This window comes from Telluria sp. B2 (assembly GCF_051789535.1).
Lineage (GTDB): Bacteria > Pseudomonadota > Gammaproteobacteria > Burkholderiales > Burkholderiaceae_D > Telluria.
Genome location: NZ_CP196525.1, coordinates 5217133 through 5273301 on the forward strand (window position 1 = coordinate 5217133; position 56169 = coordinate 5273301).

Annotated in this window: 55 protein-coding genes and 1 tRNA gene (2 of these 56 cut by a window edge); 18 read left to right on the top strand and 38 right to left on the bottom strand. The window is 64.6% G+C overall.

Annotated elements, in window-relative coordinates:
- From rplR to ACSUZJ_RS23120, 18 genes are all read right to left on the bottom strand, one after another.
- Positions 1-227: the 5' portion of a 50S ribosomal protein L18 gene (gene rplR, locus ACSUZJ_RS23035; protein ID WP_229437765.1), read on the bottom strand. Its footprint begins 136 nt before the window's first position; the window shows 227 of its 363 coding nt (coding positions 1-227); the start codon lies at positions 225-227; the stop codon falls past the left edge of the window.
- An 11-nt stretch (positions 228-238) separates the two neighbouring features.
- On the bottom strand, positions 239-772 hold the full coding sequence (gene rplF, locus ACSUZJ_RS23040) for a 50S ribosomal protein L6 (protein ID WP_499411967.1): 534 nt from the start codon (positions 770-772) through the stop codon (positions 239-241).
- 9 nt (positions 773-781) lie between these two features.
- A complete protein-coding gene (gene rpsH / locus ACSUZJ_RS23045) occupies positions 782-1177 on the bottom strand; it encodes a 30S ribosomal protein S8 (RefSeq protein WP_312550072.1) in 396 nt (131 codons plus the stop codon).
- Between the two features lie 14 nt (positions 1178-1191).
- Positions 1192-1497, bottom strand: a complete 306-nt coding sequence (rpsN, locus tag ACSUZJ_RS23050) for a 30S ribosomal protein S14 (RefSeq protein WP_036240351.1) — start codon at positions 1495-1497, stop codon at positions 1192-1194.
- A gap of 4 nt (positions 1498-1501) precedes the next feature.
- The gene (gene rplE, locus ACSUZJ_RS23055) at positions 1502-2041 is read right to left on the bottom strand and encodes a 50S ribosomal protein L5 (protein WP_499411969.1); all 540 of its coding nucleotides are present in this window, start codon (positions 2039-2041) and stop codon (positions 1502-1504) included.
- 4 nt (positions 2042-2045) lie between these two features.
- Complete coding sequence (gene rplX, locus ACSUZJ_RS23060; RefSeq protein ID WP_499411970.1) at positions 2046-2360, bottom strand: 50S ribosomal protein L24; 315 nt, start codon at positions 2358-2360, stop codon at positions 2046-2048.
- A 9-nt stretch (positions 2361-2369) separates the two neighbouring features.
- Positions 2370-2738, bottom strand: coding sequence for a 50S ribosomal protein L14 (gene rplN / locus ACSUZJ_RS23065; protein ID WP_211519064.1), 369 nt, complete (start codon positions 2736-2738; stop codon positions 2370-2372).
- A 232-nt stretch (positions 2739-2970) separates the two neighbouring features.
- A complete protein-coding gene (gene rpsQ / locus ACSUZJ_RS23070; protein WP_182990706.1) occupies positions 2971-3243 on the bottom strand; it encodes a 30S ribosomal protein S17 in 273 nt (90 codons plus the stop codon).
- Positions 3240-3431 (bottom strand): 50S ribosomal protein L29, encoded by a 192-nt coding sequence (gene rpmC / locus ACSUZJ_RS23075; protein WP_027867254.1) that lies wholly within the window; start codon positions 3429-3431, stop codon positions 3240-3242. Before rpmC ends, rpsQ begins: the two co-directional genes overlap by 4 nt.
- Before the next feature lie 12 nt (positions 3432-3443).
- Entirely contained in the window at positions 3444-3863 is a 420-nt protein-coding gene (rplP, locus tag ACSUZJ_RS23080) for a 50S ribosomal protein L16 (RefSeq protein WP_036246288.1), read from the bottom strand.
- 2 nt (positions 3864-3865) lie between these two features.
- Entirely contained in the window at positions 3866-4660 is a 795-nt protein-coding gene (rpsC, locus tag ACSUZJ_RS23085; protein WP_499411972.1) for a 30S ribosomal protein S3, read from the bottom strand.
- An 11-nt stretch (positions 4661-4671) separates the two neighbouring features.
- Positions 4672-5004, bottom strand: coding sequence for a 50S ribosomal protein L22 (rplV, locus tag ACSUZJ_RS23090; RefSeq protein WP_174348348.1), 333 nt, complete (start codon positions 5002-5004; stop codon positions 4672-4674).
- Positions 5001-5276, bottom strand: coding sequence for a 30S ribosomal protein S19 (rpsS, locus tag ACSUZJ_RS23095; protein ID WP_136219933.1), 276 nt, complete (start codon positions 5274-5276; stop codon positions 5001-5003). The genes rplV and rpsS overlap by 4 nt, the downstream gene beginning before the upstream one ends.
- 9 nt (positions 5277-5285) lie before the next feature.
- Positions 5286-6113, bottom strand: a complete 828-nt coding sequence (rplB, locus tag ACSUZJ_RS23100) for a 50S ribosomal protein L2 (RefSeq protein ID WP_499411973.1) — start codon at positions 6111-6113, stop codon at positions 5286-5288.
- Positions 6113-6430, bottom strand: a complete 318-nt coding sequence (gene rplW, locus ACSUZJ_RS23105; protein WP_312550063.1) for a 50S ribosomal protein L23 — start codon at positions 6428-6430, stop codon at positions 6113-6115. Before rplW ends, rplB begins: the two co-directional genes overlap by 1 nt.
- A complete protein-coding gene (rplD, locus tag ACSUZJ_RS23110) occupies positions 6427-7047 on the bottom strand; it encodes a 50S ribosomal protein L4 (RefSeq protein WP_036246292.1) in 621 nt (206 codons plus the stop codon). The genes rplW and rplD overlap by 4 nt, the downstream gene beginning before the upstream one ends.
- 2 nt (positions 7048-7049) lie before the next feature.
- The gene (gene rplC / locus ACSUZJ_RS23115) at positions 7050-7706 is read right to left on the bottom strand and encodes a 50S ribosomal protein L3 (RefSeq protein WP_313705360.1); all 657 of its coding nucleotides are present in this window, start codon (positions 7704-7706) and stop codon (positions 7050-7052) included.
- 275 nt (positions 7707-7981) lie between these two features.
- Positions 7982-8058: transfer RNA gene (locus ACSUZJ_RS23120), tRNA-Val, on the bottom strand.
- A gap of 488 nt (positions 8059-8546) precedes the next feature.
- Here ACSUZJ_RS23120 and ACSUZJ_RS23125 point away from each other — a divergent pair.
- The 7 genes from ACSUZJ_RS23125 to ACSUZJ_RS23155 all read left to right on the top strand — a co-directional run bounded on the left by ACSUZJ_RS23125 (position 8547) and on the right by ACSUZJ_RS23155 (position 15413).
- Positions 8547-9122 carry a TerD family protein gene (locus ACSUZJ_RS23125; protein ID WP_499411974.1) on the top strand — a complete coding sequence of 192 codons (576 nt, stop codon included), beginning with the start codon at positions 8547-8549 and terminating at the stop codon, positions 9120-9122.
- An 88-nt stretch (positions 9123-9210) separates the two neighbouring features.
- A complete protein-coding gene (locus tag ACSUZJ_RS23130) occupies positions 9211-10230 on the top strand; it encodes an ATP-grasp domain-containing protein (RefSeq protein WP_499411976.1) in 1020 nt (339 codons plus the stop codon).
- The gene (locus ACSUZJ_RS23135) at positions 10227-11411 is read left to right on the top strand and encodes a phosphoribosyltransferase domain-containing protein (RefSeq protein WP_499411977.1); all 1185 of its coding nucleotides are present in this window, start codon (positions 10227-10229) and stop codon (positions 11409-11411) included. Before ACSUZJ_RS23130 ends, ACSUZJ_RS23135 begins: the two co-directional genes overlap by 4 nt.
- On the top strand, positions 11383-12141 hold the full coding sequence (locus ACSUZJ_RS23140) for an HAD family hydrolase (protein ID WP_499411978.1): 759 nt from the start codon (positions 11383-11385) through the stop codon (positions 12139-12141). The genes ACSUZJ_RS23135 and ACSUZJ_RS23140 overlap by 29 nt, the downstream gene beginning before the upstream one ends.
- A gap of 29 nt (positions 12142-12170) precedes the next feature.
- Positions 12171-13229 (top strand): cysteine protease StiP family protein, encoded by a 1059-nt coding sequence (locus ACSUZJ_RS23145; RefSeq protein ID WP_499411979.1) that lies wholly within the window; start codon positions 12171-12173, stop codon positions 13227-13229.
- Positions 13222-14127: an HpcH/HpaI aldolase/citrate lyase family protein gene (locus ACSUZJ_RS23150; protein ID WP_499411981.1), complete on the top strand. Its 906-nt coding sequence runs from the start codon at positions 13222-13224 to the stop codon at positions 14125-14127. Before ACSUZJ_RS23145 ends, ACSUZJ_RS23150 begins: the two co-directional genes overlap by 8 nt.
- Positions 14128-14141: 14 nt before the next feature.
- Positions 14142-15413: a TerD family protein gene (locus ACSUZJ_RS23155; RefSeq protein WP_499411982.1), complete on the top strand. Its 1272-nt coding sequence runs from the start codon at positions 14142-14144 to the stop codon at positions 15411-15413.
- A gap of 3 nt (positions 15414-15416) precedes the next feature.
- Here the strand turns inward: ACSUZJ_RS23155 and ACSUZJ_RS23160 are convergent, their stop codons facing one another.
- The 6 genes from ACSUZJ_RS23160 to rpsL all read right to left on the bottom strand — a co-directional run bounded on the left by ACSUZJ_RS23160 (position 15417) and on the right by rpsL (position 21775).
- The gene (locus ACSUZJ_RS23160; RefSeq protein ID WP_499411983.1) at positions 15417-16334 is read right to left on the bottom strand and encodes a hypothetical protein; all 918 of its coding nucleotides are present in this window, start codon (positions 16332-16334) and stop codon (positions 15417-15419) included.
- Positions 16335-16757: 423 nt separating this feature from the next.
- Positions 16758-17075, bottom strand: a complete 318-nt coding sequence (gene rpsJ / locus ACSUZJ_RS23165) for a 30S ribosomal protein S10 (protein ID WP_499411984.1) — start codon at positions 17073-17075, stop codon at positions 16758-16760.
- 180 nt (positions 17076-17255) lie between these two features.
- Positions 17256-18446, bottom strand: a complete 1191-nt coding sequence (gene tuf / locus ACSUZJ_RS23170) for an elongation factor Tu (RefSeq protein WP_499411986.1) — start codon at positions 18444-18446, stop codon at positions 17256-17258.
- A gap of 84 nt (positions 18447-18530) precedes the next feature.
- A complete protein-coding gene (gene fusA / locus ACSUZJ_RS23175) occupies positions 18531-20636 on the bottom strand; it encodes an elongation factor G (protein WP_499411987.1) in 2106 nt (701 codons plus the stop codon).
- Positions 20637-20770: 134 nt separating this feature from the next.
- The gene (rpsG, locus tag ACSUZJ_RS23180) at positions 20771-21241 is read right to left on the bottom strand and encodes a 30S ribosomal protein S7 (RefSeq protein ID WP_312548342.1); all 471 of its coding nucleotides are present in this window, start codon (positions 21239-21241) and stop codon (positions 20771-20773) included.
- 150 nt (positions 21242-21391) lie between these two features.
- Positions 21392-21775: a 30S ribosomal protein S12 gene (gene rpsL / locus ACSUZJ_RS23185; protein WP_091877422.1), complete on the bottom strand. Its 384-nt coding sequence runs from the start codon at positions 21773-21775 to the stop codon at positions 21392-21394.
- Positions 21776-22159: 384 nt separating this feature from the next.
- Here rpsL and ACSUZJ_RS23190 point away from each other — a divergent pair, with 384 nt between their 5' ends.
- From ACSUZJ_RS23190 to ACSUZJ_RS23225, 8 genes are all read left to right on the top strand, one after another.
- Positions 22160-24016, top strand: a complete 1857-nt coding sequence (locus tag ACSUZJ_RS23190) for a phosphoethanolamine transferase (RefSeq protein ID WP_499411989.1) — start codon at positions 22160-22162, stop codon at positions 24014-24016.
- Between the two features lie 379 nt (positions 24017-24395).
- Entirely contained in the window at positions 24396-25661 is a 1266-nt protein-coding gene (locus ACSUZJ_RS23195) for an efflux RND transporter periplasmic adaptor subunit (RefSeq protein ID WP_499411990.1), read from the top strand.
- A 30-nt stretch (positions 25662-25691) separates the two neighbouring features.
- Positions 25692-26420, top strand: coding sequence for an ABC transporter ATP-binding protein (locus ACSUZJ_RS23200; RefSeq protein ID WP_499411991.1), 729 nt, complete (start codon positions 25692-25694; stop codon positions 26418-26420).
- 10 nt (positions 26421-26430) lie between these two features.
- Complete coding sequence (locus tag ACSUZJ_RS23205; RefSeq protein ID WP_499411992.1) at positions 26431-27741, top strand: ABC transporter permease; 1311 nt, start codon at positions 26431-26433, stop codon at positions 27739-27741.
- A gap of 19 nt (positions 27742-27760) precedes the next feature.
- Entirely contained in the window at positions 27761-28993 is a 1233-nt protein-coding gene (locus tag ACSUZJ_RS23210; RefSeq protein WP_499411994.1) for an ABC transporter permease, read from the top strand.
- A gap of 43 nt (positions 28994-29036) precedes the next feature.
- Positions 29037-30374: a sigma-54-dependent transcriptional regulator gene (locus tag ACSUZJ_RS23215; RefSeq protein ID WP_499411995.1), complete on the top strand. Its 1338-nt coding sequence runs from the start codon at positions 29037-29039 to the stop codon at positions 30372-30374.
- Positions 30375-30459: 85 nt separating this feature from the next.
- Positions 30460-31779, top strand: a complete 1320-nt coding sequence (locus tag ACSUZJ_RS23220) for a sensor histidine kinase (protein ID WP_499411996.1) — start codon at positions 30460-30462, stop codon at positions 31777-31779.
- 55 nt (positions 31780-31834) lie between these two features.
- Positions 31835-32614, top strand: coding sequence for a spermine/spermidine synthase domain-containing protein (locus ACSUZJ_RS23225; protein WP_499411998.1), 780 nt, complete (start codon positions 31835-31837; stop codon positions 32612-32614).
- A gap of 189 nt (positions 32615-32803) precedes the next feature.
- Here the strand turns inward: ACSUZJ_RS23225 and ACSUZJ_RS23230 are convergent, their stop codons facing one another.
- Positions 32804-34009, bottom strand: coding sequence for a M48 family metalloprotease (locus ACSUZJ_RS23230; protein WP_499411999.1), 1206 nt, complete (start codon positions 34007-34009; stop codon positions 32804-32806).
- Positions 34010-34212: 203 nt separating this feature from the next.
- Here ACSUZJ_RS23230 and ACSUZJ_RS23235 point away from each other — a divergent pair, with 203 nt between their 5' ends.
- Together ACSUZJ_RS23235 and ACSUZJ_RS23240 are read left to right on the top strand one after the other, a co-directional pair.
- Positions 34213-36669: a TonB-dependent receptor plug domain-containing protein gene (locus ACSUZJ_RS23235; RefSeq protein WP_499412001.1), complete on the top strand. Its 2457-nt coding sequence runs from the start codon at positions 34213-34215 to the stop codon at positions 36667-36669.
- 401 nt (positions 36670-37070) lie between these two features.
- Entirely contained in the window at positions 37071-38930 is a 1860-nt protein-coding gene (locus ACSUZJ_RS23240) for an ABC transporter ATP-binding protein/permease (protein WP_499412002.1), read from the top strand.
- A gap of 19 nt (positions 38931-38949) precedes the next feature.
- Here the strand turns inward: ACSUZJ_RS23240 and ACSUZJ_RS23245 are convergent, their stop codons facing one another.
- The 10 genes from ACSUZJ_RS23245 to ACSUZJ_RS23290 form a co-directional block, all read right to left on the bottom strand.
- Positions 38950-40467, bottom strand: coding sequence for a hypothetical protein (locus tag ACSUZJ_RS23245; protein ID WP_499412003.1), 1518 nt, complete (start codon positions 40465-40467; stop codon positions 38950-38952).
- The gene (locus ACSUZJ_RS23250) at positions 40464-42449 is read right to left on the bottom strand and encodes a hypothetical protein (RefSeq protein ID WP_499412004.1); all 1986 of its coding nucleotides are present in this window, start codon (positions 42447-42449) and stop codon (positions 40464-40466) included. Before ACSUZJ_RS23250 ends, ACSUZJ_RS23245 begins: the two co-directional genes overlap by 4 nt.
- Positions 42433-43413, bottom strand: coding sequence for a BatA domain-containing protein (locus ACSUZJ_RS23255; protein WP_499412006.1), 981 nt, complete (start codon positions 43411-43413; stop codon positions 42433-42435). The genes ACSUZJ_RS23250 and ACSUZJ_RS23255 overlap by 17 nt, the downstream gene beginning before the upstream one ends.
- Positions 43410-44291: a DUF58 domain-containing protein gene (locus tag ACSUZJ_RS23260; protein ID WP_499412007.1), complete on the bottom strand. Its 882-nt coding sequence runs from the start codon at positions 44289-44291 to the stop codon at positions 43410-43412. The genes ACSUZJ_RS23255 and ACSUZJ_RS23260 overlap by 4 nt, the downstream gene beginning before the upstream one ends.
- Before the next feature lie 18 nt (positions 44292-44309).
- Positions 44310-45314, bottom strand: coding sequence for an AAA family ATPase (locus ACSUZJ_RS23265; RefSeq protein ID WP_499412008.1), 1005 nt, complete (start codon positions 45312-45314; stop codon positions 44310-44312).
- Positions 45315-45317: 3 nt separating this feature from the next.
- Positions 45318-45938 carry a DUF4159 domain-containing protein gene (locus ACSUZJ_RS23270; protein WP_499412009.1) on the bottom strand — a complete coding sequence of 207 codons (621 nt, stop codon included), beginning with the start codon at positions 45936-45938 and terminating at the stop codon, positions 45318-45320.
- Positions 45939-47276, bottom strand: a complete 1338-nt coding sequence (locus ACSUZJ_RS23275; RefSeq protein WP_499412010.1) for a TldD/PmbA family protein — start codon at positions 47274-47276, stop codon at positions 45939-45941.
- An 11-nt stretch (positions 47277-47287) separates the two neighbouring features.
- Positions 47288-48925: a TldD/PmbA family protein gene (locus tag ACSUZJ_RS23280; RefSeq protein WP_499412012.1), complete on the bottom strand. Its 1638-nt coding sequence runs from the start codon at positions 48923-48925 to the stop codon at positions 47288-47290.
- Positions 48926-49144: 219 nt separating this feature from the next.
- Positions 49145-50479, bottom strand: a complete 1335-nt coding sequence (locus ACSUZJ_RS23285; protein ID WP_499412013.1) for a TldD/PmbA family protein — start codon at positions 50477-50479, stop codon at positions 49145-49147.
- A gap of 13 nt (positions 50480-50492) precedes the next feature.
- Positions 50493-52130: a TldD/PmbA family protein gene (locus ACSUZJ_RS23290; protein WP_499412014.1), complete on the bottom strand. Its 1638-nt coding sequence runs from the start codon at positions 52128-52130 to the stop codon at positions 50493-50495.
- A 389-nt stretch (positions 52131-52519) separates the two neighbouring features.
- Between ACSUZJ_RS23290 and ACSUZJ_RS23295 the strand changes: the two genes are divergently transcribed.
- A complete protein-coding gene (locus ACSUZJ_RS23295; protein WP_499412016.1) occupies positions 52520-53311 on the top strand; it encodes a class I SAM-dependent methyltransferase in 792 nt (263 codons plus the stop codon).
- 312 nt (positions 53312-53623) lie between these two features.
- On the opposite strand, the gene ACSUZJ_RS23300 is transcribed toward ACSUZJ_RS23295, so the two are convergent.
- The 3 genes in view from ACSUZJ_RS23300 to ACSUZJ_RS23310 are tightly spaced (at most 57 nt apart) and all read right to left on the bottom strand, a layout consistent with a single transcriptional unit that may run on beyond the window.
- Complete coding sequence (locus ACSUZJ_RS23300) at positions 53624-54046, bottom strand: hypothetical protein (RefSeq protein ID WP_499412017.1); 423 nt, start codon at positions 54044-54046, stop codon at positions 53624-53626.
- Positions 54047-54103: 57 nt separating this feature from the next.
- Positions 54104-55732 carry a serine hydrolase gene (locus tag ACSUZJ_RS23305; RefSeq protein WP_499412018.1) on the bottom strand — a complete coding sequence of 543 codons (1629 nt, stop codon included), beginning with the start codon at positions 55730-55732 and terminating at the stop codon, positions 54104-54106.
- Positions 55733-55753: 21 nt separating this feature from the next.
- A protein-coding gene (locus ACSUZJ_RS23310; protein ID WP_499412019.1) for a M1 family metallopeptidase crosses the window boundary here: on the bottom strand, positions 55754-56169 show its 3' portion. 1441 nt of this gene lie beyond the right edge of the window; 416 of the gene's 1857 nt are visible here — the last part of the coding sequence; its start codon lies off the right edge, out of view; its stop codon occupies positions 55754-55756.

Sequence of the window (56169 nt, forward strand, 5' to 3'; positions counted from 1 at the left end):
AGGGCAGCAGCGGCGGCGTTACCGCCTGCACCGCTCTTGCCACCGAGCTCAGCGCGCACTTCTGCTTCCAGCGTCGAAGCCGAAACCAGGACCTTCGCATCCGGGCTGATCAGGTTCGCATAGATGTGCAGGTTGGTGCGGTGAATCGACAGGCGATTCACGCCCAGCTGGGCGATCTTGATGCGGGTTTGGCGTCCGCGACGCAGACGCGATTGTTTCTTGTCCATGTCAGCTCCGATTATTTCTTCTTGGTTTCTTTAAGCTTCACCACTTCGTCCGAATAACGGACACCCTTGCCCTTGTAAGGCTCAGGCGAGCGGTAAGCGCGCACTTCAGCGGCGACCTGGCCGACCTTTTGGCGATCAATACCTTTGATCACGATTTCGGTCGGGGTCGGGGTGACCGCGGTGACGCCTTCCGGCATCGCGTGCAGCACCGGGTGCGAGAAGCCCAGCGACAGGTTCAGGGCGTTGCCCTGCACAGCTGCCTTGTAGCCCACGCCCACCAGGTTCAGCTTCTTCTCGAAGCCCTTGGTGACGCCGGTAACCATGTTGTTGACCAGGGCGCGCAGGGTGCCCGACATGGCGTTCGATTCACGCGAATCGTCCACCACGTCGAACGTCAGCGTGCCGTTGTTGTTTTCTACCTTGACCAGGCCGTTCAGCGGCTGGGTCAGGGTGCCCAGTGGGCCTTTGACCGTGATCGCTGCTGCAGTGATCGCCACTTCGGCGCCAGCTGGGACAGCGATTGGCATCTTAGCTACTCGAGACATGTCTACTCCTTAAGCCACGTAGCACAGCACTTCGCCACCGACGCCGGTAGCACGTGCTTTGCGATCGGTCATCACGCCTTGCGGGGTCGAGACGATTGCCACGCCCAGGCCATTCATGACCGACGGGATTTCGTTCTTGCCCTTGTAGATGCGCAGGCCAGGACGGGACACGCGCTCGATGCGCTCGATGACCGGACGGCCGGTGTAATACTTCAAACCGATTTTCAGTTCCGACTTGCCACCTTCGGTGGTCACGGCGAAATCTTCAATGTAACCCTCGTCCTTCAGGACGTTGGCGATCGCAACCTTGACTTTCGACGACGGCATTGCGACCGTGGTTTTCTGGACAGTTTGTGCGTTGCGAATGCGGGTCAGCATATCGGCGATAGGATCGCTCATACTCATTGCTTGTTCTCCTATTACCAGCTAGCTTTGGTCATACCCGGGATTTCGCCTTTCATGGCGAATTCGCGGAGTTTGGTGCGGGCAAGACCGAATTTACGGAAAGTGCCACGTGGACGGCCGGTCATGGCGCAGCGGTTACGCTGGCGGGTCGGGGCCGAATTACGCGGCAGGGCCTGCAGCTTCAGGCGCGCTTCGTAACGCTCTTCTTCGGTCTTCGACTGGTCGTCAATGATTGCTTTCAGAGCTGCACGCTTTGCGGCGAATTTCTCCACCAGGTCTGCACGCTTCTGTTCGCGGTTAATCAGTGCAAGTTTTGCCATGCTCTTAGTTCCTGAACGGGAATTTGAAGGCGGCGAGCAGCGCTTTGGCTTCTTCGTCGGTCTTAGCGGTGGTGGTGATCGAGATGTTCATGCCACGCAGCGCGTCGATCTTGTCGTAATCGATTTCCGGGAAAATGATCTGCTCTTTGACGCCGATGTTGTAGTTGCCACGGCCGTCGAACGACTTGCCATTGACACCGCGGAAGTCACGCACGCGCGGCAGGGCCACGGTGATGAAGCGGTCCAGGAACTCGTACATGCGGTTGCCGCGCAGGGTCACCATCGTACCGATCGGGTAGCCTTCGCGGATCTTGAAACCTGCGATTGCCTTGCGTGCCTTGGTGACGACCGGCTTCTGGCCGGCGATCTTGGTCAGGTCGCCCACTGCGTGTTCGATGACCTTCTTGTCAGCAACTGCTTCCGACAGACCCATGTTCAGGGTGATCTTGGTCAGGCGCGGCACTTCCATCACCGACTTGTAGCCGAATTTTTCGGTCAGGTCAGCGACGACTTTTTCTTTGTAGAATTGTTGGAGACGGGCCATGATCTTAAACCTTCACAACTTCGCCGGAGGACTTGTAGACACGGACTTTCTTGCCGTCCTGGTCTTTGAAGCCTACGCGGTCAGCCTTGCCGGTCGCGGCGTTGAACAGCGCGACGTTGGAGACGTGAATCGGCATCGCCTTGTCGACGATACCACCAGTGACGCCGGTCATCGGGTTCGGCTTGACGGCCTTCTTGGCCACGTTCACGCCTTCGACGATCACGTGCTCGGCGTCGACGCGACGCGAAACCACGCCACGCTTGCCCTTGTCTTTACCGGCCAAAACGATGACTTCGTCGTTTTTACGAATCTTATCCATTGCGACTCCTTACAGAACTTCAGGTGCCAGGGACACGATCTTCATGAACTTTTCGGTACGCAGCTCGCGCGTCACCGGTCCGAAGATACGGGTACCGATCGGTTCCAGCTTGGAATTCAGCAGGACAGCGGCATTGCCGTCGAACTTCACCAGGGAGCCGTCTTGGCGGCGCACACCTTTGGCGGTACGCACAACCACAGCGTTATAAATTTCACCTTTTTTGACACGACCACGTGGCGCAGCAACCTTGACGGTTACCTTGATGATGTCGCCAATGCTCGCATAACGGCGCTTGGAGCCGCCCAACACCTTGATGCACAGTACTTCTTTCGCACCGGTGTTGTCGGCCACTTCGAGCCGGCTTTCAGTTTGAATCATAGTATTTTCTTTCCCAACTTAAGCCGAAGAAACCCCACGGCGTACCGTAGGCCTGCGGTCAGTCTTGGTCCCGCCGTCCGTTCAATGCATGAACGTCCGATTGGGTGATTGGACTTTCCAATAAGCTTCGCACAGGCCGCAGTTACCGAGGGGGACAAACTGCGGCAACACATGAACGAAGCCCGCTAGTATCTCAGATACCAGCGGGCCCCGCAAGACAAATTTTCAGGCTTTAGATGACCTGTGCGACCTGCACAACACGGGTCACGGTCCAAGCCTTCGTCTTCGAGATCGGGCGACCTTCCGAGATCTCGACCGTGTCGCCGGTCTTGGCCTGGTTGGTCTCGTCGTGCGCGTGATACTTGTTCGAACGCACGATGATCTTGCCGTACAGCGGGTGCTTCACGTGACGCTCGATCAGGACGGTGACCGTCTTGTCCATTTTGTCGGACACGACCTTGCCGACCAGCGTACGCTTCAGCGCCGTTTTAGTGGTGTCGTTCATTTGGCTTCCTTCGAGTTCATCACAGTCTTCACACGCGCGATGTCGCGACGTACTTTCTTGAGCTGCGCGGTATTGCCCAGCTGCTGGGTAGCGATTTGCATGCGCAGGCCGAACTGGGCCTTCAGCAGCTCATTCAGCTCCTTCTGCAGCGCTTCCTGGTCCTTGCCGCGGAGTTCCGATGCTTTCATATTCAACTCCTGTTATTGGCCGACTTGGCGCACCACGAAGGTGGTTGCCAGCGGCAGTTTGGCAGCGGCCAGGCGGAATGCTTCGCGCGCCAGTTCTTCTGCGACGCCGTCCATCTCGTACAGGACTTTGCCTGGCTGGATTTCGGCGACGTAGTATTCCGGATTACCTTTACCGTTACCCATACGGACTTCGGCCGGCTTGTTCGAAATCGGCTTGTCCGGGAAGATACGGATCCAGATACGGCCGCCACGCTTGATGTGACGGGTCATCGCACGACGAGCCGCTTCGATCTGGCGTGCGGTGATACGGCCGCGGGCGACTGCCTTCAGGCCGAATTCGCCGAACGACACCGAGGTGCCGCGGGTGTGCGAAATGCCGGTGTTACGGCCCTTCTGCTCTTTACGATACTTTCTGCGGGATGGCTGCAGCATCTTTATTCTCCTGCTTTCTCAGCCGGCTTGGCAGCGGCGCGACGACCTGCTGGAGCGGCTCCTGGTTTGGCGCCCGGACGGCCGCGGCCTGCCGGCTTGCCGTCGTCACGACGCGGACCGCGCGGCTTTTTCTCGTCGGCCGGGGTGTCGATCACTGGTGCTTCGCCCGTTGCCGAACGATCGCCCTTGTAGACCCAGACCTTGACGCCGATGATGCCGTAGGTGGTCGATGCTTCGCTGGTGCCGTAGTCGATGTCGGCGCGCAGGGTGTGCAGAGGCACACGGCCTTCGCGGTACCATTCGGTACGTGCGATCTCGATACCGTTCAGACGGCCCGACGACATGATCTTGATGCCTTGCGCGCCCAGACGCATCGCGTTCTGCATCGCGCGCTTCATGGCGCGACGGAACATGATGCGCTTTTCGAGCTGCTGCGAGATCGAGTCGGCGATCAGTTGCGCATCGATTTCCGGCTTGCGGATTTCTTCGATGTTCACGTGGACCGGCACGCCCATGATCTTCGTCAGCGACGACTTCAGCACTTCGATGTCTTCGCCCTTCTTGCCGATGACGACGCCCGGACGCGAGCTGAACACGGTGAAGCGCGCGTTCTTGGCAGGACGCTCGATGACGATGCGACCGACCGAAGCGTTCTTCAGCTTCTTCTTCAGGAAAGCGCGAGCTTCCAGGTCTTCCTTCAGCATGTCGGCGAAGTTGCCGTTGCCAGCGTACCAGCGCGATGCCCAGTTACGGGTGACCGCCAGGCGGAAGCCGGTTGGGTGGATTTTCTGACCCATCGTGTGACCCCTTAGTTACCGACAGTCACGTAGATGTGACAGGATTGTTTCGAAATACGATCGCCGCGGCCCTTCGCACGTGCGGTGAAGCGCTTCAGGATCGGGCCCTTTTCGACGTAGATCTGGGTGACCTTCAGCTCGTCGATGTCCGCGCCGTCATTGTGTTCCGCGTTGGCGATGGCCGACTCCAGAACCTTCTTGATGATGGTCGCGCCCTTCTTCGGGCTGAACTGCAGAATGTTGAGTGCTGCGTCAACTTTCTTGCCACGGATCAGGTCTGCAACGAGGCGGCCCTTCTGTTCCGACAGGCGCACGCCTTTGAGGATAGCTTTAGTTTCCATTATTTTTTCGCCTTCTTGTCAGCGGCGTGGCCCTTGAACGTACGGGTCAGCGCGAATTCGCCGAGCTTGTGGCCGACCATGTTCTCCGAGACGTACACCGGCACGTGCAGCTTGCCGTTGTGGACAGCGATCGTCAGACCGATGAAGTCCGGAGTGATCGTCGAGCGGCGCGACCAGGTTTTGACTGGCTTCTTGTCTTTGGTCGCTTGCGCGGCTTCGACTTTCTTCACCAGGTGGGCGTCAACGAACGGCCCTTTTTTCAATGAACGAGTCATGATTTATCCTTATTTCTTGCCGCGGCGCGAGACGATCATCGACGAAGTGCGCTTGTTCGAACGCGTCTTCTTGCCCTTGGTCTGCTGGCCCCATGGCGACACCGGATGACGACCGGCAGCCGTACGGCCTTCACCACCACCGTGCGGGTGGTCGATCGGGTTCATGACCACACCGCGAACGGTCGGACGAACACCGCGCCAGCGCATTGCACCAGCTTTACCGATCTTGCGCAGGTTGTGCTCGCCGTTGCCGACTTCGCCAACCGTCGCGCGGCACTCGATGTGCACGCGGCGCACTTCACCCGAGCGCAGGCGAACCTGGGCGTAGGTGCCTTCACGGGCCATCAGGACTACGGCGGCGCCGGCGGTACGGGCCATCTGGGCACCCTTACCTGGCAGCATTTCGACGCAGTGCATGGTGGTACCGACCGGGATGTTACGGATCGGCAGGCAGTTACCCGACTTGATCGGCGCTTCCGAGCCGTTCATGACGGTGTCGCCCACAGCCATGCCCTTGGTGGCGATGATGTACGCGCGGTGACCGTCGGCGTAGCACACCAGAGCGATGTGCGCGCTGCGGTTCGGGTCGTATTCAATACGCTCGACCTTGGCCGGGATACCGTCCTTGTTGCGCTTGAAGTCGACCAGGCGGTAGTGTTGCTTGTGACCACCGCCGATGTGGCGGGTGGTGATGTGGCCGTTGTTGTTACGGCCAGCAGTCTTCGATTTCTTCTCAACCAGGGCTGCGAACGGACGACCTTTGTACAGGTCGGCGTTCACAACCTTCACCATGCCGCGGCGGCCTGGGGAGGTTGGCTTCATCTTAACGAGTGCCATTATTTAGCCTCCTCGACAAAATTGATTTCCTGGCCTGGCTTCAGGCACACGAAAGCGCGCTTGGTGTGGTTGCGGCGACCGGTGAAGCGGCCTGCGCGCTTCTGCTTGCCTTCGCGGTTCACGGTCTGCACCGATTCCACTTCGACTTTGAACAGCAGCTCGACGGCAGCCTTGATTTCTGGCTTGGTCGCGTCCGGCAGAACCTTGAACACGATCTGCTCGTTCTTTTCCGCGACGAAGGTGGCCTTCTCGGAAATGACCGGAGCCAGCAGCACCTTCATCAGGCGCTCTTCGCTAAATTTGATTGCGGTGCTCATGCGTACATCTCCTCGATCTTGGCCAGAGCAGCTTTGGTGACCAGGACTTTCTTGTAGAACACCAGCGACATCGGGTCAGCCGCTTTCGGCTCGACGACCAGCACGTTCGGCAGGTTACGCGATGCCAGTTCCAGGTTTTCATCGATGGTGTCGGTGATCACCAGGACCGATTCCAGGCCCATGCCCTGCAGCTTTTGCGACAGCAGCTTGGTCTTCGGAGCTTCGATCGACAGGTTTTCGACAACGTTCAGACGGCCTTCGCGGGCCAGCTGCGAGAAGATCGAGCAGATACCTGCGCGGAACATCTTCTTGTTGACCTTGTGCGAGAAGTTCTCGTCCGGGGTGTTCGGGAAGATGCGACCACCGCCGCGCCACAGAGGCGACGACGACATACCAGCACGAGCGCGGCCGGTGCCCTTCTGGCGCCATGGCTTCTTCGTGGTGTGGCTGACTTCTTCACGGTCTTTCTGCTTGCGGTTGCCGCTGCGTGCGTTAGCAGCGTAGGCGACCACGACCTGGTGAATCAGGGCTTCGTTGTATTCGCGGCCGAACACGGTATCGGCGGCGGCAACGCCGGCGCCAGCTTGACCTTGCTCATTCAGGAGCTGAAGTTCCATATTTAAGCTCCTTTCTTGGCTTTGACTTTGACAGCCGGCTTGACGATCACTTGACCGTTCTTGGCGCCAGGAACGGCACCTTTCACCAGCAGCAGTTGACGCTCAGCGTCGATACGAGCGATTTCCAGGTTCTGGGTGGTGACGGTAACGTCGCCCATGTGACCGGTCATGCGCTTGCCAGGGAACACGCGGCCCGGATCCTGCGCCATACCGATGGAGCCAGGAACGTTGTGCGAACGCGAGTTACCGTGGGTTTGACGGCCCGATGCGAAGTTGTAACGCTTGATGGTACCGGCGTAGCCCTTACCGATCGAGGTGCCTTGCACGTCGATTTTCTGGCCGACTTCGAACAGCGAAACGTTGACGGCGTCACCGGTTTTGAGTTCGGCTGCCTTGGCGGCGTCGACGCGGAATTCCTTCAGCATCGTGCCAGCTTCCACGCCAGCTTTAGCGTGGTGACCCGCAACAGCCTTGGTCACGCGGGAAGCGCGACGTTGACCGAATGCGACCTGAACTGCGGCATAGCCGTCGGTTTCAGGAGTTTTGATTTGCGCAACACGGTTGTTCGATACGTCGAGCACGGTGACTGGGATCGAATCCCCGTCATCCGTGAAGATGCGCATCATGCCAACCTTGCGACCGAGAAGGCCCAGGCTCATTTTTTCTCCATTCCCACCTACGATTGGGCGGGGGTTGTTTAACTACTAGAAAAAGCACGGATTCAAAAAGGCGTATCCGTACCGAAGCCGGCTAGTATAGCGCGCAAAGGGGCTTGACGCAACAAGATAATCGGAGGTATGTGACCCCTGTTGCGCATTTTTCGCAGTAGCGTGGAGAAGAAGGAATCTGATCTAGCTGACCAGCACAGAAAAGGCACCGATGCGCCTTTTCTCTGCAGAACCGCGAAGGGTTCCGCGCATGTTTGAAGTGTCTTTGGTGGGCGGTGCAGGATTCGAACCTGCGACCCCTTGGATGTCGACCAAGTATTCTAACCAACTGAACTAACCGCCCGAGGAGCCGAATTATAAGAGAGCTACGCGCGGTTTGCAATAGCTGAGTGTGATGTGGGTGGTGAGTCGGGCGGAAGGCGTATGTTCGTGGGGCTGTTGCCTGCCCTGTTATCGGTCCTCATGATCCGCGTGGGCACAGGTGCCCACCCTACAGGATGCGCTGCGGACTTCGATGACAAAGGTTGGCGCCAATGGGCTCTTCCAATCGCGGTCCGTGGCGTATCCCGTAGGGTGGGCTCTCGAGCCCACGCGAATTCGGCATACCAATAGCGGCACAGGCAACAGCCCCACCCTGCCGGCACGCCGTGCGCCGTCAGCACCCCATCCTCGCCTAAGCTTGCCATAAGGTCAGCTGTGTACAATCGAGCAATTAGCGCCTATATTGGCAGCCGAAGCGAATTGAGTTTCCGGCCGGGCGCAGGGCACGGCTGGCGCCAACCGGGGCGGCGGCATCACGGGCAATGTTCACTCCCACTGAAAGGAGCTGTAATGGCAATCAGTTTGCAAAAAGGCGGTAACGTCAACCTCAGCAAGGAAGCACCGAACCTCACCAAGGTCATCATCGGCCTGGGCTGGGACCCGCGCTCGACCGACGGCGCGGCATTCGACCTGGACGGCAGCGCGTTCATGCTCAAGTCCGATGCGAAGGTGCGCAGCGATACCGACTTCATCTTCTATAACAACCTCAAGTCCAGCGACGGCTCGGTCGTCCACAACGGCGACAACACCACCGGCCAGGGCGAAGGCGACGACGAAACCGTCACCGTCGACCTGACCAAGGTACCGGCAGACGTCGACAAGATCTCGTTCTGCGTCACCATCCACGATGCCGAAGCGCGCCGCCAGAACTTCGGCATGGTCGGCAAGGCCTTCATCCGCTGCGTCAATGCCAACGGCAACGCCGAGATCGCCCGCTACGACCTGTCCGAGGACAGCTCGACCGAAACCGCAATGATCTTCGGCGAACTGTACCGCGCTGGCGGCGACTGGAAATTCCGCGCCGTCGGCCAGGGCTACAACGGCGGCCTGGGTCCATTGGCACGCTCGTTCGGCGTCAACGTGTAATCCGGCCTCGCGCCGGTTCGCAGGGAGGCTTTCGCCGCCCTGCCCCTGCCCCGCCGCACGCGGGGCGTCTCCCCCTCAGAAGGACTTCATGCGCGTCTGGTTCAACCGTACGTTCTCGTCCGTCTACGCCGCGATCGAGCTGATCCGCCGCGCCGACGTCGACGGGCGCTTCCATATCGTCCACAGCAATCCCAACCCGCAGTCGCCGGTGGCGCGCGTGGCCCACGAATTCCACCGCGAGCCGACCGGGCTCGAAGGCCAGCCCTACGTCGACTGGTGCGTCGGCTTCTGCCGCGACCACAAGATCGACATCTTCGTCCCCGGACGCGAGGCGACCCTGCTGGCCGGCGCCCATGCGCGCTTTGCCGCCGGCGGCACCCGCGTCCTGAGCTGCGCCTCCGAAGAGAACCTGCAGCTCATCCACGACAAGGGCCGCTTTTATGCGGAAGTCGACCTGCCCGGCGCACCGGTGGCCGAGTTCCGCCGCTTCGACAACGCCGCCGGCTTCGAGGAAGCCTACGACCTGCTGCGCCGCCGTCACGCCAGGCTGTGCGTGAAGCCCTCGCGCTCGATCTACGGTCTCGGCTTCGCCGTGCTGGACGAAACGCGCAGCAGCGCCGAACTGCTGATGGCCGGCGCCGAATACCACGTCTCGCTCGCCGACTTCCGGCGCGCCCTGCCCGCCCTTGGCGCGTTCCGCGACATGCTGCTGATGGAATTCCTGGACGGGCGCGAATACAGCGTCGACTGCGTCGGCGACAACGGCCGCCTGGTAGCGGCGGTCGCGCGCCGCAAATCGGCACAAGCCGGCGCCGGCCAGCGCATCGACCAGCGCGCCGACATCCTGGACGCCACCGCACACCTGGCGCGCGCCTATGGCCTGAACGGCATCTTCAACGTCCAGTTCCGCGAAGCGGACGGACGCGCGCGCCTGCTCGAGATTAACCCACGCATGTCGGGCGGCATCGGCATGGCCTGCGTGGCCGGACCGAACCTGCCGTACATCGCCCTCGCCGGCTTCGCCGACGGCTACGACAAGGTCGAGGTCGCACCGGTACGCACTGGCATGCGCGTGGGCGAACTGACGCAAGCCGTGGAGCTGGCATGAACGCGCGCCTGGATGCCGGTCTCCCGCTGCGCCGTGAGGAACGCCTGCCCACCGGCCTGCTCGAGGTCGATCTGCACAAGGGCGCCGAAGAACTCGACGCCCTGCTCGGCTTTGCCGCGCGCGCCAACGCCAAGCGCGGCTTTCTGTTCCTGAGCAAGGTGCTGGGCAAGCACTGGCCGGTGCGGCCATCGATCATGCTCGACGTGCACGCGCGCCTGGCCGCCGGGGTGCCGGATGGCGAGGGTCCGGTGCTGTTCATTGCGATGGCCGAGACGGCGGTCGGCCTGGGCCAGGGCGTGTTCGAGGCCTGGCTGCGCGCCAATCCGGGACGCGAAGCCCTGTTCCTGCACACGACGCGCTACCGCGTCGGCAACGGGCCCATCATCGAATTCGAGGAAGCGCACAGCCACGCGCCGCGCCAGTTCCTGCACATGCCCTCAAGCCGGCACGAACAGGACCTGCTGCTGCAGGCGAAGACCATCGTGCTGGTCGACGACGAGGCCAGCACCGGCAACACTTTCGTGAACCTGGCGCAGGCCTGCCGCCGCCTGAACCCGACGATCGGGCGCGTGCACCTGGCGGTCATCACCAATTTCATGGGCCAGGCCGCCACCTCGGCACTCGCCGGGCGCTTCGGCATGCCTGCCAGCATGGGCGCCCTGATCGAGGGCGAGTACCGCTTCGAGGCCGCGAATGTGCCGGTGGACGCGGCGCCGGCCCAGCGCTTCGATGCGCAGGCCGAGCGCGGCGCCAGCACCGCCTTTGGACGCCTCGGTCTCGCCCGCCCCTTGCGCGCGCCGACAGCCCTGGCACGCCGGCTGGCGGACAGCATCGCGCCGGGCGACAAAGTGCTGGTGCTCGGCACCGGCGAATTCATGCACGCGTCCACCCTGCTGGGCGCGGCGCTCGAAACGCATGGCCTGGACGTGGTCGTGCAGTCGACCACGCGCTCGCCGATCCTGACCTGGGGCGCGGTGAAGCACGCGCTGAGCTTCCCCGACAACTACGGCGAAGGCATCGCCAACTTCCTGTACAACGTGGCGTCCGGCCAGTACGCGCACGTGCTGGTCTGCCACGAGACGCCGCCGAACGCGGCGCTGCGCGAACTCGTCCGCCAGCTCGGCGCGCGCCTGTTCCACTATCACACCGAGGATGACGTTGAAGAAGTTCCTGTTCGCTGACCTGGACGACACACTGTTCCAGACCCTGGAAAAATGCGCCGTGCGCGACGGTCTGGAGCCGGCCGCTTATTACAGCGACGGCAGCATCTGTTCGCTCACCACGCCGGCCCAGCGCGCCTTTTTCACTTTCGCCAGCGAAGGCATGACGGTAATCCCGACCACGGCGCGCAGCCTCGATGCCTTCCACCGTGTCGACCTGGGTTTCACCAGCTATGTGATCCTGGATTTCGGCGGCGTGATCCTGCTGCCCGACGGCAGCATCGACCGCGACTGGCAAGGCGTGATGCACGCCAAAATGAACGCCGCCCTGCCCGGTTTGCATGAGCTGGCCGCGCGCATCGACGCCTGGGCCGAAGCGGGCGGCTTCAAGGGCCGCGCGCGGCTGGTCGAGGATGCCGGCAGCCCCTTCTTCCTGGTCGTGAAGGATCCGGACAAGATCGCGTCCAACCTGGTGTTGTTCGAGGACGAGGTGGTGCGTCCCTGGATCGCCGACGGCCGCCAGGATTACTGCGTGCACCGCAACGGCAACAACCTGGCGATCCTGCCCACCAGCCTGGACAAGGCGAATGCGGTGGCCTGGGTCACCGAACGCCTGCGCCGCGAGCATGGCGACGTGATCACCTTCGGCATGGGCGACAGCCGCTCGGACGCGCGCTTCATGGCCGATTGCGACTACGCCATCATCCCGCGCCGGACCCAGCTCTCGAAACTCACCGTGGAGGCGCTGTGAACTTCTCCGGCAGTTACCACGGCGCGGACGTGACGTTCCTCCTCAAGCCGCTGCCGCTGTGCGACTTCGTCGACGACGTCGGCGAGAAGGAGCGCCTGATCCAGTCGGGCCAACGCCATTACAGCGAGATGCTGTCGCCCGAGCGCCCGCCTTCGGCGCGCTATGTCGCCGTGTTCGAGCAAGCCTGCCGCGCCAACGGCGAACGCATGGCGCGCGACTGCCTGCGCCTGGCACAGCTCATCGCCCAGCGCCGCAGCGGTCCGGTTGCGATCGTGTCGCTGGCGCGCGGCGGCACGCCCATCGGCGTGGTCCTCAGGCGCCTGCTCGAGCGCGTGCACGACCGCGTGGCCACGCATTATTCGGTGTCGATCGTGCGCGACCGCGGCATCGACGCCAACGCGCTGCGCCACATCCTTGCGCGCGGACATGCGCCCCGGTCGATCGTGTTCGTCGACGGCTGGACCGGCAAGGGCGTGATCGCACGCGAGCTGGCCACCTCGATCGCGCGCTTCAACCGCGAGCACGGCACCGATATCGACAGCGGCCTGTTCGTGCTGTCGGACCTGGCCGGCGCCGCCGCCTGCGCGGCGTCGAGCGAGGACTACCTGATCCCGTCGAGCATCCTGAACGCGACGGTGTCGGGACTGGTCAGCCGCTCGGTCATCAGCCGCGCGATCGGCCCGGACGACTTCCATGGCTGCGTGCTGTACAGCGACTTCGCGGCGCACGACCGCTCGCGCGACTTCGTGGACGACCTCGAACGCCGCGCGCTCGCACTGCCCGGCGAGGCCAACGTGGACGTCGAGGCGGTCGATGCGCGCGCGGCGGCAAGCCGCTCGCAGGCGTATATCGCCGCGGCGCTGGCGCGCTACGGCATCCATGACGTCAACCTGGTAAAACCGGGCATTGGCGAGGCCACGCGCGTGCTGCTGCGCCGGGCGCCGCGCCTGCTGGTGCTGCGCGACCCGCAGGCGCCGGCGGTGGCGCACCTGCGCCTGCTGGCCGAAGAAACACAGGTGCCGGTCGAGATCGACCCGGCATTGCCTTACCAAGCTGTTTCCCTGATCAGGAGTGCATCGGATGCATAAATCGATGGGCGCGTCGCTGTACGTGCCGGCCAACCACAAACACCTGCTGCGCATCGCGAACGGCGAGAAGCTGCCCGATGCGCGCTCGCTGATCTTCTGCACCGAGGACGCGGTCGCCGACCGCGAGCTGAGCTGGGCGCTGTTCAACCTGTCCGTCGTGCTGGAACACATGCACGCGGACGTCGCGGCCGAACGCTTCGTCCGCGTGCGCAATCCCGACGTGCTGGCGCGCGTGCTGGCGATGCGCGGCGCGGACAAGCTGACCGGCTTCGTGATCCCGAAGGCGACACGCCACAATTTTGAATCCTATTACCGCCTGGTGCGCGACACCGACCACATGCTCATGCCCACGCTGGAAACGGCCGAAGTCTTCAGCGAACGCGAAATGGAAGCCTTCCGCGACCTGCTGCAGTCGCCGGGCGTCCGCAGCCGCATCCTGGCGCTGCGCATCGGCGGCAACGATCTGCTGGCTTTATTGGGGCTGCGGCGCCCGCGCGGCATGACGCTCTACCGCACGCCCCTCGGCCCGGTCATCGCGAAGCTGGTGACGATCTTCCGTCCCTACGGCTTCGCCCTCACGGCGCCCGTGTTCGAGCACCTGGACGTGCCGGAACTGCTGGACCAGGAGGTGCAGGAAGACATGGCCTACGGCATGGTCGGCAAGACGGCCATCCATCCGAGCCAGATCGGGCCGATCGAGCAGCACTACAAGGTCAGGCCGCAGGACCTGGCCGCCGCCCAGGCCATCCTGGACGAGAACAGCCCTGCCGTCTTCAAGATGCACGAGTCGATGTGCGAGGTGGCGACCCACCGCGCCTGGGCCGAACGCATGGTCGCGCAATCGCGCCTGTTCGGCGCCCACCAACTTGATGCGCCGCACTGGCCGGCCGCTCTCTAGGAAAGGATCAGCACATGAACAACTTCGCACGCGGCCAGAAGGGAAAACTGGCGGACCTTGGCGCCGGCAGCCGCTTCCCGGTCGAGATCGACATCACCGCGCCGGGCATGTCGGTCGACGTCTCCTGCTTCGGCCTGGATGCGGCCGACCGGCTCTCGGACGAACGCTACATGGTCTTCTACAACCAGCTCGCCAGCCCGGCCGACGCGGTAACGCTGAGCCTGGCCGGTGGCAAGGCGCGCTTCGCCGTCAACCTCGATGCCCTGCCTGCCTCGATCGCCAAGCTGGTGTTCGTGGCCGCGATCGACGGCGCGCAGACGATGCGCGCCCTCGGCGCCAGTGCGCTGACCGTGGGCGAAGCGATCCGCTTCCCGTGGTCGGGCGCCGACTTCGGCGACGAGAAGGCGGTGATCGTGGCCGAAATCTACCGGCGCGATGGCCAGTGGCGCTTCGGCGCGGTGGGACAAGGTTTCAATGGCGGCCTGTCGGCGCTGCTGGCGCATTTCGGCGGCACCGAGGCCAAGCCGGCCTCGCCTGCGCCTGCCCCTGCCGCCCCTGCCGCGCCGGCGCCGGCGGCGCCGAAGGTCTCGCTGTCGAAGATCACGCTGGAAAAGCGCGGCGACAAGGTCTCGCTCGACAAGGCCGCAGGCCGCGGTTACGGACGCATCCACGTGAACCTGAACTGGAACCAGTCCAGCCTGGGCGCAGCCGCGCCGACGCCCGCACCGGCCAAGACGGGCCTGCTCGGCCGCCTGAGCGAAGCCATGGGCGGCCTCGGGGGCGCGGCGGGCAACCGCAAGCGCTCGGGCGGCATCGACCTCGACCTCGGCTGCATGTTCGAACTGGCCGACGGCCGCAAGGGGCTGGTGCAGGCGCTGGGCAACGCCTGGGGAGATTACGACCGCCTGCCCTACATCAAGCTCGACGCCGACGACCGCACCGGCGCCTCGAGCAATGGCGAGAACCTGTGGATCAACGGCGACCAGTTCGACCAGATCCGGCGCGCGCTGATCTTCTCCTTCATCTACGAGGGCGTACCGAACTGGTCGGCGACCGACGGCGTGGTCACCGTCTCGGTGCCGAACCAGGCGCCGATCGAGGTGCGCCTGGACCAGGGCGGCAACCAGATGATGTGCGCGATCGCGATGATCGAGAACCAGGGCGGCCGCCTGCAGGTGACCAAGATGGTCGAGTATTTCGAGCAGCAGGGCCGCACCAGCGCGCACGAACTGATGGACCAGCGCTTCGGCTTCGGGTTGCGCTGGAAGACCGGGTCGAAGGACTAGGGCCTAATCGCCCCTGGCGCGGCGCACCGCCGCGCCAAGCAGTTCCGGGCGGTCGAGATACAGGAAGACATACGCCGGATCCTGCTTCGCCAGCTGGTAGCTGGCGACCGTCACCGGCACGCCGGGGCGCAGGCGCAGCACCACGTTCGGCGCGTCGAACGGCGACACCGTAACCGTCTCGCGCCTCGCCACGCCGCGGCGCTTGCACCACTGCTCCGGCTTTTCGCTGACATTTTCCACACTGTCGATGGCGCCCAATGGAATCAGGCCCGAGGCACGCGCGCCGATCGACAGGTCGAGCGTGTCGCCCGTCAGCACGTGGCCTTTCGCTCCCCTCACCATCCAGCGGTCGCCCGCCACCCACATCAGGATCGTCGCGGCCGAGCACAGCGAACACAGGTGCAGGATGGCGCGTAGGCGCGGCTCGTCGATGAAGATCGAGGCGATCGCGGCATCGATCGGCAGTTCGATACATGCCGAGAAGACGGCGATGCCCAGGACAGTCGAATAGGCGCCGCGTTCGGTGTAGGTCAGCACGGTGCCTGCGGGACGCGCCGGATGCGGCTGGCGCCGCACCCAGGCAAGGAAGGCCTGGCGCATTGCCCGGCCGAGCTTGAGGAAGGCGAGGAACTCGGGCGGCAGCGTGGCGCCGAGACGTTCGCTCCAGGGCGTGCCCTTGCGCGCCACCTGGCGCATGCGGCGCGAGAAATCGGGAATGCCCGCTAAATCCTTGGCGACGATCAGCAGCAGGGGGAGCAGCAGCAGCGGCTTGTCCAGCAGGGGCCTGGCGGCCTCGGGCGCGAGGTAGGTGGCGAAGCGGCCGAAGACGAAGACCAGCCAGGCGTAACCCAGCATCTGCCACCAGTTGGTGTCCTGCAGCCATGCCAGCTGCTTGGCGAAGTATGCGTGCCACGTTGCCATCCGTCCTCCCTCCATGCCTGTCAAGAAAACCATTGCAGAGATATTAACAGGATTGAAGTTCAGCAACTTGGCGCAACCAGCGTTTGCCGGTCATGCGAAAACTTGTTCAGGCTCGCGGCGCAGGACCACGCCGGGACCGATGATCGCGTTTTCGCATGGGAAGCCATCATAAAAAAAACTCGAACTTCTCGTACCAAACGCTGTGCTGCGCTATGCCTTGATGCTGGTGTTCTGGTTGGCCTGTGGTGTTGCCGGGTCGTGGGTCGGCGGGGGACTGGGGAAGGTCTTGTATCACCTGACGCATTAACGCGCGTGATCAGACGGTACAAAAGCATCGGGGCCGGGAAGGTTCGCCAATGTGGCGGCCCTTCCCGGCCCCGATTATTTCAGCGCTCGCGGATCGCTCCGCGTCTGCCAAAAAGATTACTGCAGCTTGATTTCGACGTCGACGCCAGCCGGCAGGTCCAGCTTCATCAGTGCGTCAACGGTCTTGTCGGTCGGGTCCACGATGTCCATCAGACGCTGGTGCGTACGGATTTCGAACTGGTCGCGCGAGGTCTTGTTGACGTGCGGGGAACGCAGGATGTCGAAACGCTGGATGCGGGTCGGCAGCGGGACCGGGCCCTTGACCACAGCGCCGGTGCGCTTGGCGGTGTCGACGATTTCCAGTGCGGACTGGTCGATCAGCTTGTAGTCGAACGCTTTCAGGCGAATGCGGATTTTCTGGTTTGGAGTGGACATGCTATTTCCTTAAAAAAGAACGAACCGGCTTGTCGCCGGCAATCATGTATTCGGTTACTTCGGTACAGCACAAGAGCGGGAGTATAACACTGTTCCACTCGTACAGAGGGGGCAGAACCGAAATTCTGCCCCCTCTGTTGTTCGGACAGGACTAATGCCCTGCCCGGTGATCACACGCTATCAGGCGATGATCTTGGCAACCACGCCGGCGCCGACGGTACGGCCGCCTTCGCGGATTGCGAAGCGCAGACCTTCTTCCATCGCGATCGGGTTGATCAGCTTGACGGTGATCGACACGTTATCGCCTGGCATGACCATTTCCTTGTCCGCTGGCAGCTCGATCGAGCCGGTCACGTCGGTGGTACGGAAGTAGAACTGCGGACGGTAGTTGTTGAAGAACGGGGTGTGACGGCCACCTTCGTCTTTCGACAGCACGTAGATCTCGCCGGTGAAGTGGTTGTGCGGCTTGATCGAGCCCGGCTTGGCCAGAACCTGGCCACGCTGGACGTCTTCACGCTTGGTGCCGCGCAGCAGCAGGCCGACGTTGTCGCCAGCTTGACCCTGGTCCAGCAGCTTGCGGAACATTTCCACGCCGGTGCAGGTGGTCTTCACGGTGTCAACGATACCGACGATTTCGATTTCTTCGCCGACTTTGATCACGCCACGCTCGACACGACCGGTCACGACGGTACCACGGCCCGAGATCGAGAACACGTCTTCGACTGGCATCAGGAAGGTGCCGTCAACAGCGCGTTCCGGGGTCGGGATGTACGAATCGAGTGCGTCAGCCAGACGGATGATGCAGTCTTCGCCCAGCTCGCCCGGCTGGCCTTCCAGGGCCATACGTGCCGAACCCTTGATGATTGGCAGGTCGTCGCCTGGGAACTCGTACTTCGACAGCAGTTCGCGGACTTCCATTTCGACCAGTTCCAGCAGTTCAGCGTCATCGACCAGGTCGCACTTGTTCAGGAACACGATGATGTACGGAACGCCAACCTGACGCGCCAGCAGGATGTGCTCGCGGGTCTGTGGCATCGGGCCGTCAGCGGCCGAGCACACCAGGATCGCGCCGTCCATCTGCGCAGCACCGGTAATCATGTTCTTGATGTAGTCGGCGTGGCCTGGGCAGTCAACGTGTGCGTAGTGACGGGTAGCGGTTTCGTACTCGACGTGCGCGGTGTTGATGGTGATGCCGCGTGCCTTCTCTTCCGGAGCCGCGTCGATCTGGTCGTACGCCTTGGCTTCGCCGCCGAACTTCTTCGACAGAACGGTTGCGATCGCAGCCGTCAGGGTGGTTTTGCCGTGGTCAACGTGACCAATGGTGCCGACGTTCACGTGCGGCTTGGTCCGTTCGAACTTTTCTTTTGCCATTTTGATCTTCCTTTAAAAGAACGACTTTTTTTACTGTGTTGTTATTGTAGCTGCGGCGCTTGCACGCCGCAGCCATGATTTTTATTACTTGGCCTTGGCGGTCACGATTGCGTCGATGACGTGCTTCGGTGCTTCAGCGTAGTGCTTGAATTCCATCGTGTAGGTTGCACGGCCCTGGGTCGCCGAACGCAGCGAGGTCGAGTAACCAAACATTTCCGACAGCGGAACTTCGGCCTTGATGATCTTGCCGCCGCCGCCAGGAATTTCGTCCATGCCCTGCACCATGCCGCGGCGGGACGACAGGTCGCCCATCACGGAACCGGCGTAGTCTTCCGGCGTTTCCACTTCCACGGCCATCATCGGCTCGAGGATGACCGGATTCGCTTTACGGCAGCCTTCCTTGAACGCCATCGAGCCCGCCATGCGGAACGCGTTTTCGTTCGAGTCGACGTCGTGGTACGAACCGAAGGTCACGGTGACTTTCACGTCAACGACCGGGTAGCCAGCCAGGACACCGGTGGTCAGGGTTTCGCGCACACCCTTCTCGACTGCCGGGATGTATTCGCGAGGAATGACACCGCCCTTGATGGCGTCGACGAACTCGAAGCCCTTGCCCGGTTCCTGCGGCTCGATGGTCAGAACAGCGTGACCGTACTGGCCGCGGCCGCCCGACTGCTTGACGAACTTGCCTTCGACGTCGGTGACTGCCTTGCGGATGGTTTCGCGGTAGGCAACCTGTGGCTTGCCGACGGTTGCTTCCACGCCGAATTCGCGCTTCATGCGGTCAACGATAATTTCCAGGTGCAGCTCGCCCATACCACCGATGATGGTCTGGCCCGATTCTTCGTCGGTACGCACGCGGAACGACGGGTCTTCCTGAGCCAGACGGTTCAGTGCCAGGCCCATCTTTTCCTGGTCAGCCTTGGTCTTCGGCTCGACGGCCTGCTGGATGACCGGCTCCGGGAACACCATCTTTTCGAGGATGATCGGTGCCGACGGGTCGCACAGGGTTTCGCCGGTGGTCGCTTCTTTCAGGCCGACAGCAGCGGCGATGTCGCCGGCGCGGACTTCCTTGATCTCTTCACGCTGGTTGGCGTGCATCTGCAGAATACGGCCCAGGCGTTCCTTCTTGCCCTTGATCGGGTTGTAGACGGTATCGCCCGAATTCACGACGCCCGAATACACGCGGAAGAAGATCAGCTGGCCGACGAACGGGTCGGTCATGATCTTGAATGCCAGCGCAGCGAACTTCTCGCTGTCGTCAGCCTTGCGGGTGACCGGCTGGTCGTCTTCGTCCGTGCCCGAGACCGGCGGGATGTCCACTGGCGACGGCAGGTATTCGATGACCGCGTCCAGCATTGCCTGTACGCCCTTGTTTTTGAATGCGGTGCCGCACATCATCGGGACGATTTCGCCGTTGATGGTGCGCTCGCGCAGCGCCTTCTTGACCTCGGCTTCCGACAGTTCGCCTTCTTCCAGGTACTTGTTCATCAGATCTTCCGACGCTTCAGCGGCGGTTTCGATCAGCTTTTCGCGCCATTCGTTGGCCTGGTCGACCAGCTCGGCCGGCACGTCGGCGTATTCGAACTTCATGCCCTGCGAAGCGTCATCCCACAGGATGGCCTTCATCTTGATCAGGTCGACGACGCCCTTGAAGTTGTCTTCAGCGCCGATCGGGATCTGGATCGGGATCGGGTTGGCCTTCAGGCGAGCGCGCATCTGCTCGTAGACCTTGAAGAAGTTCGCACCGGTACGGTCCATCTTGTTGACGAATGCCAGACGCGGGACTTTGTACTTGGTAGCCTGACGCCACACGGTTTCCGACTGCGGCTGCACGCCACCGACTGCGCAGTAAACCATGCAGGCGCCGTCCAGGACGCGCATCGAACGTTCCACTTCGATGGTGAAGTCGACGTGGCCCGGGGTATCGATGATGTTGAAGCGGTGCGGCTCGAAGTTGCTGGCCATGCCTTTCCAGAAGCAGGTGGTCGCAGCCGAGGTGATGGTGATACCACGCTCTTGTTCCTGCTCCATCCAGTCCATGGTGGCGGCGCCGTCGTGCACTTCACCCAGCTTGTGGTTCACACCCGTGTAGAACAGGATGCGCTCGGTGGTCGTGGTCTTGCCGGCGTCGATGTGAGCGGAAATACCGATGTTGCGGTAGCGCTCAATGGGGGTAGTGCGTGCCATAATTTTTCCTAAATCTTTGAATGGACAAAACCGGACGGCATTTTGAGATCAAAACGCGCCCGGCCTGAACAACGGATACTGCATGGCCGCGCCCCCAAGCCGGGGACGCGCCCCTGGGGAGTTTGGCCATTTGCTTAGAAGCGGAAGTGCGAGAACGCCTTGTTCGCTTCAGCCATGCGGTGCACTTCGTCACGGCGCTTCATTGCGCCACCGCGCATTTCAGCCGCTTCCATCAGTTCACCACCCAGGCGTTGTGGCATGGATTTTTCGCTGCGCTTGTTTGCGGCTTCGCGCAACCAACGCATGGACAGCGCCATACGACGGACCGGACGAACTTCCACTGGCACCTGGTAGTTGGCGCCGCCGACGCGACGGGACTTGACTTCGACCATCGGCTTGCAGTTGTTGATCGCGGCCGCGAACACTTCCAGCGGGTCCTTGCCCGATTTGGTCTGGATGTATTCAAACGCACCGTAGATGATGTTTTCAGCGACCGACTTCTTGCCGGACAGCATCAGAACGTTGACGAACTTGGCGACATCGGTGTTGCCGAATTTTGGATCCGGCAGGATCTCGCGCTTGGGTACTTCACGACGACGTGGCATTTCAATTCCTTCCTATCTTCAGTTGAGTGCTTTAACCGCACTCGCGAAAGACCCTCATGATCTTTCACTTACTCGGCCTTCCGGCCGGCTCAACTTAACTTTTTAATGTGACCTCGATGTGACGAGGACCGCGGTTAGTTACGAAGAAAATTACTTCTTCGCAGCCTTCGCACGCTTCGCGCCGTACTTCGAGCGAGCTTGCTTACGGTCTTTCACGCCCTGGGTATCCAGTGCACCGCGGACCATGTGGTAACGCACACCCGGCAAGTCTTTCACACGACCGCCGCGCAGCAGCACGACCGAGTGTTCCTGCAGGTTGTGGCCTTCACCGCCGATGTACGAAATGACTTCGAAACCGTTGGTCAGACGCACTTTGGCGACTTTACGCAGTGCCGAGTTCGGCTTCTTCGGCGTGGTGGTGTACACACGGGTGCACACACCGCGCTTTTGCGGGCAGTTTTCAAGTGCCGGCGACTTGCTCTTCACAACCGCAGCAACGCGCGGCTTGCGAATCAGTTGATTGATGGTTGGCATCGTTCTTAATCCAACAAAGTTACTACCGTTGATGACCCGGACCAGATACAGCGCGGCCCGGGGACTGAAACCTAGTCCCGACTCAAGACTGACAGCGGAGGCGACGAAAGCCACTCAGCGGATGAGCGGCAGCGAATGCGTATACGATGTGCAGAATAAATTCGAGAACTCGCGAGTATAGACCCGTCGCAAAGTGCGGTCAACCGATTTGCTGCCCGCGCGCACCCCCGTGGACCGGAAGGACGGGTAAACGGGGCGATGTGTGGCAGTCCTGACACAAGCCCTGCCTGCCGCCCTGCGCACGGCAGCGCACCCGCGGGACAGGAATAGCTTTTCCTGTGATAAAGATCGGATAATAGCCGACTTTCCCCTGCCGTTCTGTCCATGCGCTTCCTGCTGCGTCCCGCCAACCTCTACCTCGTGCTGACTTACCTGGTGCTGTCGGCGCTGCCCTTCTTCCCGCTGCTGCTGGGCCTGCCGGTAGCGCGTCCGGCCGAGCTGCTCGGCGTGGAAGTCATCGCCTGGATCGCCGCCTGGGCCCTGTTCAAGCGTCCTGCCTGGTTCCACCCGCTGCTGCTGCCGGCCTTCCTGGCCCTGCCGACCGAAGCCTGGCTCTATATGTATTACGGCCAGGGCATCTCGACCCACCACCTGGGCATCATCGCCGAGACCAGCCCCAGCGAAGCGCTGGAATTCATGGGCAGCAAGGTTTGGCTGCTGGCGGCCGTGCTGGTGGGCGTACTTGCCTGGTGGGCCAGCAGCTGGCGCGCCGCGCTCGCGACCCGCGACCTCGACTGGGGGGACCGCTCGCGCCCGGTCGTGCTGGCGGTACTGGCGCTGGCCGCCGGCGTGTTCGCCTATGGGAAGCTGTATGGCGTCGGGCCGAAGCCTGCCTCGAGCGCGCGCACGGCGCCGGCCGGCGGCCGGGTGCACCTGGTCGCCGCCGGCAAGGCCGCATCCATGCAGGCGCCTGCGAACGCGGCGCCGGCCGCATCCGCATCCGGCTGGACGCCGCCGCCCCTGCCGCGCTGGGCGCAACTGCCCGTCGAGCTCGATGCCTTCGCCCGCTCCTGGCCCTTCGGCCTGGCCGCGCGCAGCGTCGACTTCTATAAAGAACGGGTCTACCTCTCCGAACTGAACCGGCGCAGCGCGGCCTTCCGTTTCGATGCGCGCCAGGGCGATGCGGAGAAGACGCCGGACGTGATCGTGATGGTGCTGGGCGAATCGGCGCGCTACGACCGCTGGAGCATCAATGGTTACGCACGCCAGACCAATCCGCTGCTGGAACAGGAAACGAACCTGGTGCCGCTGCAGGACCTGATCACCTCGGTGTCGGCGACGCGCCTGTCGGTGCCGGTCATCATCTCGCGCAAGCCCGCGATGCAGAGCCTGAAGGACGGCTTCAGCGAGAAATCCTTCCTGACCGCGTTCAAGGAGGCCGGCTATAAAACCTTCTGGCTGTCGAACCAGATCTCGTTCGGCAAGTTCGACACGCCGGTATCGGTGTTCGCCAAGGAGGCCGACCAGGTCGAATTCCTGAACCTGGGCGGCTTTACTAACAATTCGAACCTGGACGAGGTGCTGTTCCCTTCGTTCGAGCGGGCCCTGCTCGACCCCGCGCCCAAAAAGCTGATCGTGCTGCATACGCTCGGCAGCCACTGGAACTATGCGCACCGCTATCCCGCCAGCTTCGACAAATGGACGCCCTCGCTGCGCGGCGTCGACAAGCCGGTCGTGACCGACGACGCGATCGAGCCGCAGCTGAGCAACAGCTACGACAACGCCATCCTCTACACCGACTGGTTCCTGGCCCAGGTGATCGGCAAGCTGAAGTCGCCCGACCAGGCGGCCGCGCTGATGTACGTCGCCGACCATGGCCAGACCCTCTACGACAAATCCTGCAACCTGGCCTTCCATGGCCACAACACGCAGTACGAATTCCACGTGCCGGCCTTTGTCTGGTACTCGGACCTGTATGCCGAGCGCTTCCCCGGCAAGGTGGAGCAGGTCAGGCGCCACCGCAAGGCGCGCCTGTCGACCGAGAACGTGTTCCACACCCTGGTCGACCTGGGCGACATCCGCTATCCCGACGAGCGTCTCGAGCGCAGCATCGCCAGCGAGCGGCTGAAGCGCCACAAGCGCTACGTCGACAGCTACGGCTGGACCGACTACGACAACGCGCGCATCAAGGGCGACTGCCGCGAAGTGATCGACAAGGGGACGCCGCTGCCGCGCAGGTGATTGGCCCTTGGACCGGATGTGCAAGCCTTGTGGGTCTGTTGCCTGTGCCGTTCGTGGTCCGCATGATCCGCGTGGGCACGGGTGCCCACCCTACGGGATACGCTGCGTATCCGGGTTTCGTATGATCTCGCTGTTGGCGGTGACCGTAGGGTGGGCACCCGTGCCCACGCGGATTCAAAACACCATTAACGGCACAGGCAACAGCCCCACTAACGTCCGCACACCCTGCGTACCCGGCTGTGTCCGCGTACGTACGCCCTCTCCCGTCCGGACACCCCGGACACGTCCGCCGACCGCTCGCCTCCTTTGTTATCAATGACTTAAGCGCTGGCATGGTTCGTGCAATAACGACAGCATCACCGTCGTTACCGGACACGCCATGATTCGCGATACATCCCTGCAAGACGCCCTGCTCACCCCGCCGCCGACGCACAAGCTCAAGCGCCGCGCGCTGCTGCTGGGCGGCGCCCTGGCGCTGGCCGCGCTGGCCATCTTCCTGCTCTCGAACTGGAGCGCCAGCGAGCGCTCGGTCAGCGCCAGCCGCCTGCGCATCGCCGAAGTCACCCGCGGCACCCTGGTGCGCGACGCCTCGGTCAACGGCCGCGTGGTCGCCGCCGTCAGCCCGACCCTGTTTTCCACCGCGCCGGCGATCGTCAACCTGAAGGTGGCCGCCGGCGACACCGTGAAAAAGGGCGACGTGCTCGCCGTGCTCGAGTCGCCCGACCTGTCGGATGCCCTCAAGCGCGAACAGTCGACCTACGAACAACTGAAGGCCGAGGTGGCGCGCCAGCAGATCCTGTCGCGCAAGCAGAAACTGCTGGCCCAGCGCGAAGCGGAGACCGCCGAGATCGAGCGCCTGTCCGCCCAGCGCACGCTGGAGCGCTACGACAGCGTGGGGCAGATCGGCATTATCGCCAAGATCGACTACCAGAAGGCGAAGGATGCGCTGAACTCGGCCCAGATTCGCGCCCGCCACGCTTCCGAGGCCGCGAACCTGGAAGGCGACGACGTGGCGCTGGCCATCCGCACCAAGACCAACGAGCTCGAACGCGCGCGCCTGGCCATGGCCAACGCCCAGCGCCGCGTCGACGAGCTGACCGTGCGCGCCCCGGTGGACGGCTTCATCGGCACGCTCAACGTCCAGAACCGCATGGTGGTGGCCGCCAATGCGCCCCTGATGACCCTGGTCGACCTGTCGCGCCTGGAGGTCGAACTCGAGGTGCCGGAAACCTATGTGTCCGACCTGGGCCTGGGGATGAACGCCGAGATCACCCTGCCCGCCGGCACGGCTGCCGGCAAGCTGACCGCGCTCTCGCCCGAAGTGGTGAAGAACCAGGTGCTGGCGCGGGTGCGCTTCGATGGCGAACAGCCCAAGGGCCTGCGCCAGAGCCAGCGCGTTACCGCACGCCTGCTGATCGAGGAAAAGCCGAACGTGCTGATGGTGCCGCGCGGTCCCTTCGTCGAGAGCGAAGGCGGACGCTTCGTCTACGTGGTGCGCGACGGCCTGGCGATCCGCACCCCGGTCCAGCTCGGCGCGACCAGCGTTTCCGCGGTCGAGATCCTGTCCGGCCTGAAGCCCGGCGACAGGATCGTCGTCGCCGGCACCGACGCCTTCGAGAACGCCGCAAGCGTTTCGATCAACTGATAACACGCATCCAACCTGAAAGGACATCCCATGCTGCGCATGACCAAGCTCTCCAAGGTGTACCGCACCCACATGATCGAGACCCACGCACTGCGCGGTTTCGAGATCCAGGTCAACCAGGGTGAATTCGTCACCGTCACCGGCCCTTCCGGCTCGGGCAAGACCAGCTTCCTGAACATCGCCGGCCTGCTGGAAGAATTCACCAGCGGCGAGTACATCCTCGACGGCGTGAACGTGAAGGGCGTGGACGACAATGCCAGAAGCCGCCTGCGCAACGAGAAGCTCGGTTTCATCTTCCAGGGTTTCAACCTGATCCCGGATCTGAACCTGTTCGACAACGTCGACGTGCCGCTGCGCTACCGCGGCTTCAACAAGACCGAGCGCAAGGAACGCATCGAGGATGCGCTGGCGAAAGTCGGCCTGGCGTCGCGCATGAAGCACTTCCCAGCCGAGCTGTCGGGCGGCCAGCAGCAGCGCGTGGCGATCGCCCGCGCGCTGGCCGGCTCGCCCAAGCTGCTGCTGGCCGACGAACCGACCGGCAACCTCGACACGCAAATGGCGCGCGGCGTGATGGAACTGCTGGAAGAGATCAACGCCGCCGGTACCACCATCCTGATGGTCACCCACGATCCGGAGCTGGCCGTGCGCACCCACCGCAACGTCCACATCATCGATGGCCAGGTATCGGACCTGGTGCGCAAGGGGCCGACGCTGGCCGCCGGCCACGCCGCTTCGACTTCGACGCCGGCTGCGGTCTGAGGAGCACGCCATGTTCGCTTACTACTTCAAGCTCGGCCTGCGCAGCCTGCGCCGCAACCCGGCGCTGACAAGCCTGATGGTGCTCACGCTGGCTGTCGGCGTGGCCGCCAGCGTCTCGACGCTGACGATTGTGCACATGATGTCGGGCGACCCGATTCCGCACAAGAGCGACCGGCTGTTCGTGCCGATCTTCGACGTCCAGCCGGCCGAGGGCTATGTGCCCGGCACGCCGTCGGACGAGCAGCAGGTCACCTACACCGATGCGATGAACCTCCTGAACAGCAGGCAGGGCGTGCGCCGCACCGCGCTGTACGGCATCGCCCCTTCGGTCGAACCGCTGCGCAAGGACATCGGCGCCTTCACCGCGCCCGGCATCGCGCCGACCCGCGACTTCTTCACCATGTTCGAGGTCCCCTTCCTGCACGGCCAACCCTGGAGCGCGGCCGACGACGAACGCGGCGCCAATGTCGCCGTGCTCGGCCGCAAGGTGGCGGAAAAGCTGTTCGGCGAAGCCAGCCCGGTCGGCCAGCGCCTGAACGTGATGGGCCTGCCTTTCACCATTGTCGGCGTGGCCGACGACTGGGAGCCGCAGCCGCACTACTACAGGCTGGTCGGCAGCGACTACTTCGGCGTGCGCGAAGAGATCTTCATTCCGCTGGCAACCGCCATCCGCCTCGAAGCCTCGCGCAATGGCGGCATGAGCTGCAGTTCGCGTCCGGAACCGGGCTTCCAGGGCGTCATGCGCTCGGAATGCACCTGGCTCCAGTTCTGGTTCGAGACCGCCTCCAGCGCCGAGCGCGGCGCGCTGCAGGACTACCTGAACAGCTACGCCGCCGAGCAGCGCAAGCTGGGCCGCATGCGGCGCGGCTCGCCGGCCGAGCTGTACGACGTCAACCAGTGGATGGAACACATGAAGGTGGTCGGCAAGGACAACAAGCTGTCGGCCTGGCTGGCCTTCGGTTTCCTGGCCCTGTGCCTGGTCAACACCATCGGGCTGCTGCTGGCGAAGTTCTCGGTGCGCGCCAGCGAAGTGGGCATCCGCCGCGCCCTGGGCGCCTCGCGGCGCGACATCTTCCGCCAGTTCCTGACCGAGAGCGCGGTAGTCGGCCTGGCCGGCGGCCTGCTCGGCCTGCTGCTGGCCTTTGGCGCCCTGGCCCTGATCGGCATGCAGAACCGGGAAGCCGCCGCGGTCGCGCGCATGGACCTGACGATGCTGGCGTTCACCTTCGTGCTGTCGGTGCTGGCCGCGGTGCTGGCGGGGCTGTTCCCGACCTGGCGCGCCTGCCAGGTGACGCCGGCGATCCAACTCAAGTCGCAATAACGAACAAACGAGACCCATCATGGAAATCCGTCCCATCCTCTCCGCGCTCCTGCGCAACAAGACCGGCGCCATCCTGGTCGCGCTGCAGGTCGCGCTCAGCCTGGCGATCCTGGCCAACGCCCTGCACATCGTCAGCGAACGCCGCGCCGCCGCGGCCCGCCCCAGCGGCATCGCCGAGGAAATGTCGGTGTTCACGATCAGCGTCAGCCACCTGTCGAGCGACAGTCCCGAGCAGCAGCTGGCAGCGATGAAGCGCGAAGCCGAGCTGCTGCGCGCGGTGCCGGGCGTCGCTGCCGTGGCCCAGATCAACCAGATGCCGATGTCGCAGTCGGGCTGGAACAACAGCGTCGCGCTCGACCGCAAGCAGACCGACGAGTCGTCGCCCTCCTCCTTCTACTTCTCGCCCGATTCCCTGGTCAAGACCTGGGGCCTGAAGATCGTCGAAGGACGCGATTTCCTGCCCGGCGAATCCCAGGATATCGACATGAACAAGAACGAGGTGCCGCGCGTGGTGATCCTGGCCAAGGCCCTGGCAGAGAAACTGTGGCCGGGCCAGAGCGCGGTCGGCAGGACCATGTACTTCGGCACCGGCGAAGGCGCCATCGAGGTGCGCGTGGTCGGCGTGGTCGAGCGCCTGCAAAGCCATGGCGCCGAGGTGAGCGAAAGAGGCGAACTCTCGAGCATCGCACCGGTGCGCCTGTACGGCAGCAACCAGTCCGCCAACTTCACCGTCCGCACCGAGCCGGGACAGCGCGACCGCGTGATCCGCGAAGCCGAGGCGGCCCTGCGCAAGTCCTCCGCCACGCCGGTGATCCTGCAGACCTTCACCATCGAGGACGTGCGCAAGTCGCGCTACCGCGCCGACATGGCGCTGTCGTGGATGCTGGTGACGGTCAGCGTGCTGCTGCTGTTGATCACCGCCAGCGGCATCGTCGGCATGGCCAGCCTGTGGGTCACGCAGCGCCGCAAGCAGATCGGCGTGCGCCGGGCACTGGGCGCGCGCCGGGTCGACATCCTGCGCTACTTCCTGACCGAGAACTTCCTCATCACCAGCGCCGGCGTGTTTGGCGGCGTGCTGCTCGGGGTGGGCCTGAACCAGCTCCTGGTGAGCAGGCTGGAGATGGCGCGCCTGCCGCTCGAATACCTGGTCAGCGGCGCGATCCTGCTGTGGGCGCTCGGCGTACTGGCGGTGTATGGCCCGGCCTGGCGCGCGGCCAGCATTTCGCCCGCGCTGGCAACCCGCAGCACCTGAGGGCACTCTCACTTAACAATGCAGCAATGCTATGCTAGCGCCCATGCCTACCGTACTCATCATTGACGACAACGCCGCCGTCGGCGTCGCGCTGGACGTGCTGTTTTCGCTGCACGACATCGCGGCGCTGCACGCGGTTTCTCCCGAGGAGGGCCTGGCGGTCCTGGCGCGCGAACAGGTCGACCTGGTGATCCAGGACATGAACTTCACGCTCGAGACCACCTCGGGCGAAGAAGGCGTGGCCCTGTTCCGCCGCATCCGCACGCTCTATCCGGACCTGCCGGTGATCCTGCTCACCGCCTGGACCCACCTCGACGCGGCGGTCGAGCTGGTGAAGGCCGGCGCCGCCGACTACCTGCCCAAGCCCTGGAACGACGAGCGCCTGCTGGCGACCGTGACCAACCTGATCGAGCTGGGCCAGGCCAACCGCGCGCTCCTGCAGCGCGTCGGGCGCGAACGACGCGAGCGGCGCGAGCTGGAAAACCAGTACGACCTGCGCGGCCTGGTGTGGGCCGATCCGGCCACCGAGCGCGTGCTGCAGCTGGCCTGCCAGGTGGCGCGCGCCGACGTGCCGGTCCTGATCACGGGTCCGAACGGCACCGGCAAGGAGCGCATCGCCGAGATCATCCAGGCCAACTCGCAGGTGAAGGACGGCCCCTTCGTGGTGCTGAACTGCGGCGCCCTGCCATCCGAACTGATCGAGGCCGAACTGTTCGGCGCCGACGCCGGCGCCTACACCGGCGCATCGAAAGCGCGCGAGGGCAAGTTCGAGGCGGCCGACGGCGGCACCCTGTTCCTCGACGAGATCGGCAACCTGCCGCTGGCCGGGCAGATGAAGCTGCTGCGCGTGCTCGAGACCGGACGCTTCGAGCGGCTCGGCTCGAACCGCGAGCGCCAGGTCAAGGTGCGCGTGATCAGCGCCACGAATGCCGACCTGGCGGCGATGATCCGCCAGGGGAGCTTCCGCGAGGACCTGTTCTACCGCCTGAACGTGATCGAGCTGCGCCTGCCCGCGCTGGCGGCGCGTCCCGGCGACATCCTGCCGCTGGCGGCCAGCTTCCTGGCGCCGGGCAAGCGCCTGGACCGCGGCGCCGAGAGCGCGCTGCTGGCCCACGCCTGGCCCGGCAACGTGCGCGAACTGAAGAACGTGATGGCGCGCGCCAACCTGCTGGCCCAGGGCGACCTGATCCGCGTGGCCGACCTCGGCCTGCCGGCTGCCGCCGTCGCGCAGGCGCCGGCGCTCGACGCCGAACCCGACCGCGAGGCCATCGCGGCGGCGCTGGCGCGCGCCGGCGGCGTCGTGTCGCAAGCCGCCGCCGAACTGGGCCTGTCGCGCCAGGCGCTGTACCGGCGCATGGATCGCCTCGGCATCGACCGGTAATCAGCCCGTAGGGTGGGCGGGTTCCCCGCCCACGCGTTCAACTGGCATTCGCATGCCCGCTCCTTCCGCGCTTCGAACACACACCATGCGCCTCTCCCTCGTCACCCGCTTCTCCGCCCTGGTCGGCACCCTGCTCGCGGTCGGCATCCTGATCGCGCTCACGCTCGACCATGTCTTCCCCGGCCGCCCCGGCCTGGTCTTCGTGCTGTGCCTGGCCTGCGTGGTCCCGATCGCCATCATTACCGTGCGCTCGCAGGTGCAGCCCATCCTCTCCCTGTTCCGCGCCCTGGAGGGGACGGTGACGAGCTACCGCGACGGCGACTTTTCCTTCAGCCTGCACTGGCCGCAGAACGACGAGCTGGCCGACCTGGTTGCCTCCCACAACGCGCTCGGCGAGGTGCTGCGCGAGCAGCGCCGCGACCTGGTGCAGCGCGAACTGCTGCTCGACACGATGGTGCAGAACACGCCGGTGGCGATGCTGCTGCTGGCCGAGGCGCCGCAGCGCGGGGCGCTGGTCGTCTACGCCAACCTGGCCGCGCGCCAGCTGCTGGCCGAGGGACGCAAGCTCGAAGGCCACCGTCTCGACGAGCTGCTGGCCGACGCCTCGCCCGCGCTCAAGGAAGCGCTGGCGCGCGGCGGCGACGGCCTGTTCACCGCCGGCGAAGGCGAAGAAGAGGAGGTCTACCACCTGGCGCGCAGCCACTTCAGCCTGAACGGCCGGCGCCACGAACTGCTGCTGCTGCGTCACCTGACGGCCGAGCTGCGGCGCCAGGAAGTGCGCACCTGGAAGAAGGTGATCCGTGTGATCAGCCATGAGCTGAACAACTCGCTGGCGCCGCTCGCCTCGCTGGCCCACTCCGGCGCGGCGCTGGTGCGGCGCGGCCAGACCGAGCGCCTGCCGCAGATCCTGGAAACCATCGGCGAGCGCACCCGCCACCTGGAAAGCTTCATCCTCGGCTACGCGCGCTTTGCCAAGCTGCCGACACCGCGCCTGCAGCCTTGTCCCTGGCCGGCCCTGGTGGCGCGCCTGGCGACGCAGGCCGATTTCCGCGTGGCCGGCGAACTGCCCGAGGAGGCTGCGCAGTTCGACACCGCGCAGATGGAGCAGGCCCTGCTCAACCTGCTCAAGAACGCGCACGAATCGGGATCGCGGCCGGAAGACGTCGAACTGCAGGTGCGGCGCGTCCAGGACATGCTGCGCATCGAGGTGCTGGACCGCGGGAGCGGCATGAGCGAAGCGGTGCTCACCAATGCCCTGGTGCCCTTCTATTCGACCAAGCGCAGCGGCACCGGCCTGGGCCTGGCGCTGGTGCGCGAGATCGCCGAGGCGCATGGCGGTCGAGTGCTGCTGGCCAACCGCGACGGCGGCGGGCTGGCGGTGACGATGCTGCTGCCGGCTGGCTGACGCGGCCGCGCCCAGCGCTCTGGTAAGATCGGCCTTCATCACCGTCCGATCCGCCATGTCCAGGAAACCGCCTCCCTTCGATCCCCGTTTCGCCCAGCCGGGCCATCCTCCCGCCACCATCACCGAATTCGACGGCGTGCGCTCGCTGCACCTAGGCACCTCCTGGGAACAGGGTGCGATGCGCCTGACGCGCCCGGACGCGATCGAACTGACCTATGTGCAGATGATGATGGCCTGGCTGCTCTTCCTCGACGCGCCCAGGCACATCGTGCAGCTCGGCCTGGGCAGCGCGGCGCTCACCAAGTTCTGCTACCGGCGCTTTCCCGAGGCGAAGGTGACGGCGGCCGAGCTGAATCCGAACGTGATCGCAATCTGCCGCGCCCTGTTCGAACTGCCGCCGAACGACGAGCGCCTGCAGGTGCGCGAGATGAACGCGCTCGACTTCGTGCTCGACCCCGGTAACCATGGAAAGGTCGACGCGCTGCAGGTCGATCTGTACGACGAGGAAGCGCGCGGGCCGGTGCTCGACACGCCGGAGTTTTATCAAGGCTGCTTCGACTGCCTCGCGCCGGACGGCATCATGACGACCAATGTCTTCGGCGATATCTCCAGCTACGACAAGAACCTGGACACGATGCGCGAGGTGTTCGACGCCGTGGTCTGGCTGCCCGAGGTGCACGACGCGAACATCGTCGTCATCGCCTTCAAGAACGCGCCGCAGATCGACTTCTCCCTGCTCTACGAGCGCGCCAGCGAGATCAAGCGACGCTACAACCTGCCGGCCAAGGACTGGGTCAACGGTCTCAAGGAGTGGATGCGCGACCACCAGGAGTAAGCCGCAGGGTCAAAACAGCCGGGGTCAGGTCTGACATTCGGACACGAACTCTGCCATATTGGCTTGACTCCTGTCGAGCTCGTGTCTCGATGTCAGACCTGACCCCGGCTTCTCTGTCGAGCTCGTGTCTCGATGTCAGACCTGACCCCGGCTTCTCGATGTCAGACCTGACCCCGGCTTCTGTGAAGATTAACGGCAGTCTTCCGGCAGGGCGTCCGGCAGGATCCCTTCGGCGCCGCAGGCCCAGGAGATGTTCTTGTCCTCGTCCATCGATGGCTCGAACACCAGCACGCCGGCGCCCTCTTTCGTCTCGATGCTGGTCAGCACGCGCAGGGTCGCGTTCTTCGGATCGATTTCCAGTTCCCGCACGGCCGGGCCGCCGGCGCTGGCCTGCACACCGGCCTGGGCCAGGGTCGGGATGCTGCCGTGCTCGACCAGGTAGGCTTCTACCTTGGCGCTGGCGCTCTGACCGGCCGCATAGGCGCTGGCGACCACCGCCTTCTGCTGGTAGGCCTGGTAAGCCGGGATGCCGACCGCCGCCACGATACCGGCCACCACCGCCAGCACCACGACGCCGCCGGCGCCGCCCGCGCCCATGCGCGGCACGAACAGGGCCATCAGCGCGGCCAGCCAGTGGCGGCGCGGCTGCTGCACTTCCTGGCCGGCCGCCAGGGCGCGTACCGCGGCCATGCGCTTGACCAGCCAGGGATAGTCGCCGACCAACTCGTGGAAGGACATCCAGAAGCCTTCGGTCTCGCGCGACTGCGCGATGAAGGCGCTCTTGTTCATGGTGCGCCAGCGCTTGTCACCGGCCGCCAGCGCCGCCATGCCGAATTCGGCGTTGATCGGCTGTTCGCAGGCCGCCAGGCCGTGGCGGTCGCAGGTGTACTCGCGGGCGCGCGAATAGGCGGCGCCGACCAGCGGCAAAATCGAGGCCGGCAAAAGCACGGTCGCCCAGCTCAGGTGCTTGCGCTTGATGTGGCCGATCTCGTGGCCGATGTAGAAGTTCAGCGCGTCCGGGTTGTCGTGCAGGCCGTCGACCACGTCCGAGTACAGCACCAGGAAGTCGCGGCCGAGGAAGCGGGTGGCGAAGGCATTGAGCGAGCCGCCCATCTGCAGCAGGTAGGCCTCCGGCTCACGCTCCAGGCCCAGCTTGGCGCAGCAGGCCAGGATCTGGCGGTCGAGATCGGGGAACTGCTCGGCAGTGATGCGTACGCCCGTGCCCTTGATATAGGAAATCAGCGCCGACTGCGCGAAACAGTAGAACAGGAAGAACATCAGCGCATAGCTCAGCACGCCCCAACCCATGCCCAGCACCAGTGCGGCCCAGACGATGAGCGAGAGCACCAGCATCAGCACGAAGAGTGTCTTCTCGTTCTTGTACACCAAATCCATTTCCCGACCTTTCAATTGTTTGTTTGTAATTACAACCAAGCAAATCTACATTATTGTCAAAAGGAAATATACCGTCAGCTCAGCTAGGTGTTGCCGGCTCGACACAATGTAAACAGTTCTCCGGCCAGTGTTGTCATAAGTCAAGTTCAGTAGAGTTACCGCGAGCAAGATTTCTCAGTCAATGATCTTCAACGAGGAATCCGATGACTCACGACAAGCTGCACCTTACCCTGCTAGCCACGGCCCTGCTCGTTGCCTTTCCCCATGCGCAGGCGCAAACGGCCGCGGCGAGCGACCAGGACGCGCCGCAAACCGTGGTCGTGGTCGGCTCGCGCGGCGCCGCCCGCTCGGCCCTCGACACCTCGGTCCCGGTGGGACTGGTGGGCGCCAAGGACCTGGCCTCGACCGGCACGCTGGAGCTGGGCAAGGCGCTGCAGGAACTCGATCCCTCGTTCAACTTCAGCACCACCTTCATCAGCGACGGCACCGACATCATCCGTCCGGCGACGCTGCGCGGCCTGGGCCCGGACCAGCTGCTGGCGCTGGTCAACGGCAAGCGCCGTCACCAGCAGGCGCTGGTGAACGTGCAGCAGACCGTCGGGCGCGGCTCGGCCGGCACCGACATCAACGCGATCCCGATATCGGCCATCCACCACATCGAAGTGCTGCGCGATGGCGCCGCCGCCCAGTACGGGTCGGACGCGATCGCCGGCGTGATCAACATCGTGCTCAAGGAAGGCGCCGGCAAGGGGCTGGTCAGCGCCAGCGCCGGCACGACTTCCGAAGGCGATGGCGACACGGTCGGCGCCAGCGCTTACCACGGCTTCGCGCTGGGCTCGGACGGCGGCTACCTCTCGCTCGCGGCCGAGGCGCGGCGCCGTGGCGAAACCAATCGCGCCGGCCTGGACACCCTGCGCGTGACGCCGGCACGCGTCACCCAGCGCATCGGCGATAGCCGGGCGAAAGATGCCTACCTGTGGACCAATGCCGCGCTGCCGCTCGGTGGCGGCGAGTTGTACATGTTCGGCGGCGCCTCGAAACGCACCGGCGAAGCGGCCGGCTTCTTCCGCCCGCGCGAGGATGCGCGCAACGTGCCCGAGGTATATCCGAACGGCTTCCTGCCCGAAATCCTCACCGAAGTGCGCGACGCCTCGCTGGCCATCGGTTACCGCGGTGACCTCGGCAACAACTGGAAATATGACGCCAGCTTCAACCACGGCCGCAGCGAGCTCGTGTTCAACGAACGTAATTCGATCAACGTCAGCTACTGGTACGAGAACCGCTGCGCCTGCAGTACCTACGGCGAATCGCCGCGCGAGGCCTACACCGGCACGCTGGGCTTCCACCAGTCGACCTTCAACCTCGACTTCAAGGGCACCGTGCATTTCGCCGGCCAGCCGATCTTCATCGGCGCAGGCTTCGAGTACCGGCGCGACAGCTACCGCATCGAAGCGGGCGAACCGGTCTCATACCAGTACGGCCGCACAAACAACCCCGCGCTGCGCATCCGCGACCAGCACGGCGGCATCGCCCAGGCCGGCATCCAGGGATTCCCCGGCTACACGCCGGCGACCCAGGTCTACGACGGCCGCCACAACACCGCCTTCTACATCGACGCCGAACACAAGTGGAGCGAGCAGCTCACGCTCGGCTCGGCCCTGCGGCGCGAGCGCTATTCCGATTTCGGCAGCACTACTACCGGCAAGCTGATCGCGCGTTACGACCCGAGCCGTGCACTGGCCTTCCGCGCCAGCGCCTCGACGGGCTTTCGCGCGCCTTCGGTGCAGCAGAAGTTCTACAGCTCGGTATCGACGAACCTGAACAGCGCCGGCGTGCTCACTGAAACGCTCACCGCACGTGAAGGCAGCGCCGTCACGCGCGCCTTCGGCATCGCCCCGCTAAAGGAAGAAAGTTCGCGCAGCGCCAGCGCCGGCATCGTGCTGCGTCCGGCCGCCAACTTCAGCATCACGGCCGACGTCTACCGCACCGACATCGATGACCGCATCGTCTTCTCGAGCACGATCTCGCCCGAGAGCGGCGCCTGCACGACGCCGGCAGCCTGCCCGATCCGCGCCATCCTCACGCCGCTGCGCGTCGGCCAGGCCCAGTTCTTCACCAACGCCATCGACACCGAGACGCGCGGCCTGGACGTCGTGGCCGAGCACACCACGCGCGGCCTTGTTGGCGGCACGCTGGTGCTCTCGGGCCAGCTGGGTTTCAACCGCACGAAGGTGAAGGCGCGCCATTCGCAGTCGGCGGTCCTGAGCGGCGAGCAACTGTTCGACGACGCCCAGGTAACGCTGATCGAGCGCGGCCAGCCGCGCCAGCACCACGTGGTGGCGGCGGACTTCACGCGCGGCGCCTGGAACGCCAATGTGCGCGCCAACTACTACGGCCAGGTGCAGGGCCAGGGCTTCACGGCGCCCTACGTGCAGACCTGGGATGCGAAGTGGCTGGCCGACCTGTCGGGGCGCTACTCGCTCAGCAAGGCCTTGAGTATTTCAGCTGGCGTGAACAACCTGTTCGACACCTATCCGACGCGCTGGGATCCGCAGCGCGCGGCGCCCTTCCCGCAGATGGGATTTACGCATTGCTGGGAGACCTGCCCGTTCGGGATCAATGGACGGACCATGTATGCGCGGGCGGAATATGCGTTCTGAGAGGGGCAGTCAGCGCTGACGCTGCCGTCTCTACCGGGGACAGATCCGGCCTCCTGGTCCGGACCTTCCCTGGCCCGTTCGTGACACTGTCCACCGCTCTTTCCTTCCTTTCCCTCCTGCCGCTGCTCCTTTCGAAGGACATAGCCTGTCTCTGCACCGTACTGTTCAAAAAGGGCAATGAGCGCTATGTCTGTTTTCGCACGGAACAGCTCCATGCCCAGTCGTATGCTGAGTGTACGGCTCGGGCAACACGATGTGCCCGGCCATGGAACGACGGCACGAGCGAAGGCATGCAGCGCTCCGGAACGCCTTCCGGCACGCTTTCCTGCTCATTCTTCGGGATCATCGACATCGCTCGCGCCCGTGCACTGGAACCCAGGCGATCACCGAATCGAACGAACATGAAGACGCCTATCTCCGCCACCGCCGGCCCCGCGGCCGGGGACATTCCTGCGCCACAAGGCAAGGGCCGCCGGGCAGCGCCACTGTCGCTCGCCGCCTGGCGACAATTCGTCAATGTGGCAAAACCGTATTGGCTGGGAGAGGAAAAAAGGGCGGCATGGACCCTGCTCCTGCTGCTGATCGCGCTGATGCTGGTGGAGACCAAACTGGCGGTCATGCTGAACAACCAGACCGGCGAGATGACCTCGGCGCTGGCGGCCAGGAACGGCGACCGCTTCTGGACATCGGTACGCGCCTGCCTGCTCGTCCTGGCCTTCGCGGTACCGGTCTACGCCTTCTATTACTACATGCGCGACCGCTTCGCCAACCAGTGGCGGCGCTGGCTCACCGGCCGTTTCCTCGACGGCTACCTGACAGGCCGCAAGTACTATGCCTTGCATGCCGACAGCGGGATCGACAATCCCGACCAGCGCATCAGCGAGGACATCAACACCTTCACCGGACGATCCATTCATTTCCTGCTGATCTTCCTGGGCTCGATCATGCAGCTGGTGGCGTTCAGCACCGTGCTGTGGTCGATTTCGCGGGTGCTGGTCGGCGTACTGGCGGTGTACGCGCTGGCGGGCACCGTGGTTGCCCTCTACATCTACGGCAACCCGCTGATCCAGCTGAACTTCCGCCAGCTGCGGCGTGAAGCGGACTTTCGCTTCAGCCTGATGCGCCTGCGCGAAAATGCCGAATCGATTGCCTTCTACCGCGGCGAAGCCCAGGAACGTGCGCACATCGACAGCAAGTTCGACCAGGTCATCCAGAATTTCACCCAGCTGATCCGCAAGCAGTGTTCGCTCAACCTCTTTCAGCGCTCCTTCAGCCAGCTCACCCTGGTGCTGCCCTTCGTGATCCTGGCCCAGGGCGTCCTGTCGGGCGAGCTGGAGGTAGGCCGGGCCGTGCAGGCGGCCGGCGCGTTCACCGCCGTGCTGGCCGCCGTGGGCCTGATTGTCGATAACTTCGAGAGCCTGAGCCGCTTCGTGGCGGGCATCGACCGCTTGCAGGCCTTGTCCAGGCTGATGTTGCCCGACGCGCGAGGGCAGGTTGCCGACGACACCCAGCCGCGCATCCAGATGCGTCCGGGCGCACAGTTTGCGCTGGAATCCCTGACCCTGCATCCACCGCAATCGGAACGGGTGCTCATCAGGGGCCTGAACCTGCTCCTGAAGCCGGGCGACGCACTGCTCATTACCGGCGAAAGCGGCTGCGGCAAAAGTTCGCTGTTGCGCGCGATCGCGGGTTTATGGAATACCGGCAGCGGCGTGATCCATCATCCGCCCCTGGAGAGCATCTTTTTCCTGCCGCAGCAGCCTTATCTGCAGTCGGGCACGCTGCGCAGCCAGCTCATCTATCCCAGCGCACACTCGCGCCTGAGCGACGCCCAGCTACTGGCCATCCTGGAGGAGGTGCACCTGCCGCGCCTGGCAGAGCGCATGGGCGGCCTGGACGCCGTGCACGACTGGGAAAAGCTGCTGTCGATCGGCGAACAGCAGCGCCTGGCTTTCGCCCGCGTGCTGGTGCACGAGCCGGGCATCGTCATCCTGGACGAAGCGACCAGCGCACTCGACAGCGGCAACGAAGCCTCGCTCTATGCACGCCTGCGCGCGAACGGCACCACCCTGATCAGCATTGCCCACCGGCCGGCCGTGCTGCGGCACCATACCCATGTGCTGCACCTCATGGGTGACGGAGGATGGGAAATGCACGATGCGAGTGCTTATCAGTTCGATGAGACGGCGGCACCATTGCGCGGTGGCGCTGCCAGCCTGCAGTTGGTGGCGCCACCGCCTGCGATGGCGGCTGCAGGCTAGCTGCCGATCTGTTGATATTTCAACGCCGCTCACGCCACCACAAACACAGCATGACCAATGCGAACACGAGCGCAAACGGCCAGCCCGGCAGCATGCGCTGGTTTTGCGCGGCCGGCGTCAAGGTGCGCGCCGCATAACGTGCGGTGGCGTCACGCCGCTCAGCCGCCTGCCACAGCGGCCAATCGCCTGGTGCGTAGACATAAACCTGGCCGACCGCCGGCTTGGCCCCTTGCGTTTCCATGCGCAGCCAGCCAGCCTGGCGCGGCCACACGGCCACGCAGGACGCATCGATACGGTCGCTGCGGCGCTGCCACGCCAGCGTTTGACCGAGATCCTGGAAATGCACCTTTCCCTGCACGCCCTGGGCGCAGACTTCCAGGCGCTGATTCGGCATCGGCATCTCTTCGGGCGCGAGCCACTCGACCTCCTCGATGCGCTGCACGCCAAGCGTATCCAGCACGCCCTGCCACCACAGCGCCAGCGCGCGCGGTTCCTTGATCGCCTGGCGGTGCCAGTCGGCGGCGCCGAGCCAGCCGATGCGGCCCTGGCCCCACTGGCGCGACCACACGGCGTCGCGGCCAGCCCAGGCGCCGGCCTGCGCCGCGGCCGGGTTCAAGGGCGCTGCTGTCAGCGCCAGCGAACCGATCGTGGCGTCGGCAGCCTGGGGCCGCAGCGCCAGCTGCACGCTGCGCGACCAGACGGCACTGTCGTTGGCGCTCCCGCCCAGCACCAGCAGCGCGGCGCCCTCTTTTACCTGTTCCAGCAGGGCACTGCGGGTGGCGCCGGATGCGCGCTCGAACCAGGCCGCATCGATCACCAGCAGGTCGGGCTTGTCCATTTTTTCGCGCGCCGTCTCGCTGCGGGTGACGGTTTTACCGAGCGTGACCTGCCAGTCGATGACGGCGCGGCTGCCGGCCAGCAGTTCGTTCAGCACGCGCAGGTCGAAGGACGGCGCGCTGAAGCGGCCGCGCACCTGCAGCGGCGGGGTTTCCTCGACCACGACAGGCACCGGCCCCTCGGCCAGCAGCTTGCTCCTGTCGTCGAACAGGCGCGCCTTCAGTTCCAGCGTTTCGGCCAGCGGCGGCAGCCACTGCACCGTCAAGTCGCCGCTGCCGCGCACCTCGGCCAGTTGCTGGCCGTTCTCGGCCAGCAGTTGCAGGCGCGCCGGCGTCTTGTCACCCCGCTGGACCGTGAGCGTGAACATGCGGCCCAGCGCCAGGCGGCGCGGGAAGTCCAGGCGCAGCGTGTCTGACGCCGGCATCGTCCAGGCCAGCGGACGCGCCGGCAGGTCCTGCCACTGGGCGGCGCGCAGGCCGTCGCCGCTGAGGGTAAGCGCGCGCACGCCGTCCAGCGTCGCCGGCGGTTTATTCGGGTCGATTGCCAGCGTGGTTCCAAGCTCGCCCGGCAGCTTCCAGCCGGTGGCCAGCAGGAACAGCGCGGCGGTGGCGACAAGGACCAGCAGCGCATCAAACCAGCGCCGGCGCCACAGGTACAAAAGCAGGCTGGCCGCGCCGATGATGACGATGGCGATGCTCATCGTTTGTCTCCTTCTGCCCAGGCGCGGGTAAACGGCGTCTGCGCCACGGGTTTGGCCTGCAGGATGACGGGCGCCTGGGCGACGCCGGCGCGCAGCCAGGCGCGCAGGGCCGGACGGCAGCGCAGGCAGCCATCAAGCACGTCCTGGATCGCGCGCTGGGCGGCCAGGCGCTGCTCATCGTCCTGCAGGCGCTCGTGCACCCAGTCGTGGGCGGTGCGGGTCCACAGGGCGGGCAATGGTCCCTCCTGCGACAGCGCCGCCACCAGCTCGCGCAATGGCGCCGGGATCGCATCCTGCGTTTCGCCCTGCTCGCGCCGGTAGCTGGCCGCGCCCACCACGTCGCCCGTCATGCGGATCTCTTCCTTGATCGGCGGCGACACGAAAGCGGTCTTGTGCAGGTAGATGCGGTCGGCCTGCTGCAATTCCTTGATCGCCTCCAGCGCCTTGTGCTCGGGCGCGAGCGCGCTCTTCGGATTGATGGCGCGCAGGGCCTTCTCCGCATCCCACATCGCCACCAGGGCGCGGCGCAGGATTTTCTTCGTGCCCTCGTCGTAGAGCGTGGCGTTTTCCGCCTCGTCGTGGGCGTGGCCGAATTCGTGCAGCACGTCGATCGGCTTGCCGGGGGCTGCATGGTCGTCATGGTCGTCGTGCTCTTCTTCGCCGCTGAACAAGGTCGATTCCTCGCCCAGGAACTGGCCGTAGCGGCGGCGCAGCTGGCCCTGGTCGGCGGCGATCGCCTCGCTGCGCTCGCGCACTTCGGCGGCGCTCATCCGGGTCGACCGCGTGTCGGCGATGAGCTGCTCGGTGTCGATGATGATCTGGCGCTGGCTGCGCAGGCTCTGGGGTTTCACCAGCACCGGCATGGCCGAAGTGACTTCCTCTTCTTCCTGCTCGGGCGCGGGCAGGCGCAGCGTGTAGGTCGGTGACTGCACCGTGTGCGGCCTGGCGGCGTTGTCGACGGCGCGCACAAAGAAGTAGAGCTCGTCGCCCGGCTCCATGCCCAGCTCGGCCAGCGTCCACTGCTTGGCCCAGTTGCGCACGCGCGGGTCGGAGGAGCTTGGTAACGGCATCTCGCGGTCGGTGAACTTGATGTTCTCGCCGCTGCCGCGCGCCAGCGTCAGGTGCAGGGTGGCGCGGCGCACCGCGTAGTCGTCGCGCACGGAGAGCGCCATGGCGGCGGACTGCGCCCCGGGCTTGAGTTCCTGGATCATCTGGGTCGGCTGGGTGACCGTGATCTGCGGCGCGGCGTCCGGCGTCACCTTCACGGTGTAGCGCGCGCCGCGCCAGCGCCAGAACAGCGATTCCGTAACGCTCAAGCTCGCGCACCTGGCGCCCACGTTCAGTGTGCGGCCATCGCTCAGCTCGAGGATGGTCTCGCCCGCTTCCGGATTCTTCAGGCACCACGCGACCGTGCTCCCTTCTGGCAGCTCGAGATTGCGCGGCGACCCGGTCGAGCGTGCTACGCCCGTGTAGGCGGGCGGCGTGGCGGTCATCGTCAGTTCCGGCACCACGGCGGCTTGTGCAGCCCTCGCCGACGCATGCGGCGCCGCTGCTTGCGACGCGCCTGACTGCTGGCCCAGGAACCAGACCACGGCGGCAAAGGCCAGCCAGGGCGCGAGCCAGCTCAGGCCCATATCCACGCGTTCGCGCACGATGGCGCGTACGGTGCGCTTGTCCAGGCTGGCGTCGATGCGCGCCAGCAGGCGGCTGCGCTGCAAGCGGGCGATCGGGGTTTCTGCCTCGACCAGCAGGGCCGAGCTGTCTTCCAGTTCGGGCACGGCGGCGTCCAGCCAGCCGGTCCAGCCGCGATTGACGCGTTGGCGCAGGCGCGCGCCATCCCACATGCACCAGGCAACCCAGGCCAGCAGGCCGGGCAGCAGCCGCAGCGAGAGCCAGGGCAAGGCCCCCAGCACCCAAAGCGGCAGACGCCGCAGCATGGCGGCGCGCCACAGGCGCTGCGCGATGTCAGCGTCGGCGTGCATGGGTGAGGATCCTTTCGAGTGCAAACAGGGCAATCAGCGCCATCATGAGGAAGTCGCGCACCGCGCCGCCGGCATGTTCGGCAGCAGGCACTTTTGAAGGCGCGAAGCTGGTGGACGGCATGGTGTAGGCCACGGGCGCGTAGTGCAGGCGGCGCCAGGTTTCCAGCAGGCTGCGTGCCGCAGCCGGATCGGCCGGCGGCCATGCGCTGGCGCTCCACAGGCGGCCGCGCGTACTGTCGGCGTAGCGGATGCCGTCGACCGACTTCGCCTTTGCCAGTTCAGGGAAGGCTGCCGCATCGGCCACCCACCACAGCGGCGCGCGCAGCGACGAAGGCGGCGCCTCGGGCTTGTTCCAGACAATCAGTTCGGTTTTTGCACTTGGCGCGTCCTCGACCACCACGCGCACCGGACCGTTCAACGCGGCGAACGTGCGGCGCCACGGCCCCGCCTCCCCGACGATGGCGACGCGCACCTCGCTCGGGACGGCCGGCCTGGCCTGCGTACGCAGTTCGACCGGATGGATGAACTGGGGCGGCGCAGCCGGCATCGGGATATCGCCCAGCACCAGCAGGCGCGCATCCGGCTTCCATTCGCGCTCGTGCGCGCGGATCCAGGCCAGCGCCCCGCTTGCCGGCAGCGGCAGGCGCGTCGCCTCGCCAAAGCCGGCTTCCTTGATCTGACGCTCGACCCACTGCGCGTCACTTCCTTCCGCCACGACGACCGTATTGCCGCGCCACGGGAATACCGGATCGGCCAGCCAGGCGATCAGGCAGGCCAGCAACAGGCAGCGCACAATGAGCAGGACCACGTCGGCCCAGCGCCAGACGCGCATCTGGCGCGGCTCGGTACGCGGCAGGAAGCGCGCGCTGGCCAGCGGCTCGGCCTTGACCTGGACGCGCTTCTTCCTGTGCCACCAGATCGGGAGCAGCAGGGTCGGCAATGCAAACCACCACAGGCTGTTCATCGACGCACCGCCTGGCGCAGCAGCTGGCGCAAGACCTCGCCTGGCGCCTGTTCAATGCGCGCCTCGACCACCGGCACATCACTGGCGCGGCAGGCCTCCGTCACGGCCGCGAAGTGCTGTTCGCGGTTGCGTAGATATCCCTCGCGCAGGTCGGCGCCGAAGCGGAACACGCCGCCATCCTCCTCGGGGTCGCGATAAGCCGGGTCGGCATCGAAGCTGCCCGTGCACTCGGCCTCGGTCTGCAGGCAGGCCAGGCGCACGTCGTGGCGCATGTGGCGCAGCCTCAGCAATGCTTCCGACAAGGGAGAGGGAAAATCGAGGAAATCGCTGGCGGCGAACACCAGCACCGGCGACTGTGCAAAGCGCAGGCTGGATTTCAGCACAGCCGCCTCGGGCAACTCGCCCTCGGCCTTCGCCGCGTTCAGCCGGGCCAGCACGCGCTGCAACTGGCGCGGCCCGCGCGCGGCCGGCACGAAGTGCGCACGTCCGCCGGACAGCACGACGAGACCAAAGGCGTCGCCCTGGCGCTGGGCGATCGCCGCCACGCAGCCGAGCAGCGTGCGGGCATAGGCCAGTTTATCGAGACCGGCGATGCTGCGGCTGGGTTCCATCATCGAGGCGCTGGCGTCCAGCACCAGCCAGACCGCGACATGGCTGTCGCGCTCGGCCTCGCGCACGTAGTAGCGGTCGGCGCGCGCCAGCAGCTTCCAGTCGACGCGGCGCCACTCGTCGCCCGGCGCGTAGGCGCGGTACTCGGAGAACTCGACGCCGGCGCCGCGCTCGCGGCCGGCATGGATGCCCTGCCCCAGTCCCGCCAGCACGTGGCGGATCACGAGGTCGAGGTCGGTCGTGTGCGCGATCAGCGCTGCACTTGTCAAACCCTTAGCCAATGCCAATTAATCGACCTTGATCTCGTTGCGCAGGGCCTGCAGGATGTCGGCCATCGCCACGCCGTCGGCCTCGGCCTCGAAATTGCGCAACACGCGGTGCGCCAGCACCGGCAGCAGCATGGCCTGGATATCGTCGCGCGTCACTGCCAGGCGACCCTGCATCAGCGCGCGCGCCTTGGAGGCCAGCACCAGCGCCTGGCCGGCGCGCGGACCGGCGCCCCAGCCGACGTGTTTTTTCACCGCGGAGACCGTGGTCTCCTGCGGCCGGGTCGCCCGCACCAGGCGCGTCGCGTAGCGCACCAGGTGGTCGCCAATCCCGATGTCGCGCACCAGCTGCTGCAGGCGCAGCAGGCTGTTCAAGTCCATTGCCGGTTCGGCGTCCTGAAGCCCGGCGTTGGTGGTCTTTGCCACCATCATGACTTCCTCGTCCTCGGTCGGATAGCCAACGTCGATGCGCAGCAGGAAGCGGTCGAGCTGGGCTTCCGGCAGCGGATAGGTGCCGCTTTGTTCGATCGGATTCTGGGTCGCCAGCACGAAGAAGGGGCGCGGCAACCTGTGGGTCTGGCCGGCGAAGGTGACCGAGCGTTCCTGCATCGCTTCGAGCAGGGCCGATTGGGTCTTCGGCGGCGCGCGGTTGATCTCGTCGGCCAGCAGCACCTGGGTGAACACGGGGCCAGGCTGGAAGCGGAAGGAACGCTGGCGCGTGGCCTGGTCTTCTTCCAGGATCTCGGTGCCCACGATATCCGAAGGCATCAGGTCGGGCGTGAATTGCACCCGGCGGAACTGCATGTCGGTAGCCTGGGCCAGGGACTTCACCAGCAGGGTTTTACCCAGCCCCGGCACGCCCTCGACCAGGGCATGGCCGCCGGCCAGCAGGCAGGTGATCAACAGCTCGACCACCTCTTCCTGGCCGATGATTACCCGGCCCATGCTGGCCTTCAGGGCCGCCGTCTTCGCGACCAGCTCGGCCACTTCCGCTTCATTCCACGCTACTACATCCTGTTCAGCCACCGCTCAAGCTCCCAACGCATATTGAATGATGTTCACCGCAAAGCGGGTGTTGTCGACCGCGAGAAAACGTTTATTACGGAAGTCGTAGTCCCACTCGCAGCCATAGTCCTTGTTCGAGTACAGCACGCGCACGCGCCCGCCAATCTCGATCGCCTTCAGGTATTCGTGCACCAGGTCGTCGCCCCAGCCGTTCAGCTCCACCGAGGTATTCGGTGGACCGTCGAACTTGAAGAAGCTCGAATAGATCGGGTGATTGTTCGGAATCTTCTTCAAGGCCGTGGCGCCGAAGATCTTCGCCATCTCGGCCTCGAACGACTTGGCGAACAGGCCGTCGATGTCGTGGTTGCAGTCGTCCACGAACACGAAGCCCCCGCCCTTCACGTAGCGCTCGAAGTTGCTGCGCTCGGCTGGCGTGAACTGCACCAGCTTGTGCCCTGCCAGGTAGCAGAACGGCGCTTCGAGCATCTTGGGGTCGCTGAGTGCCACCATCCGCTCCGTCGGGTCCACCTTCAGGGTGGTGTACTCGACGAGCGAATTGAGCACGTTGCTGGGCATGCGGATGTCCACATCCCAGTCGCCCGATTCATACATCAGGCGCGTGAAGTAGAAGTCAAACCGTGCCATTTACACCGCGTCGGACAGCGAGGTGAAGTTGAAGTCGCGTACCTTCATCGGCGGCAGGATCATCTGGTAAGGCACCTCGTCCGGTGCGATCACTTCGGCCTTGCCCAGTTCCTCGACGTTGTTGAGCAGGGTGACCGGGCTCTCGTTGAAGCGGAAGTTCTTGATCGGGTACTTGATCTTGCCGTTCTCGACGTAGAAGGTGCCGTCGCGGGTCAGGCCCGTGATCAGGAGCGACTGCGGATCGACCATGCGGATGTACCAGGTGCGGGTCACGACCACGCCCTTCTTGGTCGAGGCGATCAGCTCGTCGAGCGACTTGGTGCCGCCTGCCATGATCATGTTGCCGTGGCCCGCGGTCGGCTTCACGCCCTTCTTCTGCGCCCAGTAGCGCGAGTACTCGAGCGAGGCGATGCGGCCGTTCTTGATGATGTCGGTGCGCTGGCGCGCCAGGCTCGAGCCGCCGTCCCAGGGCAGCACCGGCACGTCCGGATTCCAGGGGTCGGTCCAGACGTTGATGCGCTCGTCGAACAGCTTGTCGCCCAGGCGGTTCTTGCCGCCGGCCTTGGTGAGGAAGCTGCGGCCCTCGTCGGCGTCGCGCGCGTCGAAGGACGCGAACATATTGCCCAGCACTTCGGAGGTCGCTGCCGGCTCCAGGATCACGGTGTAGCGGCCCGGCTCCAGCGCTTTCGCATCGACCGAACGCAGCGCCTTCTCGATGGCCACCCCGGCGGCTTCGCGCGCGTCGAAGCGGCGCGCGTCGACCGCCGCGCGGCTGACCCAGCCCGAACCGCGGCCGTCTTCGGTGCGCGCGGTGCAGGTGTAGGTAAGATCGGTCATTTCCTGGAAGCCGAACACGCCGTTCGAGTTGGCGATCGCGTTGAAGCGGGTGTTATCGTTGAAGAAGCCGGCGCAGACCAGCTTGTTCTTCTTCGCTTCCTCGATGCTGTAGGCGGCGACCTGGGCGCGGAATTCGGGGTCGATGTCGGCCGTCGAGCGCACGAAGGTCGGCGTGGCCTTGTACTGCTGCTTGCCGACCGCCGGCATGAACTCCGGATTCTCGGGCGCCAGGCGCGCCAGCTCCTCGGCGCGGCGCACGGCCTTTTCCAGCGACTTGTCGTCGAACTCATTGAGTTGGGCGATGCCCGACTTCTTGCCGAAGGCGACCTGCACGGTCAGGGTCATGTCCTCATTCAGGCCGGCGGTCGAGATGCTGTTGCGCGCGAAGCGCACGTTGCCCGAGCGGTTGCCGCTGATGTCGACGCTGCATTCGTCGGCCTTCGAGAACGAGAGGACACGGTCGCAGATGCGTTTTGCTTCTTCCTGGTTCAGCTGTTTCATCGTTTCTCTCCTCAACCGATCTTGCGTGCGGTGTTGATGACATTGATGCCGTTGAAGCGCGTGGTGCTCGACCCATGCGAGACTGCGCTGACCTGGCTCGGCTGGCCCTTGCCGTCGAAGAAGGAGCCGCCCATGCGCCAGTCGCGCTCGTCGCAGATCGCGCTGCAGGCATTCCAGAATTCCTGGGTATTCGACTGGTAGGCCACGTCTTCCAGGGGACCTGCGATCTTGCCGTTCCTGATCTCGTAGAACAGGGTGCCGCCGAACTGAAAGTTGTAGCGCTGCTGGTCGATCGAGTAGGAACCGCGGCCGATGATGTAGATGCCCTTCTTGACGTCGGCCACCATCTCGTCCGGCGTGAGCTTGGCCTTGCCGGCGGCCAGCGACACGTTCGGCATGCGCTGGAACTGCACATTGCTCCACGAGTCCGCATACGAGCAGCCGTGCGATTCCTTCTCGCCGATGATGTGGGCCTGGTCGCGCGTCGCCTGGTAGTTCACGAGCACGCCATCCTTGATGATGTCCCACTGCTTGGCCGGCACGCCTTCGTCGTCGTAGCCGATCAGGCCGAGGGAACCCGGCGTGGTGCGGTCCGCCACGAAGTTCACGCGCTCGGAGCCGAACTTGAATTTCTTCGTCTGCCACTTGTCGAGGGTGGCGAAGCTGGTGCCGGCGTAGTTGGCTTCGTAGCCGAGCACACGGTCCAGCTCCGTCGGGTGGCCGACGGCTTCGTGGATGGTCAGGAACAGGTGTTCCGGCGCCAGCACCAGGTCGTACTTGCCCGGTTCGACCGATTTCGCGCTCAGCTTCTCGCGGGCCTGCTTGCCTGCGAGGCGCGCATCCTCGATCACGTCATACGACTTGGTGTAGAGCGTGGTCACACCGCCGGCGGCACGCACCTTGTCCTGGGCGCGCACGTCGAAGTATTCGTAGCCCATGCTGACCGGCGCGCCAAGGCCGCCGCGCGAGCGGAATTTGCCGGTCGTCTTGTCGACCGCGGTGGCATTGATCGGCGCCCACAGGCGGTGAATGTCCTGGTCGATGTAGGAGCCGTCGGTGGACGCGAAATACTTCTGCTGGTTGATCTGGAAGAGGTTCGCTGTCATGAAGCTTGCGCCCGCCTCCAGGCCGGCCTTGTTCGCCGCGATCAGCATCTCGGCCTTTTCCTTGACCGGAACCGCGCGCCAGTCCTTCTTGAACGGCGTCGCCCAGCTGACCTCGCCCACGCCTTTCACGGGAGCGAGTTGCACCGGTTCGGTCTGCAGCTTGGCGTTCGCTTTCGCAATCGCCACGGCCTGGCGCGCGGCGCCAGCGACGGCGTCCGGGTTCATGCTGTTGGTGGCGGCGAAACCGTAGGCGCCGTTCGCGATCACGCGCACGCCGACGCCGGTCGACTCGGTGTTCGTGATGCCTTCGACGTTCAGGTCGCGCGTCGTGATGAACTGGTTCAGGTAGCGGCCGATGCGCACGTCGCAGTAGGAGGCGCCTGCCTGGGTAGCCGCGTTCAGGGCGGCGTCGGCCAGGGATTTCTTGAAGCTGACCGCCATCGGGTTCAGCAGGTCTTCGGCCGCGATCGCGTTGCCGAAGACCGGGACCAGCATGGCGCCCGCCGTGCCGGCGCCGATTTTTAAGAAGCTACGTCGTTCCATTGTTTCTCCATTACGCTCGTAGGGTGGGCACTTTGTGGTGCTGGCATTTAGCCAGCCCCACTGCCCACGCGGATGCGTGCGGTTTGTTGCCGTGTTCGTGGTCGTTTCCCGATATGCCGCCACGGTGCATCCGATGGCATATCGTTTCGGCGTCAACGTGACGCGAACGTTCGCGTGGGCACGGAGTGCCCACCCTACTGTCCGCGCCAGCAGCTGTTCTTACACCGCGTCCGACAAGGACGTGAAGTTAAAGTCCCTGACCTTCATCGACGGGATCACCATCGGGTCCGGTCCCTCGTCGCCGCCGATCACCACCGGCTTGCCGATCTCTTCGATGTTGTTGAGCAGCGTGACCGGGCTTTCGTTGAAGCGGAAGTTCTTGATCGGGTGCTTGATCTTGCCGTTCTCGATGTAGAAGGTGCCGTCGCGGGTCAGGCCGGTCAGCGCCACCGATTGCGGGTCGACCATGCGGATGTACCAGGTGCGGGTGACGAGCACGCCCTTCTTGGTGTTCGCGACCAGCTCGGCCGTGGTTTTATCGGTGCCGGCCATGATGAAGTTGCCCGGGCTGCCGATCGAGCGTGCGCCCTTCTGCTTCGCCCAGTACTGCGAATAGTCCATCGCGGCCACGCGGCCGTCCTTGATCAGCGAAACGCGTTCGCGTGCGCGCATGTCGTTGTCCCAGGGCAGCACCGGCACGTCCGGGTTCCATGGATCGGTCCAGATGTTCACCTTCTCGTCGAACAGCTTGTCGCCCAGGCGGTTCTTGCCGCCGGCCTTGGACAGGAAGCTGCGGCCCTCGTCGGCGCGGCGCGCATCGAAGCCGTTGAACATGAAGGCGAGCAGGTCGCTGGTCGCGGCCGGTTCCAGCACCACGGTGTAGCGGCCCGGTTCCAGCGCTTTTGCGTCGACCGAACGCAGCGCTTTTTCGATGGCGACGTCGGCCGCCTCGCGCGGGTCGAAGCGGGCCAGGTCGCGCGCCGAGCGCTTGACCCAGCCGGAACCGCGGCCGTCTTCGGTGCGGATGGTGCAGGTAAAGTCGAGCGAGGTCAGGGCCTGGTGGCCGAACACGCCGTTCGAATTCGCGATGGTCTCGAAGGAGGTGGTGTCGAGCAGGAAGCCGGCGGCGACCAGGCCCTTCTTGCGGCAGGCCTCGATGCTGTAGGCGGCGGCCTGGGCGCGGATCTCGGGATCGATGTCGGCGGTCTTCTGCACGAAGGTGTTCGAGGCCTTGAACTGCGCTTTCGAGACGGCCGGCATGAACTCCGGATTCTCCGGCGCCAGGCGCGCCAGCTCCTCGGCGCGGCGCACGACGCGCTCGAGCGACTTGTCGTCGAATTCGTTGATGCTGGCGGTGCCCTGGCGCTTGCCGAAGGCGACGCGTACGGTGAGGCTGGTGTCGTCGGTCAGGCCGGCGGTGGAAACGGCGTTGCGGGCGAAGCGGATGTTGCCGGCGCGTTTGCCGCCGATGCTGACGATACACTCGTCGGCTTTCGAGATCGACATCACGCGGTCGCAGATGCGTTTGGTTTGTTCCTGGGTCAAGATGCTCATGTGGTTCCCTGCCTTAGCCGATCTTGCGAGCGGTGTTGATCACGTTGATGCCGTTGAAACGCGCGGTCGACGAACCGTGCGAAACAATGCTGATCTGCGGAGGTTGGCCCTTGCCGTCGAAGAAGGAACCGCCCATGCGCCAGTCGCGCTCGTCGCAGATCGCCGTGCAGGCATTCCAGAATTCCTGGGTGTTGGCCTGGTAGGCCACGTCTTCGAGCATCTGGCCGATCTTGCCGTCCTTGATCTCATAGAACAGGGTGCCGCCGAACTGGAAGTTGTAGCGCTGCTGGTCGATCGAGAACGAGCCCTCGCCAACGATGTAGATGCCCTTCTTGATGTCCTTGACCATCTCGTCCGGCGTCAGGCGCTTCTTGCCGGCCGCGAGCGAGACGTTCGGCATGCGCTGGAACTGCACGTTGCTCCAGGAATCGGCGTAGGAGCAGCCGTGCGATTCCTTCTCGCCGATGATGTGGGCCTGGTCGCGCGTGGCCTGGTAGTTGACCAGGATGCCGTCCTTGACGATGTCCCACTGCTTGCACTTGACGCCTTCGTCGTCGTAGCCGACAGCACCCAGCGAACCCGGGGTGGTTTTATCCGCGACGATGTTGACGATCGGCGAGCCGTACTTGAAGTTCTTCGACTGCCACTTGTCGAGCGTGGCGAAGCTGGTGCCGGCGTAGTTCGCCTCGTAGCCGAGCACGCGGTCCAGTTCCGTCGGGTGGCCGACCGATTCGTGGATGGTGAGGTAGAGGTGCTCGGGGGTGAGCATCAGGTCGTACTTGCCCGGCGCGACCGATTTCGCGGTCAGCTTCTTCTTGGCGTCGCGGCCGGCGGCACGCGCGTCCTCGATGATGTCGTAGGAATCGGTGTACAGGGTGGCGACGCCGCCCGCTGCCTTGACCTTGTGCTCGGGACGGGCGTCCAGGTATTCGTAGCCCATGCCGACCGGCGCGCCCAGGCCGCTGCGCGAGCGGAACTTGCCCGTTGCCTTGTCGACCGCGGTGGCGTTGATCGGCGCCCACAGGCGGTGCAGGTCCTGGTCGATGTAGGAGCCGTCGGTCGAAGCAAAATACTTCTGCTGGTTCACCTGGAACAGCATCGACTGCATGAAGTTCGCGCCGCCGTCCATGCCGGCCTTGTTGGCGGCGATCAGCAGGTCGGCCTTTTCCTTGATCGGCACGGTGCGCCAGTCCTTCTTGATCGGCGTGCTCCACGACACTTCACCGACGCCCTTGACTGGTGCAAGCTGCACCGGTTCGGACTGCAGTTTGGCGTTGGCCTTGGCGATCGCGACGGCCTGGCGCGCGGCGCCGGCGATGCCGTCCGGCGTCATATCGGAGGTCGCGGCAAAACCGTAGGCGCCGCCCGCGATCACGCGCACGCCGACGCCGGCCGACTCGGTATTGACGACGTTCTCGACGTTCAAATCGCGGGTGGTGACGAACTGGTTCAGGTAGCGGCCGATGCGCACGTCGCAGTAGGAAGCGCCGGCCTTGGTGGCGGCGTTCAGCGCGATGTCGGCCAGCGCCTTCTTGGCCGATGCGGCCATGGGATTGATCAGTTCCTCGGCCGCGATCGCGCGTCCGGCGACCGGGATGAGCATCGAGCCAAATGCGATGGTGCCGATGTTGAGAAAGGTACGACGTTCCATTGTGTCTCCTGAATTCACCTGCTTCGGGGGCGGCGCGCACACGGGCAAGCCGCGTATGTATATGTAGAACTCGTGGCTGTCATCGCAGCGAGCGCGACGGCAAACTGCTAAACATTATCAGCAACTAAAGATTTTGGATAGGCAATCTTTATACCAGCGGGGTGAACGGCGAAATGGCTGGCCCACGCCGATGTCCGCACGGTGTCCGGGTGTCCGCGCGGACACTGTGCGGACAGTACATACGTTCTATCTCGCGTATTGACACAGGCTTGGGGTGCGCGCGCGGATTTGCTTGACTGGCAAGATGGCTTGCCTGATCATCGGGCGCGACGGCAACGGCGTTGACCGGGCCTGCAAGCACACGCATACCACCACGGAGACCTTGACCCATGAAACGACTGATCCTGGCCGCCTTGCTGGCCACCGGCATGGCCGGCGCCGCCCAGGCCGACGATGCACTGAAGGCCGTCATCGCCGGCGAACACCGTGCCGAAAGCAACCGGGCGCGCGACGTCTACCGCCACCCCTACGAGACCCTCACCTTCTTCGGCATCAAGCCGAACATGACGGTGGTGGAGCTGGTGCCGTCCGGCGGCTGGTACACCGAGATCCTCGCGCCCTACCTGCGCGAGAAGGGCAAGCTGATCGGCGCGGGCGAGGCCATCGAGCCGGGCAAGCGCTATGGCCAGGCCTTCCGCAAGAAGCTCGACTCGAACCCGGCGCTGTACGACAAGGTGGTGCCGGCCGTGTTCGAACCGCCGACCCGCTATGCGATCGCGCCCGCCAACAGCGTCGACATGGTGCTCACCTTCCGCAACCTGCACAACTGGGTAGGCGCGGGCGACGAGGCGGTGAAGACCACCTTCAGGGAAATCCACAAGGTCCTGAAACCGGGCGGCGTGCTGGGCGTGGTCGACCACCGTCTGCCGGCTTCGATGAAGCAGGACGAGAAGGCCTCGAGCGGCTACGTGCACGAAGCGTATGTCATCAAGATGGCCGAGAGCGCCGGCTTCAAGCTGGCCGGCAAATCGGAAGTGAACGCCAATCCGAAGGACACGGCGAACCACGAAAAAGGCGTGTGGACCCTGCCGCCGGTACTGGCGAACAAGGACAAGGACCGCGAAAAGTACCTGGCGATCGGCGAGAGCGATCGCATGACGCTGAAGTTCGTGAAGCAGTAAAGAAAACGGGGCCGATGGCCCCGTTTTTTTGGATACGGCGGTGACGTGATCCGTAGGGTGGGCACTCTGTGCCCACGCGAAAGCGTGAACCGTGTTGGCTTCGTTCGCAGCCCGCCCTCGGCACAGCGTTTGCCGCGGCCGAGATAGCCGTTAGCGCGTGAACTTGTGGACGCGCCAACGCTGCGCCGCTGGTGTGTCCGGAGCAAAGCCGCCGATGACGCCACGTTCCGCGTGGGCACAGGGTGCCCACCCTACGGGGACAAGCCAACAATAAAAACGGGCCATCGGTCCGTTATTTTTTATTCTTCGCCCTCATCGTTCCATCCCGATCGTATCGGCAGGCTTGCTGCTGCAAGGCGCATCGGCGCGGCCGCCCAGTGCGGACCGGACCCTCGCCGGATGGGTCATCGACCGTTCGTCGACGACCAGGTACTGTCCCTGCGTCACGCCGACGATGTCGAACCTGACCGTGCCGCAATCAAGCACCATCGACACGTGTACCGTGCGGCCCCACTTGGCGGCGCGCCAGATGTCTTTTACTTCCTCGGGCCATGGCGCGGGAGTGGGATGGACGAAAAGCTGCCCGGGTGGCGCGCGCTGGCCGTCGCTCGCGAACGCGTCGGGCGTGGTTGTTATCCACACTTCGCGCACCCATGGTTTGCTGTACGCGATGCCGCCAATTAGCACGACGGCAAGAGCCACGGCGGCGGTCCGGCGCGGCGTCGATCTTGTCATTTCCATTCCACACCCAATGAAAAACGCCGGGGAGAGACCCGGCGTTCATGTGCATGATTACTTCGTCTTCGTCTTCACCGGCGTGAACAACAGGTCGTGGAAGTCGTAGCTGAAGTCGGTCTCCTCGGACACCGCCTTCATCTTCACGTGGTCGATGCTGCCGTCGTGGTCGAGCGAGAAGGTGACGTAGGCGTCGGCGTTGAAGTTGCGCTCCTTCCAGCGCACGATGAAGGTGTCGTGCTGGAAGTGCTCCATCTCGCCGGTGAGGTCCGGCGTGCGCGAGAACGACATGAGCAGCTTGTTGCCGTTGCGCTTGATGTTCATGATGCCGTACCACGGGTCCTCGTACTGGCCTTCATAGGAGGCCAGCGCCAGCGAAGGCTTCGAGCTGGCGGCGCGCGTGGTCGAGGCCGACTTCAGGCGCGCCAGCTCCTTCGCATGCGCTTCTTCCTCGATGTCGGCGACCAGCTTGATCCAGTCGGTCGGCGTTGCGCCGGTCATGTACTGGTCGAGCAGGCGGTATTGCAGCGCGCTCAGCGCGCCGCCGCTCTCAGCGTTCGTCAGGATCGCGATGCCCAGTTTCGATTCCGGCACCAGCAGCACGCGCGAATAGAAGCCCTGCAGCGCGCCGCCATGCATGGCGACCAGCTGGCCCTTGTAGTCGCGCAGCTGGAAGCCCAGGCCGTAAGCGTAGAAGTTCGGTTTCGTTGCCGCCAGCGGCGGCTTCGGCGTGTTGATCTTCATCGGCGTCTGCGCGGTCCACATCTCGCGCGCCTGGGCCTCGCTCCACAGGCGCAGCTCCTTGCCGTCCGCCCCCTTGGCGCCGGCCACGCGGCCGTTATCGAGCAGCACCTGCATCCATTTTGCGATGTCCTCGGCATTCGTGTTGATGCCGACCGCGCCGACCGCATTCGCCACCGGCATCGACTTCACGGCGCTGATCTTGTCCTTGATCTTGCTGTGCGCGTTCGAGGCGTTCGGATTGCCTTCGTTTTCCGCCAGGCTGGTGGTCGTGCTGTTCATGCCGACCGGCTTGAGGATGCGCTCGCGCACCGTGTCGCCCCAGGACTTGCCCGACTTCTGGGCGATGATCTTGCCCGCGACGATGTAGAGCAGGTTGTCGTAGGCGTAGCTGTTGCGGAAGCTCGTCGCCGGACGGATGTAGCGCAGCTTCTCGATGATCTCGTCGGTGCTGAAGGTCGTGGTCGGCCACCACAGCAAATCTCCCGCGCCCAGGCCCAGGCCGCTGCGGTGGGTCAGCAGGTCGCGCACGGTCATCTCGCGCGTGACGTAGGCGTCGTACATCTGGAAGTCCGGCAGGTGCTTGACGACCGGGTCGTCCCATTTCAGCTTGCCTTCGTCGACCAGCATCGCCAGCGCGGCGGCGGTGAAGGCCTTCGAGTTCGAGGCGATCTCGAACAGGGTCTTGCCGTCGACTTTCGCCGGTTCGCCGAGCTTGCGCACACCGAAGCCGCGCGCGGCGACGACTTGCCCGTCCTTGACGACGGCGATCGCGATGCCTGGCACATCGAAGGCCTTCATGGTGCGGTTGACGTCCTGTTCGAGGTCATAGCTCGATGCGGCTGGGCGCGCGATCGGCGGCGCGACCGCGGTCTGGGCGTTAGCCGACGCACAGGCGCCGGCGGCGGAGAAGGCGATCAGGATCGCGGCTGCAAGGTGTTTCATGTTCTGCACTCTGGGCTTCCTTTACTGTTTGGCCATCTGTTTATCGACGCTGCCCTGCGTTTCAGGGTGGTAGCGCTCGCGGGCGACCTTGTAGACGTTCTCGGCCCAGGCACGGTCCTCGGGGTTCGCGCGCAATGCCGCGTACAGCGGCACCACGAATTTCTGGCGGCCGACGCTCATCAGGAACTCCTGCATCTGCGGGCGGACGTCGCGGTAGCCGGCGTGCACAGCAGCGCGGTAGAAGCGGAAGGCCACTTCCTTGTTGCCGGTTTTTGCGAGACCGAAGGCGGCGTCGAGCTCCTTCAGGCGCGCGGCGTCGGTCTTGTTGTCGATATCGTTCAGGAACTTCATCCACTCGGTCGCCGTCCAGCCTTTCGTGTCGAGCCTGGCGGTCGGCAGCTCGCCTTTCAGCCAGGCGCTGGTGGCGGCATCGAGGG

Bases quoted from the DNA above. Each gene is read 5' to 3' on its own strand.
- ACSUZJ_RS23220 (WP_499411996.1), top strand. From the start codon at position 30,460: ATGCGCCTCTCCCTCGTCACCCGCTTCTCCGCCCTGGTCGGCACCCTG.
- ACSUZJ_RS23295 (WP_499412016.1), top strand. From the start codon at position 52,520: ATGAAACGACTGATCCTGGCCGCCTTGCTGGCCACCGGCATGGCCGGC.
- ACSUZJ_RS23300 (WP_499412017.1), bottom strand. From the start codon at position 54,046: ATGACAAGATCGACGCCGCGCCGGACCGCCGCCGTGGCTCTTGCCGTC.
- rpsH (WP_312550072.1), bottom strand. From the start codon at position 1,177: ATGAGTATGAGCGATCCTATCGCCGATATGCTGACCCGCATTCGCAAC.
- rplE (WP_499411969.1), bottom strand. From the start codon at position 2,041: ATGGCCCGTCTCCAACAATTCTACAAAGAAAAAGTCGTCGCTGACCTG.
- ACSUZJ_RS23280 (WP_499412012.1), bottom strand. From the start codon at position 48,925: ATGGAACGACGTAGCTTCTTAAAAATCGGCGCCGGCACGGCGGGCGCC.
- ACSUZJ_RS23215 (WP_499411995.1), top strand. From the start codon at position 29,037: ATGCCTACCGTACTCATCATTGACGACAACGCCGCCGTCGGCGTCGCG.
- ACSUZJ_RS23250 (WP_499412004.1), bottom strand. From the start codon at position 42,449: ATGCACGCCGACGCTGACATCGCGCAGCGCCTGTGGCGCGCCGCCATG.
- rpsC (WP_499411972.1), bottom strand. From the start codon at position 4,660: ATGGGTCAGAAAATCCACCCAACCGGCTTCCGCCTGGCGGTCACCCGT.
- rpsJ (WP_499411984.1), bottom strand. From the start codon at position 17,075: ATGTCCACTCCAAACCAGAAAATCCGCATTCGCCTGAAAGCGTTCGAC.
- ACSUZJ_RS23200 (WP_499411991.1), top strand. From the start codon at position 25,692: ATGCTGCGCATGACCAAGCTCTCCAAGGTGTACCGCACCCACATGATC.
- rpsL (WP_091877422.1), bottom strand. From the start codon at position 21,775: ATGCCAACCATCAATCAACTGATTCGCAAGCCGCGCGTTGCTGCGGTT.
- rplB (WP_499411973.1), bottom strand. From the start codon at position 6,113: ATGGCACTCGTTAAGATGAAGCCAACCTCCCCAGGCCGCCGCGGCATG.
- ACSUZJ_RS23245 (WP_499412003.1), bottom strand. From the start codon at position 40,467: ATGAGCATCGCCATCGTCATCATCGGCGCGGCCAGCCTGCTTTTGTAC.
- ACSUZJ_RS23240 (WP_499412002.1), top strand. From the start codon at position 37,071: ATGAAGACGCCTATCTCCGCCACCGCCGGCCCCGCGGCCGGGGACATT.
- ACSUZJ_RS23190 (WP_499411989.1), top strand. From the start codon at position 22,160: ATGCGCTTCCTGCTGCGTCCCGCCAACCTCTACCTCGTGCTGACTTAC.
- rplF (WP_499411967.1), bottom strand. From the start codon at position 772: ATGTCTCGAGTAGCTAAGATGCCAATCGCTGTCCCAGCTGGCGCCGAA.
- ACSUZJ_RS23275 (WP_499412010.1), bottom strand. From the start codon at position 47,276: ATGAAACAGCTGAACCAGGAAGAAGCAAAACGCATCTGCGACCGTGTC.
- ACSUZJ_RS23140 (WP_499411978.1), top strand. From the start codon at position 11,383: ATGACGTTGAAGAAGTTCCTGTTCGCTGACCTGGACGACACACTGTTC.
- rplD (WP_036246292.1), bottom strand. From the start codon at position 7,047: ATGGAACTTCAGCTCCTGAATGAGCAAGGTCAAGCTGGCGCCGGCGTT.
- ACSUZJ_RS23135 (WP_499411977.1), top strand. From the start codon at position 10,227: ATGAACGCGCGCCTGGATGCCGGTCTCCCGCTGCGCCGTGAGGAACGC.
- rplX (WP_499411970.1), bottom strand. From the start codon at position 2,360: ATGGATAAGATTCGTAAAAACGACGAAGTCATCGTTTTGGCCGGTAAA.
- ACSUZJ_RS23150 (WP_499411981.1), top strand. From the start codon at position 13,222: ATGCATAAATCGATGGGCGCGTCGCTGTACGTGCCGGCCAACCACAAA.
- ACSUZJ_RS23210 (WP_499411994.1), top strand. From the start codon at position 27,761: ATGGAAATCCGTCCCATCCTCTCCGCGCTCCTGCGCAACAAGACCGGC.
- ACSUZJ_RS23225 (WP_499411998.1), top strand. From the start codon at position 31,835: ATGTCCAGGAAACCGCCTCCCTTCGATCCCCGTTTCGCCCAGCCGGGC.
- rplC (WP_313705360.1), bottom strand. From the start codon at position 7,706: ATGAGCCTGGGCCTTCTCGGTCGCAAGGTTGGCATGATGCGCATCTTC.
- rpsQ (WP_182990706.1), bottom strand. From the start codon at position 3,243: ATGAACGACACCACTAAAACGGCGCTGAAGCGTACGCTGGTCGGCAAG.
- ACSUZJ_RS23290 (WP_499412014.1), bottom strand. From the start codon at position 52,130: ATGGAACGTCGTACCTTTCTCAACATCGGCACCATCGCATTTGGCTCG.
- ACSUZJ_RS23155 (WP_499411982.1), top strand. From the start codon at position 14,142: ATGAACAACTTCGCACGCGGCCAGAAGGGAAAACTGGCGGACCTTGGC.
- rpsS (WP_136219933.1), bottom strand. From the start codon at position 5,276: ATGACTCGTTCATTGAAAAAAGGGCCGTTCGTTGACGCCCACCTGGTG.
- rpsG (WP_312548342.1), bottom strand. From the start codon at position 21,241: ATGCCACGTCGTCGTGAAGTACCCAAGCGCGAGATCCTGCCGGATCCA.
- tuf (WP_499411986.1), bottom strand. From the start codon at position 18,446: ATGGCAAAAGAAAAGTTCGAACGGACCAAGCCGCACGTGAACGTCGGC.
- ACSUZJ_RS23270 (WP_499412009.1), bottom strand. From the start codon at position 45,938: ATGGCACGGTTTGACTTCTACTTCACGCGCCTGATGTATGAATCGGGC.
- fusA (WP_499411987.1), bottom strand. From the start codon at position 20,636: ATGGCACGCACTACCCCCATTGAGCGCTACCGCAACATCGGTATTTCC.
- ACSUZJ_RS23195 (WP_499411990.1), top strand. From the start codon at position 24,396: ATGATTCGCGATACATCCCTGCAAGACGCCCTGCTCACCCCGCCGCCG.
- rplN (WP_211519064.1), bottom strand. From the start codon at position 2,738: ATGATTCAAACTGAAAGCCGGCTCGAAGTGGCCGACAACACCGGTGCG.
- ACSUZJ_RS23125 (WP_499411974.1), top strand. From the start codon at position 8,547: ATGGCAATCAGTTTGCAAAAAGGCGGTAACGTCAACCTCAGCAAGGAA.
- ACSUZJ_RS23230 (WP_499411999.1), bottom strand. From the start codon at position 34,009: ATGGATTTGGTGTACAAGAACGAGAAGACACTCTTCGTGCTGATGCTG.
- rplP (WP_036246288.1), bottom strand. From the start codon at position 3,863: ATGCTGCAGCCATCCCGCAGAAAGTATCGTAAAGAGCAGAAGGGCCGT.
- ACSUZJ_RS23205 (WP_499411992.1), top strand. From the start codon at position 26,431: ATGTTCGCTTACTACTTCAAGCTCGGCCTGCGCAGCCTGCGCCGCAAC.
- rplW (WP_312550063.1), bottom strand. From the start codon at position 6,430: ATGAGCACCGCAATCAAATTTAGCGAAGAGCGCCTGATGAAGGTGCTG.
- ACSUZJ_RS23235 (WP_499412001.1), top strand. From the start codon at position 34,213: ATGACTCACGACAAGCTGCACCTTACCCTGCTAGCCACGGCCCTGCTC.
- ACSUZJ_RS23305 (WP_499412018.1), bottom strand. From the start codon at position 55,732: ATGAAACACCTTGCAGCCGCGATCCTGATCGCCTTCTCCGCCGCCGGC.
- ACSUZJ_RS23285 (WP_499412013.1), bottom strand. From the start codon at position 50,479: ATGAGCATCTTGACCCAGGAACAAACCAAACGCATCTGCGACCGCGTG.
- ACSUZJ_RS23255 (WP_499412006.1), bottom strand. From the start codon at position 43,413: ATGAACAGCCTGTGGTGGTTTGCATTGCCGACCCTGCTGCTCCCGATC.
- rpmC (WP_027867254.1), bottom strand. From the start codon at position 3,431: ATGAAAGCATCGGAACTCCGCGGCAAGGACCAGGAAGCGCTGCAGAAG.
- ACSUZJ_RS23130 (WP_499411976.1), top strand. From the start codon at position 9,211: ATGCGCGTCTGGTTCAACCGTACGTTCTCGTCCGTCTACGCCGCGATC.
- rpsN (WP_036240351.1), bottom strand. From the start codon at position 1,497: ATGGCAAAACTTGCACTGATTAACCGCGAACAGAAGCGTGCAGACCTG.
- ACSUZJ_RS23160 (WP_499411983.1), bottom strand. From the start codon at position 16,334: ATGGCAACGTGGCACGCATACTTCGCCAAGCAGCTGGCATGGCTGCAG.